The organism is Brevibacterium sp. 50QC2O2 (assembly GCF_024580675.1).
Lineage (GTDB): Bacteria > Actinomycetota > Actinomycetes > Actinomycetales > Brevibacteriaceae > Brevibacterium > Brevibacterium moorei.
This window is the reverse complement of sequence record NZ_JANIJZ010000006.1, coordinates 57672-115342: the sequence shown is the minus strand read 5'-3', so window position 1 is coordinate 115342 and position 57671 is coordinate 57672. Positions and strand designations below refer to the sequence as shown.

The following is a 57671-nucleotide window of genomic DNA, read 5'->3' as shown; positions in this document are numbered from 1 at the left end:
ACAGGACTGCGATCAGGGCGAACCAGATTGTCGGAAGGAATTCCATCTCCAGCTCCCTCAGTAGGCGAACGACAGGACGTCGTCGTTCTTGGATTCGACGGTGGGTTTGACGTTGACGGTGTCGAGTTCCGGCATCGCCGAGGCCACCCCGCCGCGGATGTATTTGATGAGCAATCGCAGTTCGAAGACCATCAGCACCCCGTAGAGCAGGGTCAGGCTGATGAGCGAGAACAACATCTCACCGGCAGAGACCGAGGGACTCGAGGCGGCTGCGGTGAACAGCATGACGGAATCCGCCCCCGCCGGGTTGTCCGGGTTCGGTGCGACGACGAAGGGTTGGCGGCCCATTTCGGTGAACACCCAGCCGGCGGAGTTGGCGATGAAGGGCGCGGCGATCCCCCAGAGTGCCAGGCGGTGCCAGAACCAGCCGTCGGGCACCGTGCCCTTGCGGGTGGCCCACAGGGCGTAGGCCGCACCGAGGAAGGCCAGGCCTCCGAAGCCGATCATCAGGCGGAAGCCCCAATAGGTGACAATCATCAGCGGCTGGTAATTCACCTGCTGGCCGGAGTGATCTCCGTACTTGGCGTCCTGGGGCAGGGTGGTCCCGTACTTGTCCTGGTATTCGGGGATCAGCGAGTTCACGCCGGGCACATCCGAGGTGAAATTGCTATGGGCCAGGAAGGACAGCAGGCCCGGGATCTCGATGAGCGGGGTGACGTCCTCGCACTTGTTCGAGTTGAGGTCCCCGACGGTGAGCACGGAGAAGGTCGTGCCATCATGACAGGCGGCCTCGGCCGAGGCCATCTTCATCGGCTGTTGATGGTACATCAGTTTGCCCTGGATATCACCGGTCAATGCGACCCCGGCGAAGGCGATGATGGCCGCCCAGGCACCGATGCGCAAGGAGGTGATCCAGACCCGGTAGTCCGTCTTGTCCCGGCCGGGAACGTCGGTAGCGGCTCCCACGACCACATGCCCGGAGGCGTCGACGGTGTCGATCCCATCGTGGCGGCGGCGCCACAGGTGGTACCAGGAGATGCCCAGCAGGAAGGCCGCGCCCACTGCCACGGCGCCGCACAGGGTGTGGGCGTAGGCCGCCAGCGCCGTGTTGTTGGTCAGCACGGCCCAGACATCGGTCATCTTGGGCCGTCCGTCGACGACCTCGACGCCCACCGGGTGCTGCATCCACGAATTGGCGACGATGATGAAGTAGGCGGAGAGCCAGGAGCCGATGACCGCGGCCCAGAGCACGCCCAGGTGGAGTTTGCGGCCCAGCCGGTTCCACCCGAAGATCCACAGGCCCAGCATGGTCGATTCCAGGAAGAAGGCGACGAGTGCTTCCATCGCCAGTGGCGCACCGAAGACGTCGCCCACATAGCGGGAGTACTCACTCCAGGCCATGCCGAACTGGAATTCCTGCACGATGCCGGTGGCCACGCCCATGATGAAGTTGATCAGGTAGAGCTTGCCCCAGAACTTGGTGGCGCGCAGCCACGCCTCGTTCCCGGTGCGGTGGTACATGGTCTGCAGGATCGCGACGAGCAAGCCCAGACCGAGTGTCAGGGGAACCATCCAGAAGTGGTAGACGGTCGTGATGCCGAACTGCCATCTGCCTACGAGTACAGGGTCCACGATAAGCCGTTCCTTTCGGCGCCGCGACGGTGATGCCCTGACGACGGCAATGCGGCGCACGTATTTCTACACTCCGTAGAATAGTCGCTGTCCCGACGTCGGGCACATCGGGAGCGCTCGCTTCAGGGTAACTTTCCTCACATTGTGCGCGCCAGGACACTTCCACAGCCCCCTGCCGGCACCTCCGAGGTTCTACCGCACGTAGTGAAACTTGACAGGCGTAGCATTGTGCGCTTGGAAACCGGACACCGCCCGACTACAATGGGTAGATGCTTAGCGGATGTCTCCGCGGCACCGTGGGGAAAGGACGGCATCGCAAGTGGCAAGTCTCGGTGAATTGGAACGTAGCGTGATGGACTGTCTATGGGACAGTCCGGCCGGCATGTCAGCGGCGGATCTGCGGTCCGCACTGTCCGATCGTGGTCTCGCGCTTACCACCGTGCACACAGTGCTGACCCGCCTGGAGAAGAAGGGTTTTGTGCAGCGCACCACCAATTCGCGCCCGCACCTGTACTCCTCCACCTCGACGCCCGAAGAGCACATGGCCGACCTGATGAACGAAGTCCTCGAGCAGGCCCCGAACCGCCAGGCGGTCCTCGCCCGCTTCCTGGGTACCGTGTCCCCCTCGGACACTAAGTTCCTCACGCAGCTGTTGGCCAACAGCGCGGCTTCCTGAACACCCGCATTCCGCACCGGTCGAAGGCCAGGCACATCCCATGATGACCTTTACCATCATCGGTATCTGCCTGGCCGTTCTGGCCATTGCCCTGGCATGGCCGTTTCCCAGTGCCATGGCGCGCGCCACGCTGGCCCATCGGCCAGCCGTGCTTATGGCCCTCTGGCAGTTGTTGGGGCTCTCCGGTGGCATCTCGCTCATCGCGGCCGTTTCCATGCTCGCCCTGGCCCCTTCGCTACACACACTGCGCCAGGCCACCTCGGACGGGCTGACCGACAGCCACATCATCGCCTCCCTGTCCTGGTGGCAGTGGCTGCTCCTCCTGCTGGCCCTGGGCATCCTGACCCGACTCCTGTACTGTCTTGCGACCCAGTACGTCAACGGCAGGCGGGCCCGCCGCAAACACGCCGACCTCGTCGGACTGTTGACCAGTCCCTCCACCCGGGACCCCGGAACCCGAGTGTTGCGCTCGGACGTCCCCATGGCGTACTGCGTGCCGGGCGAGGGCACCACGGTCCTGTCCACCGGGCTGATCGAACGGCTCGACGATGCACAACGCCACGCCGTGGTCGCCCACGAGATGTCACATCTGCGCTACCACCACGATCTGTTCGTCATGCCCTTTGCGGCCTGGCACCGCGCCCTGCCCCTGCTGCCCGCCACGGCCACCGCGCTGTCGGCGGTCTCCACTCTCATCGAGTTGATGGCAGACGACAGAGCCAGGGCATTGGTCGGCGACGAGGTCCTGGCCGAAGCGATCGACCTGACCGCGGGAGTCCACCCCGGTGAGACCAGCGATGCCCTGACCCTGATCAGGGTGCGCAGGCTGCGCGCTTCCACCGCCGGGGTCTGAGTCGGGTCAGGCGTCGATGCGCTCGGCGTCGAGCACTGCGGCACCGGAGACGATGAACTGCTTGCGCGGTGCGACCTCGGAGCCCATCAGCAGTCCGAAGGTCTTCTCCGCGGCTTCCGCATCGGCCATCGTCACCCGGCGCAGCAGCCGATGCTGGGGCTCCATCGTGGTCTCCGCCAGTTGGTCGGCGTCCATTTCCCCCAGGCCCTTATAGCGCTGCGGTGTCTTATAGGACTTGCCCCGCTTGTCGAGCTTCTTGATCAGCGAATGTAGTTCGGCCTCCGAATACGTGTACTCCACATCGTTGGCCTTGCCCCGGTTGACGATCTCGACCCGGTGCAGCGGAGGTACCGCCGCAAACACCCGTCCAGCTTCGACCAACGGCCGCATATAGCGGAAGAACAGCGTCAGCAGCAGAGTTCGGATGTGCGCGCCGTCGACGTCCGCATCCGTCATGATGATGACCTTGCCGTAGCGTGCCTGCGCAAGTTCGAAGGTGCGCCCCGAACCGGCTCCCACCACCTGGATGAGCGCCGCGCATTCGGCATTGCCGAGCATATCGGCCACGCTGGCCTTCTGGACGTTGAGTATCTTGCCGCGGATCGGGAACAGGGCCTGGTTCTCCGAATTGCGGGCAGCCCTGGCCGTTCCCATGGCGGAATCGCCCTCGACGATGAACAGTTCCGAGGCCTTCACATCGGTGGCCCGGCAATCGTAGAGCTTGGCCGGCAGGGATGAGGATTCCAGGGCCGTCTTCCGGCGTTGGTTCTCCTTGTGGGTGCGCGCGGAGATCCGCGCCTTCATCTCTGCGACCACCTTCTCCAGCAGAGTCCCCGCCTGCTTGCGTTCAGGACCCTTTGTGGAATCCAAGAGCGCACTCAGTTCGCGTTCGACGGTCTTCGCGACGATCTGCCTGACCGCGGCGGTGCCCAGCACCTCCTTGGTCTGGCCCTCGAACTGGGGCTCGGCCAGAGCTACCGTGACGACCGCGGTCAGTCCGGCCAGCACGTCGTCCTTCTCCACCTTGTCCTTGCCGACCTTGAGCTTGCGGGCATTGGCCTCGACGGCTTTCCGCACGGTCTTCAGCAGGGCCGACTCGAACCCCGCCACATGCGTACCGCCCTTGGGCGTCGCGATGATGTTGACGAAGCTCTTGACCCTGGTGTCGTAGTCGTTCGACCAGCGCAACGCCACGTCCACACGCACATCCCTTTCGACGTCGGTGGACACCATATCGCCGTCGGGACCCAGCACCGGCACGGTTTCGGTGAACGTCGATTCGCCCTGCAGTCGCCACACATCGGTCAGTGCGGCACCGTGAGACAGATAGTCCACGAATGCCGAAATGCCCCCGTCGAAGCGGAAATCCTCTGTGCGTTCGGCGATCGGAACACCCTCGGCATCCACTCCGCGGCCCGACCGGTCCACGATCCGCAGGCGGAGCCCGGGGACCAGGAATGCCGTTTGCCTGGCACGGTCTATCAGGCCGGTGTAGTCGAAGGCCGCATCGGCGAGGAAGATCTGCCGGTCCGCCCAGTAGCGGATCTCCGTTCCCGTGACACCGCGCTTGGCCTTGCCCACCACAGCGAGTTCGGCAACTCCGGTGAACGGGGTGAACGGGTTCTCCGGCGAGACTCCGGCGGAATCCTCGAAGCGGCCGGGGTGGCCGCGTTTGAAGGACAACTGGTACACCTTCGAACCACGAGTCACACGGACGTCCAGCCGTGCGGACAGGGCATTGACGACCGAAGCCCCCACGCCGTGCAGGCCGCCGACCGCGGCGTACGAACCGCCGCCGAACTTACCGCCGGCATGCAGCTTCGTCATCACGAGTTCCACGCCGCTCAGGCCCGTCTTCGGCTCGACGTCGACCGGGATGCCCCTACCGTGGTCGGCCACCGTGACCGAGGAATCCGGATGCAGGGTGATGTCGATATCGGTTCCGTATCCGGCCAGTGCCTCGTCAACGGAGTTGTCGATGATTTCCCACAGGCAGTGCATCAGACCCCGTGAGTCCGTTGAGCCGATGTACATGCCAGGGCGCTTGCGCACCGCATCCAGGCCTTCAAGCACCTGGAGCTGCCTGGCCCCGTAGGACTCCCCCGCTTTGGTCGCCACAGTCTTCCCTCTCATTGACAGCAGTGCCCCCATTTTATACGTATACGTGTTCGATAGCCCGTAGCGGGCCCGCTAGTATGACACCATGCGCCGACTCATCACCTCCGCCGCCCTTATGGCCCTGGTCCTCACGGCCTCAGCCTGCAGCCCGACGGGTACCTCGTCCGAGCCCACCGCCTCCCCGAGCAGCTCCGGCACGGGCCTCATCGGACCGAGTGCGCGCACGGGCTCCGCCCCGACGGCCGTGCCGGGGCCGAACGACTCCGAGCTCACCGCGGCTCAGCGGGAGGTGCTGAACCAGGCTACGGTGGCGCTGGACCCCGGCCACAACGGCGGTAACGCCAAACACCCGGCGCGGGCCAACGCCCCCGTCCCCGACGGACGCGGGGGAACGAAACCGTGCAATACCACCGGCACCGCGACCGACGCCGGCTATTCCGAGCATCGATTCAACTGGCAGGTCGCGCAGCTCGTACGCACCCAGTTGCGCGATGCGGGTGCGACCGTGAAGCTCTCACGCAAGAACGACACCGGTGTGGGACCCTGTGTGGACCGCCGTGGCCGTTTCGCCGATGGAGCCGATGTGCTGGTCAGCGTGCACGCCAACGGCAGCGACTCCACCAGGACGAAGGGCTTCCACGTCATCGCCAGTCCGTCGGGGAAGAATGCGAAGGCCAACCGACGGCTGGCGACGTCCATGGTGAAGGCACTCAAGGCCCAGGGATTCACACCCAACCGGGCATATGGCAAGGACGCCGTATCGATCCGCACGGATCTGGCCGGGCTGGAGAACGCCCGAGTTCCCGCCGTCATCGTCGAGTGCGCGGAAATGCGCAACCCACAGGAGGCCAAGACAATGACCACCGCGGCCGGGCGCCTGCGCTATGCACACGCTCTGACCGCCGGCACAGCGGAATTCCTGGCCGACCGGTAGCGCGGGTAGAGTTGGCCCGGAAAGTTGAATTGGACGCCGCCAGAGTGTCCACACCGTTGGAGGATGACCCATGCCGGCACTGCTACCCAATCAACCATGCTGGATCGAGCTGAGTGCGCCCGACCCGCAGGCCGCAATCGACTTCTACGGCACGGTGTTCGGCTGGGAATTCTCCACCCCGGGGATCATGGGCATGGGCCACCGGGCCGAGGTGGCGGGCCATCCGGTCGCCGGCATCAGCCCGCAACCGAGTGAGGCCCCGGAGGGGCAGCCCGCCTTCTGGTCCGTGTACTTCAGGGTCGCGGACACCGCCGATTTCCTCGAACGGACGACGACTGCCAAGGGCCAGGTCTTCGCGGCCATGCCCCTACCCACCGACGGCGCCACCATCGCACTGCTGGCAGATCCCACCGGAACCGGCTTCGGGGTGCTGGAGTACCCCGATGATCTGGGCTTCGACGGCTATCACGGACCGGGCGCGGCAGCGCTCTTCCAGCTTCAGACCCAGGATGCCTCCGTCGCCCCGTTCTATTCCTCGGTCTTCGGCTGGACGTTCACACCCTCATCGGATCCGAACAGTTCGAAGTATCAGGAGATCTCGTTGCCGGACCCGGGGGCCCAGGCCGGGATGCTCGACATCGCCGGTGCCCGTATCCCCTCCCATTGGCGCAGCTACATCGCAGTCGACGACGTCGACCACACAGCTCGCCTAGTGGAGTCGGCCGGCGGTGCACTGTTGGCCCGGCCGGCGGATACCGCCTTTGGACGGATCGGACAGTTCATCGACAATCAGAACGCGGCGTTCTCCGTCATCCAGACTCGTTGAATTCGACTCCGAACAGCAGACGGCCCCGGAACTCCTGAAAGTTCCGGGGCCGCATCGCCGGTGCGCCGGCTCGCTCAGTCCAGGTAGTCCCGCAGCACCTGCGAGCGGGATGGGTGGCGCAGCTTGGCCATGGTCTTCGACTCGATCTGGCGGATCCGCTCACGGGTCACCCCGTAGACCTTGCCGATCTCGTCGAGGGTCTTGGGCTGCCCGTCGTTGAGTCCGAAGCGCATCGAAACGACACCGGCCTCGCGCTCGGAAAGCGTGTCCAGGACCGAGTGCAGCTGCTCCTGCAACAGGGTGAAGCTGACCGAGTCAGCGGGGACCACTGCCTCCGAGTCCTCGATCAGATCGCCGAACTCCGAATCGCCGTCCTCACCCAGCGGGGTGTGTAATGAGATCGGCTCACGTCCGTACTTCTGCACCTCGACGACGCGTTCTGGCGTCATATCGAGTTCCTTGGCCAGCTCTTCGGGAGTGGGTTCGCGCCCCAGGTCCTGCAGCATCTGACGCTGCACGCGGGCGAGCTTGTTGATGACCTCGACCATGTGCACGGGGATGCGGATCGTCCTGGCCTGATCGGCCATCGCACGGGTGATCGCCTGGCGGATCCACCAGGTGGCGTAGGTGGAGAACTTGAAGCCCTTGGTGTAGTCGAACTTCTCCACTGCGCGGATCAGGCCCAGATTGCCCTCCTGGATCAGATCCAGGAACAGCATGCCGCGACCCGTGTAGCGTTTGGCCAGCGAAACGACCAGTCGCAGATTGGCCTCCAGCAGGTGGTTCTTGGCGATCCGGCCGTCGTGGATGATCCACTTGTAGTCGCGCTGATCGCGGGCCTCGGTGACCTTGCCCTCGCCCAGCAGATGCTCGGCGTACATTCCCGCTTCGATCCGCTTGGCCAGGTCGACCTCTTCCGCCGCATTGAGCAGCGCAACCTTGCCGATCTGCTTGAGGTAGTCCTTGACAGGGTCCGCCGTGGCCCCTGCCGTGGCAACCTGCTGGGCCGGCTGATCGTCGTCGTCGGCGTCGGAGACGACGAATCCGCCCTTGTCCTTCACCGACTGATTGCGTCGTGCTTCGACGGCGTTCTTCGTCTCGGTCTTCTCGTCGGGCACACCTTCCGGCTCCGCCTCGACAGTGGGAGCGAGCTCGACCAAGTCCAGATCGTCCTTCTTACGCCGCCCCCTGCCGCCCTTCGCGGTCGTGGACTTCCCCGCTGCGGTCTTGGTGGTCTTGCGTGTGGTCGACTTCGCCTTGGTCGTCGTCTTAGTCGACTTGGCCGCGGTCTTGCCCGCAGTCGACTTGGCCGTGGTCTTGCCCGCAGTCGACTTCGTCGTGGTCCTGCGCGTTGTCGTCTTCTTCGCTGCGGGTGCCTTCTCTGCGGTACCCGCCGCCTTGGTCGTGGTGGACTTCTTTGCGGGCGCCTTCACGGTGGCGGTGGTTTCGGCTGCAGCGCTCGAATCCTTCTTGGTCGGCAAGAGTGCACCTTTCAACTGTTCTGCGGACGGTCCCTGTGCGTTCGGGAAACACGAAGACCCTGGTCGAGTTCCGCGGGGCTTCTGGACATAGGCCTGCCTGTCGCGGGACGCAACCGGGTCAACACCGCATTCTGCCACGATATTCCCACGCCCGCGAATCGGCTCCGCCCGGATTTCCGGGACTCCTGCCACACTCCTCCCCAGTCTGCATGTGAGGAGTCTCATATACGACGGTTCCACTTCCCCGGACTCATCCAACACGGACTCAGGCCGGCCTGGACCGCAGTGGACACCAACCGGGCCAGGGATTCCCCCGGGTCCGCCCGCAACGCCAGGGCCGCATAGTGGTCTGCGAAGGACCCTGCTCCCCTGGCCCATTCGAACCAGGCGATGACACCCAGGACCCGCGGGACGGCGGATTCACGACAGTGCACCAGCACCGTCCGCAAGATTTCGACCGCAGCTGACAGCCGTACCGCGTCGGGCTTTCGGGCTGAGAGCCCTGGCAGGTGCGCAGCGGCCGTGTGAGAGGCGAACACGGGTAGGCCGCGGGCCAGCAGTTCGACCCCGTCCAGGCCCACCAGCTCCTGCACCGGCAGATCGGGGTGGTCCAGGCACAGCAACATCTCCAGTCCGTCACGGGTGACCTTGGTAGAAACCATCCATTCGACCGCCAACACCACCTGTGCGGACACGAACCCGGTCGATTCCCGGACTTCTCCCCCTTTCGCCAGGGCGGTGGCCAGCCGTCCCAATTGTGCCACCAGCGCCTCCAACAGCTCGGGTGGTTCCGGCCGCACCGCGCGCCAGTGTGCGATGTCCTCCAGCAGATCCGAATCCGGCGGCGGCAGGGCCACGACATCATCGAAGGTCCGCCCCGCCTGGGAACCGCGTACGATCATCTCGGTTGCCGCCGTACTGCTGCGGGCCGCCTGCCGGGTCTGCAGGATACCCGGCGGGAGCAGCGAGCCGATGTGCTCCGCCCCGACCCACAGGGATGAGTAGACCTCGTAACCGGAGCGCACGAGCTCATCGCACAGCCCCTGAATGGGACGGGCGAAATGGGCGAACAGCCTCGGAGACTCCAAGGGCCCATCGTCGCCGCCATACGCCCGGGCCACGTCCTCGCTGAACAGAACGGGAATCACCTCGACGATATCCGGGCCCGATTCCAACAGTTCGACGATCCGGCCGTAGTCCCGCCCGCGGATCCGGTCGGCCTGGACGAAGTCCATATCCAGGCGCATCACGGGTCCCAGTCGGGAGCGCCCCGTCGTGCCGACGACGGCGGCCAGAACCAGGCTGTCCTCCGGCTCGTAGCCCAGGATGTGGGGGATGGCGCCGACGATATCGGCCTGGCTGCGGATGACTGCATCATGGGTTTCCATACCCATACCGTCCCCCGTCGGCCACCGCCTGGCCATAGCCCTCCCAGGGCCTGTGGATTCCCGGCCCGGTGTCCACAGGTGCTGATGCGCCGGTCGACCAACCTGTGCCACACGGTCGGTAGGCTTTCACCCATGGGACGCAAGCGCACACGGACACAGGACATCAGAGAATTCGACATCGACACCGGTACCGCGCGACTTGAGCCGGTCGCGGGCGAGCCCAACAGCTGGGTACTCTGGGTCAACGGCGTCCCCTCCTCACCCGTGACCATCGGGGAGCCGACCCGACTCGACTTCGAATACCTCGACTGGATGTCGCGCATTCTGGAGGTCCAACTGGGCACAGACCACCCCAGGATGGTCCATATCGGCGCGGCCGCATGCGCCCTGCCGCGTTGGGCCGCCGCCCGTTATCCACAGGCCAGGCAGACGGCGGTCGACATCGATGCGAAACTACTGACTCTGGTCCGCGAATGGTTCGACCTGCCCCGGGCACCCCGCCTGGCGCTGCGCCCGGGCGACGGCGCCGCGGAGATCGCGACGTTCGCCCCCGGCAGCCTCGATGTGGTCGTCCGAGACGCCTTCGCAGGGGACACCACACCCCCTGCCCTGGCCGACGACGCCTTCTTCTCCGCATGCGCCCGCGCACTCAAGCCGACCGGCGTCTACCTGGCGAACATCGCGGACCGGCCCCCACACGATGCCCTGCGCTCCGAGGTCCTGCGAATGCGCTCCCGCTTCACCCACGTCGCACTGGCAGCCGATCCCGGACAGATCAGGGGCCGCAGGTGGGGCAACGTAGTGGCGCTGGCCACCATGGAGGAACCCGATCTGATCGCGATTGCCAAGGCCCTGCGCAGGGGGCCGGCCCAGGCCGCCGTTCTCACCGGAGGGGACCTGGACCGATACTGCGGCGCGAACTGAAACAGGGCGAACTGAAACAGTTGGAACGCTCCACCGCCCCCTTGACCCACAGGATAGACTTGTAGGCCGATTGGAAAGGGCAATGGTGGGCGAAAACAACGAACGTGAGCTCGAACAGCACAATCTGGACAGGCTGTACTCCCGGGTCGACGAACTGCGGGCCGAGGCCACGCGCGAACTGGCCAAGGTACGCATCACAGAGGTCGGGGGCAATAGGCAGAACCGCAGTGAGCGCGACGCCTTCGCCACCCTGTACGAAGACCAGCTGCTGCGGTTGCGCGGAGCCGAGGAGGGTCTGTGCTTCGGCCGGATCGACACCCTCGATTCCACGACGACCTATATCGGACGCATCGGTATCTCCGATGCCCAGCATCGACAGTTGCTGATGGACTGGCGGGCACCCGCCAGCGAGCCGTTCTATCGGGCCACCGCGGTGGACCCGGGAGACATCGTGTTGCGCCGCCACCTGGGCACGCGCTCACGACGGGTGGTCAGCATCGAGGACGATGTCCTCAACGCCCAAGCGCTGGCCGCCACCGGTGGCACCCACCTGCAGGGCGAGGGTGCGCTGATCGCCGCGCTCGAAGCCGGCCGGACCGGGCGCATGTCCGATATCGTCGCGACGATCCAGGCCGAACAGGATGCGATCATCCGCAAGCCGCTGGACCGCGTCGTGGTCGTGCAGGGCGGCCCCGGTACGGGAAAGACGGCCGTCGCCCTGCACCGCGCCGCTTATCTGCTCTACCAGCACCGCAAGCGGATCGAGAACTCCGGCGTGCTCATCGTGGGCCCCTCCCCCACGTTCCTCCGTTACATCGAGCAGGTCCTGCCCAGCCTGGGCGAGACCGGCGCCGTCCTCCTGACCCCGGGCCAGCTCTACCCCGGAGTGGACACGACACTACTGGACGCGCCCAGGGCCTCGCGCGTCAAAGGCGATCTGCGCATGGTCGAGGTCATCGAGCGCGCCGTCGCGGGATATGAGCGCGTCCCGCGCGAACCACAGCGTCTGGCTGTCGGGCGCAAGTCGGTGTCGCTGACGCCGAAGATCGTCCGCTCGGCAATGCGCGCCGCCCGCTTCCACTCGATCCACCACAACGAGTCCCGTGACGTCTTCGCCTCCGCCGTCGTCGACGCCCTGGCCGGTCAGCTGGCCGCGCCGAAGTCCCTGGGCGAGTTGAGCGCGGAGAAGCGCCAGGAGATCTACGACGATCTGCGCATGTCGCAGGCGGTCAAGATCGCCATCAACCTGTGCTGGCTGCCCCTGACGCCCCGTGGGGTGCTCGATGCGCTGCTGAGCAAACCGGCGAAGCTCGTCGCTGCCGCCGACGGCATCCTCGAACTCACGGAAATGGCTCTGATCCGTCGGGAATCGGGAGCACCCATTACCGTCGAAGACGTACCGCTGCTCGACGAGATCGCGGAACTCATCGGCACTTATACCCCTCCGCGGCGGACCGGTGGCGGGGCCGAGGACGAATACGCCGCCGCGGTGCTGGAGAACACCGGCACCGGCGCCTGGCTGTCCGCGTCCCAGCTGGCAGCCAGGCAGCGCGAGTCCACCGACCGCGGCACCGTAGCCGAACGCGCGCTCGAGGACCGCGAATGGGCCTTCGGACATCTGGTGGCCGATGAGGCCCAGGAGCTCTCCCCCATGCAACTGCGGTTGTTGTTCCGCCGTGTGCCGTCGAAATCGGCGACTCTGGTGGGCGACCTGGCCCAGGCCAGACACGTCGACGTCGACCGGACCTGGAGCAGTGTCCTCTCACCCCATGTGGGGAAGCGCTTCGAGCTCGTCGAGCTCACGGTCTCCTACCGCACCCCGGGCCGGATCCTCGAACCCGCAAACGCGCTACTGCGGCACTTCTTCCCGCAGCTGAGCCTGCCCACCCCGGTTCGCCGGGGTGAGTCCGATCCATGGCGGCTGCGGCTACCCGACATCGCGGCGATCGCCCATCGTCTGCCCGAACTCATCGCCGCCGAGACAGCGGCCGTATCCGGCGGCAAGGTGGCTCTTATCGTCCCGGCCGTCCATCTGCGGCGAGTCGAGGAGGCGCTCACCGGCAGCGGACTCGACTACGGGATGGGCACCAGCGGCCTGGACCATACGGTGGCGGTCCTCGACCCCACCGCGGCCAAGGGACTGGAGTTCGATTCCGTCGTCATCGTCGAACCGGGACTCATCGCCCCGTCAGGAGACGTCTCCGGGGTCGGCGAACTCTATGTCGCGCTGAGCCGCTCGACTGCCCGACTGGGCATCCTCGACACCGCTGAGTCGGTACTCGACGAAGTCGGCTTCACCAGCGCAGCGCTCGCGGCGTGAAAAACCGCGGGCGGCGTCGGCTTCCCCTCCGATGCCGCCCGCGGCGGGTGCACGTCACGTGCACAGCACCATCATACATACATTTCAGGATGTTTCCGCATTCGCGCTCTGTTCACCCTCGGCCGAGCGCAGCTCATGATCGTGGCGCAGCCCTGCGATCTCCGCTTCGAAGTCCTCCAGTGAGTCGAAGCCCTTGTAAACACTTGCGAAGCGCAGATAGGCGACATTGTCCAGTTCCCTCAGGGGCTCCAGGATCGCCAGGCCCACCTCATCGGCTTCGATCTCCGCGATTCCACGGGAGCGGATCTTCTCCTCGACGCGCTGTGCGAGCTTCGCCAGGTCGTCTTCGCTCACGGGCCGCCCTTGGCATGCCTTGCGGACTCCTGCGACGACCTTCTGACGGGAGAACTCCTCGGTCACGCCCGAGCGCTTGATGACCGATAGGCTGGTCGCCTCGATCGTGGTGAACCGTCGCCCGCATTTCGGACACTGCCGGCGCCTGCGGATCGACCCGCCGTCATCGGTCGTGCGGGAATCGACGACACGGGAATCGGGGTGGCGGCAGAATGGGCAGCGCATGGTCCCTCACTTGGGTAGGTTGATTGACTCGTTGCTGGCGGTTCGCCCTCTCAGGCGAACCGGATTGACACGGCCCTGCCGTGTGCGGGTAGGTTCTCCGCCTCCGCCAGGGCCTCGATGCCGGCCGCGACCTGCTCCAGACCGGCCCGGGAGTAATCGATGATCTGGCTGCCCTTGAGGAACGACTGCACCCCCAGTGCCGAGGAGAACGCCGCCGTGCCCATGGTGGGCAGAACGTGGTTCGACCCGGAGCAGTAATCGCCCAGGGCCACGGGCGAATATGGGCCGATGAAGACCGAACCGCCGTTGCGCAGCGCCACGGCGGCCGCAGCCGCATCGGCGACCTGTAGTTCGACGTGCTCGCCGGCGTAGGCGTTGAGAACCGTCAGGGCGGCTTCCCTGTCGTCGATCAGGACGATCGCAGACTGGCTGCCGGCCAGCGCCCGGGCGATCCGGTCGGCGTGCCGAGCCGCCGGTGCCTGCTCCGCGACCTGCGCGGAGACGGCCGCTGCCACGGATTCCTCCGCGGTGACCAGCACGGCCGCGGCATTCGGATCGTGTTCGGCCTGGCTGATCAGGTCGGCCGCCACATAACGCGGATCGGCGGTGGAATCGGCGAACACGATGATCTCCGTGGGGCCGGCCACCGCATCGATGCCGACAGTCCCCTGGACCTGGGCCTTGGCCGCGGCGACATAGGCGTTGCCCGGCCCCGTGATCAGGTCTACGGGTTCGAGTTCCTCACCGTCGGAGAACCCGTAGGTCAGCGCTGCGATGGCCTGGGCGCCGCCGATCGCCCAGACCTCGTCCACCCCGAGCAGCCCTGCGGCTGCGAGCACCGTCGGGTGTGGCAGCCCGGTATCGGCCTGCGGGGGCGAGGCGATGGCCAGTGATCCGACACCGGCGGCCTGGGCCGGCACCACGTTCATCACAACCGTCGAGGGGTAGACGGCCAGACCGCCGGGCACATAGAGACCCACACGATCCACCGGCAGCCACCGGGTCGTCACCGTCGAGTCCGGCCCCAGCTCGCTCGTCACGGCTGTCCGCCTATCGGCCTCCGCCACGATCCGCGCGCGTCGAATCGACTCGCGCAGAGCGGAACGGATCGCCGGGTCGAGCCCGGCGACCGCCGCCTCGATGTGCTGCCCGGCGACTCGCAGGGCGCTGGGTCGGACCCCGTCGAACCGCTCCGTGAAGTCGAGTACGGCCGCCCGGCCCTCGGCTGCGACCCGGTCCAGAGTCCCCCGCACCGCCTGTGCGGCCGCTTGCCCGGTCTCCTGGGCGCGCGGCAGATGCCGGCGCAGGGTGGCCCGGTCCAGGCGCATACCGCGCAGATCGATTCGTCTCAGCTCGTACATCGTCTACCTTTCTATGCGGCGCCCTGGCCGCCGTGGGTACTCAAACAGCGGGGGCCGAGCAGTGCTTTGAGGTCCCCGAACAGGCTGGGGCCGGGGGTCACCCTGACCGATCGGTCCAGCCTCATCACGGTGCGCCGCCCCGGCTGGGTCAGGTTCAACAGAACCTCGGTGGGACCGGAGTTGGCGCGCAGCACATCGCCCAGGCGCTCCACCAATTGCGGGGTGCAGCGTTCCAAGGGCAGTGACACGTACAGGGGCCGATCGGCCGGATCGGTGACATCGGGAATCGTCATGGAGCGCGCCATGAGCTCCGTTGGGCGCTCATCCGATTTCCTGATGACGCCGGTGACGGTGATGACCAGGTCGTTTTGCAGCAGGCTGGCAACCGGCTCGTAGACATCGCCGAAGAACATGATGTCGATCGAGGCCTCGAGGTCTTCGACGGTGACGATCGCATAGGGCTTGCCCGAATTCTTCGAAACGCGGCGTTGCAGGGTCGTGATCATCCCGCAGACCTTGACGGTGGAGCCGTCGGGCCGGTGGTTCTCCGGGTTCATCAGATCGACGATCGGCAGATCCGCCTCCTGGCTCAGCACGCCCTCGAGCCCATTGAGCGGGTGGTCGGAGACGTAGAGGCCGATCATCTCGCGTTCGAACGCCAGCTTCTCCTTCTTGTCCCACTCCGGACGGTCGGGCACCGGAACGCTGAAGGCGTTGGCCTCGTCCTCGTCATCGCCACCGAGCCCGGCGAACAGATCGAACTGTCCGGCGGCCTCCTGCCGTTTGACTCCGATGACGGAATCGACGGCCTCTTCGTGGATCTCCACGAGTGAACGGCGGGTATGACCCAGCGAGTCGAAGCCACCTGCTTTGATGAGCGATTCGATGGTGCGCTTATTGCACACGTTCTGCGGCACCTTGTCCAGGAAGTCCGAGAAACTGGTGAACGCGCCCTTCTCCTCACGTGCCTGGCGGATTCCCTCGACGACGTGGGAGCCGACATTGCGCACCGCGCCCATCCCGAAGCGGATGTCCTCGCCGACTGCGGCGAAGTTCTGCTGGGATTCGTTGACATCGGGCTGGAGCACCGTGATGTGCATCTTGCGGCACTCGTTGAGATACAGCGCCAGCTTGTCCTTGTTGTCTCCCACGCTTGTCAACAGGGCCGCCATGTACTCGGCCGGATAGTGGCACTTGAGGTAGGCGGTCCAGTACGAGACCAGCCCATAGGCTGCAGAGTGGGCCTTGTTGAAGGCGTACTGACTGAACGGCACCAGAATGTCCCACAGGGCCTGGACCGCCTCCATCGAGTAGCCGTGTTCCTTCATCCCCTCGGAGAAGGGGCCGAATTCCTTGTCCAGAATCGACTTCTTCTTCTTACCCATGGCGCGGCGCAACAGATCGGCCTGGCCCAGGGAATAGCCGGCCACCCTCTGCGCAATCTGCATCACCTGCTCCTGGTAGATGATCAGACCGTGCGACTCCGCCAGAATGTCCTTGAGCGCTTCCTCCAGTTCCGGATGGATCGGAGTGATCTCCTGGCGCCCGTTCTTGCGCAGGGCGAAGTTCGTATGCGAATCCGCACCCATCGGGCCGGGCCGGTACAGGGCGATGGTCGCCGAGATGTCGTCGAAGTTGTCCGGCTTCATCAGCCGCAGCAGGGCCTGCAGCCCGCCGCCATCGAGCTGGAAGACCCCGATCGTATCGCCACGGCCCAGCAGCTCGTAAGAGGGCCGGTCGTCCAGCGGCAGATGTTCCAGATCGAGGTCGAAATCCCTGTTGAGCTTGATGTTGGACAGGGCGTCGGAGATGATCGTGAGGTTGCGCAACCCCAGGAAGTCCATCTTGATCAGGCCCAGGCCCTCGGCGATCGGGTATTCGAACTGGGTGATCACCTGGCCGTCCTGGAAGCGGCGCATGATCGGGATGACACTGTCGACGGGCGCCGAGGACATGATGACCCCCGCCGCGTGCACACCCCACTGCCGCTTCAGGCCCTCCAGGCCCAGCGCCGTATCGAAGACCTCGCGGGCCTCCGGTTCGGTCTCCAACAGCTCCCGGAATTCCCCCGCCTCGTTGTAGCGCGGTGCGTCCGGGGTCATGATGTTCTTCAGCGGGATGTCTTTGGCCTGGTCCGCCGGGGGCAGGGCCTTGGTCAGGCGTTCGCCCAGGCTGAAGGGCTTGCCCAACACCCGGGCCGAGTCCTTGAGGGCCTGTTTCGTCTTGATCGTACCGAAGGTCACGATCTGGGCGACGTAATCCGCGCCGTAGCGCCGGGTCACATAATCGATCGCCTCGGTGCGCCGCCGATCGTCGAAGTCCACGTCGAAGTCGGGCATCGAAATGCGATCGGGGTTGAGGAACCGTTCGAAGAACAGACCGTGCTCGAGCGGGTTGAGCTCCGTAATGCGCATCGCATAGGCGACCATGGATCCGGCACCGGAACCGCGGCCGGGTCCCACCCTGATCCCGTTGTCCTTCGACCAGTTGATGAAGTCCGCGACTACCAGGAAGTAACCGGGGAACCCCATCTGGATGATGACGTCGAGTTCGTAGTCGGCCTGTTTCCTGGCGTCCTCGGGCACACCGTCCGGGAATCGGTAGTGCATGCCCTTATCGACCTCTTTGATCAACCATGAGGTCTCGTCCTCACCCGGTGGGCAGGGGAACTTCGGCATGTAGTTGGCGGTGGTGTCGAAGGACACCTCGCACATCTCAGCGATTCGCAGGGTATTGTCACAGGCTTCGGGGAAATCCTTGAACAGCGCGCGCATCTCCGCCGGAGACTTCAGATAGTAGCCCGACCCGTTGAAGGCGAAGCGCGAACCGCCCTGGTCATAGGTCGGCTCGATCAGCTTGGAGCCCGACTGGATCGCCAGCAGGGCCTCGTGCGCCTTGGCGTCGGATTCGTGGGTGTAGTGCAGATCGTTCGTGGCCACCAGGGGCAGGTCCAGCTCACGGGCCAGGCGGATCAGATCGCCCATCACGCGGCGTTCGATCGAGATCCCGTGGTCCATGATCTCGCAGAAGTAGTTCTCCGCCCCGAAGATCTCCCTGTACGTCCCGGCCGCCTTGCGCGCCTCCTCGTACTGGCCCAGGCGCAGGCGGGTCTGCACCTCCCCCGAGGGGCAGCCTGTCGTGGCGATCAGCCCCTCACTGTAGGTGTCGAGCAGTTCGCGGTCGATCCTGGGCCATTTGGCGAACACCGAATCCAAGGAGGCCAGGGATGAGGCCTTGAACAGATTGTGCATACCCGTGTTGTTCTTCGACAGCAGCGTCATATGGGTGTATGCGCCGCCGCCGGAGACGTCATCGCCGCGCTGGGACTCATCGGTCCGCCATTTCACACGGGTCTTGTCCCCGCGCGCGGTACCGGGGGTGACATAGGCCTCAACCCCGATGATCGGTTTGATCCCGGCGTCCGTCGCCTGTTTCCAGAAGTCGAAGGCACCGAACAGATAACCGTGGTCGGTGGTCGCCATGGCCTTCATGCCCATTTCATTGGCGGCCTTCATCAGGTCGCCCAGGCGGGCGGCCCCGTCCAGCATGGAGTATTCCGTATGGACGTGCAGGTGGACGAAATCGTCTGCCATTTTCCCCTCGCAGAAATCAGGCCCGCGGATCGCGCAGCACGTCGAGGGCGTGTCGCAGGTCCGCGGGATATTCGCTTTCGAATTCGACCCACTCCCCGGTCTCCGGGTGGGTGAAACCGAGCCGGACGGCGTGTAGCCACTGGCGATTCAATCCCAGGCGGGCGGCCAACACCGGATCGGCCCCATAGGGCAGATCGCCACAGCACGGGTGCTTGGTCGCCGACATGTGCACACGGATCTGGTGGGTCCGACCGGTTTCCAGGTGCACTTCGAGCAGGCTCGCAGAGCGAAAGGCCTCCAACAGTTCATAGTGGGTCACCGCATGCTTGCCGTCGGTGCGCACCGCGTAGAGCCCGTCGCGCCGCGGATTGCGCCCGATCGGGGCCTCGATCGTGCCGATCACCGGATCGGGCAGCCCCTGGACCAGCGCATGGTAGGTCTTCGAGACCGTGCGCTCCTTGAAGGCGTGTTTGAGCACGGAATAGGCGTGTTCGCCCTTGGCCACGACCATCACGCCCGAGGTCCCGACGTCGAGTCGGTGCACGATCCCCTGTCGTTCGGGCGCACCCGAGGTGGCGATGTGGTATCCCGCGGCGGCCAAGCCGCCAATCACGGTGGGACCGTGCCAACCGGCCGCAGCATGTGCCGCGACGCCCACCGGTTTGTCGACGACGACGAAGGCGTCATCGTCGTAGATCACCCGCATGCCCGGAACCGGCTCGGCCACAATGCGCGGGGCCGGCTTCGGTTCGGGCAGTTCCACGTCGATGCGCACCCCGGAGCTCAGCCGGTCCGACTTGCCCGCAGGGCGGCCATCGACGACGATCCCCCCGGCCTGTGCGATCTGGGCGACCGCGGTCCGGGACAACCCCAACAGGCGGCTCAGGGCCGCATCGACGCGCTCCCCCTCGAGTCCGTCGGGGACCAGAAAAGAACGTTCCGTCATACCGGATCTACCTCCTGCTGCGCGTGATCGGAGTGCGTGGCGACCCCGAACGGGATCCCCTTGAGACTCGCGATGATGATGAGGACCGCTGCCCCCGTGATGGCGATATCGGCGACATTGCACACGAAGAAGTACAGATCGATGAAATCCACGACGGCCCCGTGGAAGACACCGGGTGCGCGGAACAGCCGATCGATCAGATTACCGACCAGTCCGCCCAACAACAGGCCCAGGCCCGCGCCCCACGTGACCGAGCGCAGGCGGCGGACCGAGATGAGGATGGCCGCGAACACGATGATCGCAATGACCGCGAACAGCCAGGTCGTGTTCGAACCCAGCCCCAGTGCCGCACCCGGGTTGCGCAGGAACGTCAGCCCGGCCAGATCGCCGAGCACCGGCACTCTGGGTCGCCCCGCCAGGAATGCGACGGCCAGGGCCTTCGTCCCCTGGTCGGCCAGCACCACGAGCAGGGCCACCGCGAACAGCCAGATCCGTGGACGCCCGATCCGGGCGCCGTCTTGTTTGTCTACCACCACTCACCCAAGTCTACCGGTGCGCTCCCCGTGAACCATACAGGCGGGGCCGCCCCTCCCTCGGGAAGGACGGCCCCGCCTGCGAACCAGAACCTGGAACAGGTCAGAGCGAGTGCTTTGCGTTACCCGCCTGGCCCAGGGTCTCCGGGGCCAGGGAGCTGGAGTTCTCCAGTTCGCGCAGCTGATCGCTCAGGTAGCTCTTCAAACGCGTCCGGTACTGGCGCTCGAAGTTCTGCAGCACGTCGAGCTCACGTTCGAGGTTCGACTTCTGGGTCTCCAGCTGGTTGAGCGTATCGTCGCGCTTCTTCTCCGCGGCCGTGACGATGCCGGAGGCCTCCGTCTTAGCATCCGCGATGAGCTTGTCACGGGTCTTCTTACCCTCTGCCACATGCTCGTCGTGGACCTTCTGCGCCAGTGCGATGAGCCCGGCTGCATCGCCGCCGGCGTTCGCCGCCGGTGCAGGAGCCTCTGCCTGCTTCGGTTCTGCCGCCTTGGCCGGCTGGGACTTGGCCTCTTCCTTCGGCTCCTCCTTGGCCTCCTTGGCCGGTTCCGGAGCCGGCTTGGCCGGGGCCGTGGCCGCTGGAGCCGCCGCCGGGGCCTGCGGGGCCACGACCGGCGAAGCCGGTGCGGCTTCCTTCTTCGGCTCTTCGACGGGCTTGGCCGCGGGCATCGCCTGTGTCGCCTGCGGATCCTCAACCTTGGGCGCAGCAGGCGCCGCTGCGGCCTTTCCGCCGTCCTTCTGGAGCTCGGCTGCCTTGGCCTCGGCTTCCGAGAGCTTCTGCCGCAGCGAGTCGTTCTCCTGATAGAGCCGACGCAGTTCGACGACGACCTCGTCGAGGAAATCGTCGACCTCGTCCTGGTCGTATCCTTCGCGGAACTTGACGTGCTGGAACCGCTTGTTCACTACGTCTTCAGGCGTAAGCGCCATGAGGCCACCTTCGGTTGAGTAATAGTCCACTGCCCTGCACGTCAGTGCAGATGCCTAACAATTTCATCACTGTACAGCACGACCGTTGTTCTTGTCTTGCAGCCAATCACATTAAACGACGTGAAGCAGCGGTCCTGCAACGAGTCCATCATAGGCACAGAACGCTGAGAACTTCAGCCCAGGGCGATCATGGCCCGGCCCGCATTGAGCAGCAGCGCGGAGAGGAATTGCACAACCATATACAGGACGATGAAGCCCAGGTCAAGGGCGACGGTGCCCAACCGCAGCGGGGGGATGATCCTGCGCAGCAGATTGATGGGCGGATCGGTCAGGGAATAGACGAGTTCGCAGACCACCAGCAGGAAGCCCCTCGGCCGCCAATCACGGGCGAAGACCTGGATCAGGTCGATGACGACACGGGCCAGCAGAACGAACCCGTAGAGGTTGAGTGCGAAACCCAGGATGTAGAGGACGATGCCCACGTGTTTTGACGCCTTCCGTCGTAGTTCTCGCCACCGGTCATACAGCGACCGGCAGACCACCCCATGGTAGCCTGCCGGTCGGTCAGCGGTGGAGACGAAACTCTCAGCTCTGGTTGAAGAAACCCTTCTGCTCCCGTTCGGGCTCCGTACCGTTGGCCACCTCGTAGTCCTCGGGCGTGAGAAGGAACACTGCGGTCGTCACCTTCTCGAGATTGCCGTGCAGGCCGAAGGTCAGTCCGGCCGCGAAGTCGACAAGGCGCTTGGAGTTCACATCATCCATGGCGCTGAGGTTGATGATCACGGGGATCCCCGCGCGGAAGGCCTCGCCGATGGCAACGGCGTCGTTGTAGCTGCGGGGATGAATGGTCTGAATCCGGTGTACGGGTTCCACGGGTGTCGTCTCCACGGGTCGCATCGAGGCGCGAATCGGGGTGACCGCCGCATCGATCTGGGGTTCGTCCATCAGTTCGTCCTCCGGCGGTCCCGATTCGTAAGCCGGCTCATCGTAGTCGCGGTCGCGTGGAGTGTAGGCGTCATCCTGCTCATACCCCTCTTCACCGAATCCGAAGTAGTTGCCGATCTTCTTGAAGGCAGACATAGCTTTCTCCTGATCTCCACCGGGCCCTTCGGCCCCCTGCTGTCACCTACGAAACTATCCCAATGCAAACGACACGCCCCGGTAATCCGTAGGCGTGTCGCAAGGTGTGCCAACCGCGGACTCAATCCGGGTGGGGTGCCAGCCAGCCGATTCCGGCGAATCGGCCGGTGGCGCCATCCCTGCGGTACGAGAACAGATCCGGGTCCTCGAAGGTGCAGCTGCGGTCCCAATGGACGATGCGCACCCCGCGGTCCGCCAGCTGGGAGACCACTCCTGCGGAGACATCGAGTGCGGGGGTGCCCGACCAGGTGATGGCCCCGGCCACGGGATGGAGCGCGGCGACCTCATGACGCAGCTCGTCGGGCACCTCGTAGCAGCGTCCACAAATCGACGGACCGACGATGGCCGAGACCCGGGTGGCGCCACGGCGCTCCATGGCCTCGAGGACCGCTCCGACCACTCCGTCCGCCATGCCCCGCCGTCCCGCATGTGCTACGGCCACCAGGCCTGCGTCGGGATCGGCCAGGACCACCGGGGTGCAGTCGGCGACCATCACGACCAGGCCCACCCGTTCCTCACCGGTGACCTGGGCGTCGGCCTCGACCACCGTGGCCGGCACCGAGGCACTTGGCGAGTCGAGCTCCACCGTGTGCACCCGGGTGCCGTGAACCTGTGAGGTAAAGCTCAGCCGATCCGCCTGCAGCCCCAGCACGGACCCCAGAGCCGCCCGATTGGCCGTCACAGCCGAATCGACGTCTCCGACGTGCCGGGCCAGGTTGAAGCTGCTATAGGGGCCCTCGCTGAAACCGCCGCGGCGGTCGGTGAACGCCACATGTGCGTCCACCGACCGCCCCGGAATCACGAACCTGCCACCGAGCATCGCGCGTTCCTACTTGAGGAAGTCGGGCACGTCGATGTCGTCGCGCCCGTTGTAGGTACGCTGTTCCTCCGGCAATTCGACCGGCACATCGGCAGGCTGGCGCTGCGGCAGCGGAGTCACAGGGGCGATCTGTTCGGCCCCGGTGTCGGCGGACTGCTTGGGCTCGGGCGCCGGTGTCGAAACCGCGGGTTCGGCCGGGACCGATTTGATGGTGTTGTCGTTGTTGTCGAAGCCGGCTGCGATCACCGTGATCCGGCATTCGTCGCCGAGGTTCGGGTCGATGACCGTACCGAAGATGATATTGGCCTCCGGGTGGGCGGCCTCCTGCACCAGGCGAGCGGCCTCGTTGACCTCGAACAGACCCAGATCCGGTCCACCCTGGATCGACAACAGCACCCCGTGCGCACCCTCGATGCTGGCCTCCAGCAGAGGCGATGCGATCGCGGACTCCGCGGCCTGCACCGCCCGGTCGTCGCCGACTGCGGAACCGATGCCCATCAACGCGGTACCGGCGCCCTGCATCACGGACTTCACATCGGCGAAGTCCAGGTTGATCATCCCGGGGGTGGAGATCAGATCGGTGATGCCCTGGACACCGGAGCGCAGGACCTCGTCGGCGGACTGGAACGCCTCCATTACCGTGACATTGCGATCCGAGATCGACAACAGACGGTCGTTGGGGATGACGATGAGGGTATCGACTTCTTCGCGCAGCGCGGCGATACCCGATTCCGCCTGCGCCGACCGGCGCCGGCCCTCGAAGGTGAACGGTCGCGTCACCACGCCGATCGTCAGCGCGCCCAGGGACTTCGCGATCCTGGCGACCACCGGGGCCGCACCGGTCCCGGTACCACCGCCCTCACCGGCGGTGACGAAGACCATATCCGCACCATCGAGCGCTTCCTTGATCGCGTCTTCGGAGTCCTCGGCGGCCTTCCGGCCGATCTCCGGGTCGGCACCGGCGCCCAGACCGCGGGTCAGATCGCGGCCGATCTCCAGTTTGGTGTCAGCTTCCGATAGCAGCAACGCCTGGGCATCGGTGTTGATGGCGATGAACTCGACTCCACGCAGACCGACCTCGATCATGCGCTGGACCGCGTTCACACCACCGCCGCCGGTACCGGCGACCTTGATGTCGGCTCCGGATTGCGGGAATTCAGCCAAGTCGGTTCCTCTTTCGATGCTCTAGTGTCCGGCAGACCTGTTCAACGGGCGGGACGTCCGGGATACGGCCTTTGCCATGACGTTATTGTGTCCGACGCACCGGTGCAAGAACCTGCCCGGAGTGTCGCGGCGCTTTAATCGTTTCCGCCCCAGGTTATAACGTCGCGCCCGCCGCCGCCGACGCGCCCGGAGGCTGGATGCCGCGGGTTCAGCCGGTCACTGGTCTCTCGGGCAGGCTCACGTCGATCCGCTGCGCCCCCGTTGGCAGGAGGGCGCGGGCGATGCGGAACTTCCGCTGCACATCCGCGGAGGTCCCGAATACGATCGTGACATCTCGCCCGGGCTGGGCCCGCTGGGTCTGTGTGGCCGAAGGCGCGGCGGACGCGGTGGCCGAGGTGCTGCGGTCTGCCAGTTCCTCCCCCGTCGCGGCGTAGACGATCGATAGAGTGCCCGAGCGATCCGTACGGATCGTGCGCACCCGCTGCGCCGCCGCGTCGTCCAGGCCGGTTATGAGTTCGACGGCCGAGCGCACGCTCTCCGCCGGCGCCGTGCCCTCGGCCTGCAGGAGCGGCAGTTCCGGTTTCCGGTTCACCGTGTCGATGGCGTTGCCGGACTCGTCGAAGCGCTGCCACCGTTTGCCCTGGGCCACGGCCAGCGCGGGCTGCCGGTCGACGATGACGACCGTCAGACTGCGCGGGCCCGACCAGCGCAGGCGCACTTCGGACGTTTTGGGAAACCGCTCGTGCAGCTGCGCGGATATTGCGCCCAGGCGCAGGCGCGGCAACGGCGTTCCCCGATGGTCCTGGAGTACCGCCTGCTCGACCGCCCCCGCGTCCGTCAGACTGGCGCCCGTGACCGTGACCGACTGCAGCGCCAGCGCCGGGGTGAACCAGCCCAGCAGACCGCAGCCGAGCACGACGACGAGCACTGTGCCCGTAATCCACCACGGACGGGCCCGCCTGGCCCTGCGGGTGGCGATGACCTCGGTGAGATCGGCAGTCTCATTGCCCTGGCCCATCGGCGTCAGGACTCCGTCGCGGCCCGGCTCGGTACCGACTCGCCCGTGCCCAGTGCCACCAACAGCTCGGGCCCCAGCATGGTGACATCACCGGCCCCGGCGGTGATGACGATGTCCCCGGGACGGACCCTGCCGGCCATATAGGGAACGGCGTCGCGGAAAGCCGGCAGAAAGGCCACCTTGTCCTCCGGCAGGGGGACCTCGGCGGCGATGAGGTCACCGGTCACCCCGGGGATCGGATCCTCACGTGCGGGATAGACGTCGAGTACCGCCACATCGTCGGCCAGGCCCAGGGCCTGGCCGAACTCGTGTTTGAAGGCCCGTGTCCGGCTGAACAGGTGGGGCTGGAAGATCACGTGCACTTGCCGGTCCTCGGCGACGATCTCCCTGGCCGCCCGCAATACCGCGGTCAGTTCGGTCGGGTGGTGGGCGTAGTCGTCGAAAACCCGTACGCCGTTCGCGGTTCCCCGCAGATCGAATCGCCGTCGGGTCCCCGAGAAGCCCATCAGGCCGGCTTCTGCGCGTTCGTCATCGAGCCCCAGTTCGACTGCCACGAGGAGCGCCGCCGTCGCGTTGAGCACATTGTGCAGACCCGGCTGGCCCAGGGAGACGGGCCCGAGAACCCGCCCGCCGTAGGCCACCGAGAAAGTAGCGCCCTGCGCATCGTGACTCAGCTCGACCACCCGGGCCGAGGCGTGCTCGGACTGTCCGTAGGTGACGACCCGGCCGCCGGCCGCGGCCGCGGCCTCTGCGATCCCGGCCGCGCCGGGATCGTCGGCGCAGGCGATGAGCACCCCGGAATCGGCCGTGACGTTGGCGGAGAACTCCACGAACGCCGCCCGTACCCTCTCCCAACTGCCGTAGAAGTCCAGGTGATCTGGTTCGGCGTTCGTGATCACCCCGATCACCGGGTCGTAGAGCAGGAACGAGCCGTCGGATTCGTCGGCTTCTGCCACGAACACATCGCCCGAGCCGGCGTGCGCGTTCGTCCCGGTCGCGCTGAGCACACCGCCGATGACGAAGGACGGGTCCGCCCCTGCCGACTGCAGGGCCACCGTGGTCATCGAGGTCGTGGTGGTCTTGCCGTGCGTCCCTGCGATCGCGACGGCCCGCCTGCCCACCATCAGACCGGCCAGGGCCCGGGACCGGTGGACGACCCGGATACCCGCGGCACGGGCTGCCGCCAGCTCCGGGTTCGACTCGCGGATGGCCGTGGACACGACGACTGTGTCCGCGCCGGCGATGTGCTCGGCGGCATGGCCGATGTAGACGGTCGCCCCCTGCGCGCGCAGAGCGGCGACAACGGATGAGTCCTTAGCGTCAGAGCCGGAGACGGTGATGCCGCGGTCGAGCATGACCCGGGCGATGCCGGACATGCCGGCCCCGCCGATTCCGATGAAGTGCACCCGGCCCAGGTCTTCGGCCGGAATCACCGGCCCCTGATTCTGATCGACGTCGAGTGCATGGTTCATGCGTCTCCTTCGAGTGTCAGGCCCGCGGTACGGGCGATGGTCGCGACCATGGCACGGTCCGCGTGCCGTGGGAAGTCCATGGCCGCCAGTGCGGCCTCCATCCCTGCCAGGGCGGCGGAATCGGCTGCCAGGGGCACCACTGCGTCACGGACGAAATCCTCGTTGAAGGCACTGTTGTCGATCAGCCTCGCCCCGCCCGCTGCCACCGGTCCGGCGGCGTTCTTCGCCTGCTCGCCGTTGCCGATTGGCAGCGGTACGTAGACGGCGGGCAGTCCGACGGTGGTGACCTCGGCCACTGTTCCCGCGCCGGATCTACACACGATCAATGAGGCCGCCAAGTAGGCGTTCTCCATTCCATCGACATAGTCCACGACATGGTAGGCGGGGTCGCCGGCGGCCGCGGCGCGCACCGCTTCGCCCTTGCCGGCTCCCGTCACGTGCAGGACCTGCAGCCCGGCTGCGGTGAAGGACGCGTGGGCCGCAGCGCATGCCTCGTTGATGGCCGCCGCTCCCAGGGACCCGCCCGTGATGACGACGGTGGGCAGGTCGGGACGCAGGCCCAGGCGGGTACGGGCCTCTGCCACGGCCGCCGACTCATGCCTGTCGGCGGCCTCGATCTCCGGGCGCATCGGCATGCCGACGGCGTGCCCGGCCAGGGGTGTGCCGGGGAAGGTGAAGCCGATATTGGCCGAATCCGTCAACTTCGCCCCCAGTTTGTTGGCCATTCCGGGAACCGCGTTGGCCTCGTGGATGACGATCGGCAGGTGACGTTTGCGGGCGGCCAGATAGGCGGGTGTGGCGACGTAGCCGCCCACACCGACGACCACGTCGACATCGTTCGCATCGATGATGCCGATGACCGATTTCACAGCGTGGCTGAAGCGCTTCGGGAAGCGCAGCGCAGCACCGCCGAGCTTGCGCGGGGCGGGTACCTTCTCGATGGTCTCCAGCGGGAATCCGGCCTGCGGGACCAGGCGGGTCTCCAAACCCTCCGGGGTGCCGAGCATGGTCACGGAGGCGTTGGGCACACGCCGCACCAGCTCCCTGGCTATTGCGAGCATGGGCGAGATATGGCCGGTGGTGCCGCCACCGGCGAACAGGACTGAGACCACGATTGTCAGATCACTTCTTTCTGGCTGGGGTACGGGCGAAGAACGACAGGGAGGCACGCAGGCGCGTGCCCTGGGCGCGCAGCGCATCGGCTGCGCCGGGTTCCGCGCGGGCGAAGGACAGCAGGATACCGCTGGCCAACAGGGTGGAGATGAGGGAGGACCCGCCATATGACACGAAGGGCAGTGGCACGCCGATGACGGGCAGTACACCGGTGACGACCAGCAGGTTGACCGCCGCCTGTCCCAGGAACCACATGAAGATGCCACCGGTGGCGGCCTGGACGAAGCGATCGGTTGAGCGCAGGATCAGTCTCACGCAGCCATAGGCCAGCAGGGCGAACAGCAGGAGCACGATGAGGGAGCCGAAGAAACCCAGCTCCTCGCCGATGATCGCGAAGATGAAGTCGTTGTGCGCCTCTGGCAGCCACGACCACTTCTCCCTGCTGCCGCCCAGACCCGTGCCGAACCAGCCACCGGAGGCCAGGGCGTAGAGACCGTGGTCGGTCTGCCAGTGCTGGCTGAACTGCGAATCGGCGTCGGTGGCGCCCGAACCCCGCGCGAACAGGGCTTCGATCCGGCCCAGCCGGTTGTCGTTGGCGACGACGTACACGGCGACCAGGACCCCTGCGATGCTCACCAGCGAGGTCAGCCAGCGCCAGGGCAGACCGCCGACGAACAGGGTCGCCAGGATCACCGCGAGCAGGATCATGCAGGACCCAAGGTCCTTTCCGGCCAAGACGATGGCCACCATCGCAGCCAGCGCGGCAAATCCCGGGAGCACATGGCCGAAGCGGTAGAAATCGCGTTTGGGATCGGCCATGAAGTGTCCGAGGAACAGGGCCATGGCGAGTTTCGAGATCTCGACGGGCTGCGCCTGCAGCGGGCCGATCCGGATCCAACCGGTGTTTCCGCCCACGCTGGCTCCCAGCGCTGGGATCAGCGGTAGGGCCTGGAAGGCCAGTGCGGCCACCAGCAGAATGGGCGCTGCGGCGGAGAAGAAGCGGCTGGGCAGGCGGGAGGCGAGGAAGAGCAGCGCGAAGCCGCCTGCTGCGAATCCCGCCTGTTTGAAGAACAGGGAGAACGAGGAGATCTCCCGGCCATCGTAGAAGCTGATCGACGAAGCCGAGAGCACCATCACCAGGCCCAAGCCGGTCAGCGTCACCACGGAGAGCAACAGGATGTAATACGTGGCCAGGGGCAGGTCGAGGACGACCCGGGCCCGGTTCATAAAACGGCGCAGGGCCGAATCCGAACCGGTGCCCCGGGCCGTAGTACGGGTGCCGGAGGCCACCGCTCAGTCCTCCAGGTCCCGCACGGCTGCGGCGAACAGGTCGCCGCGGGTCGCATAGTTCAGGAACTGGTCCATACTCGCCGCCGCCGGCGCCAGCACGACGGGGATTCCGGGCCCTGCCAGTTGTGCGCCCGCGCGCACGGCGGCGCGCATCACCTCTGTTCCCCTGGCGGCCGGATCCGCGGGATCCGCCGGCAGGGACGCCGGATCGATGCGCACGACCGGGACCCGGGGTGCGTTCTCGGCCAGGGCCGAGGCGAAGGGCGCCGGATCGCGGCCGATCAGCACCACGCCGGCCAGCCTGGCCGCGTGCTCGGCCACCAGGTCGTGCATGTCCGCGCCCTTGGCCAGTCCCCCGGCGACCCACACCAGACGCTCGCGCGCAGCGAGGTCGGCGGCCGCCGCGTGCGGATTGGTCGCCTTCGAGTCATCGATGAATGCCACACCGTCGACGGTACCCACAACGGTGCCACGGTGGTCCCCCGGATGGTGGGCCAGCAGGCCGGCGCGTACGGCCGCGGGCTCGACGCCGAACGAGCGGGCCAATGCGGCGGCGGCCGCTACATTGGCCACATGGTGCGGTGCCAGATGGTCGGCCGGGACCCCGAGGGCCACCGACACGTCGTCGAGCGTTGCCAGCTCGGCTGCGGCCGAATAGCGGTGCGGGGTGAATGCCCGGTCGACGAGGATGTCCTCGATCAGACCTATCTGGCCGACCAGGGGTGCCCCGACGGTGAAGCCCACCGCCCTGGCACCGGGCAGCACCTCGGCCTGCTCGACCATGTGCAGGGTGGCCGGATCGGCGGTGTTGTAGACGGCGGTGTGGCCCACATTGGCATAGACCTTGGCCTTATCGGCGCCGTAGGCGGCCAGGCCACCGTGCCAGTCGAGGTGGTCCTCGGCAAGATTGAGCACCACCGCCGAATGCGCGCACATGGAGTGTTCCCAGTGCAGTTGGAAGCTCGAGAGTTCGATCGCCAGGACCTCGGCGGTCGGGTCGAGGACCGCTTCGAGCAGGGGCGCCCCGATATTGCCACAGGCCCGGGCCTCGCAGCCCCCGGCGGTCAGCATCGCGGCCAGCAGGCTCGTGGTCGTGGTCTTGCCATTGGTGCCGGTGACGACCAGCCACGGCGCCTGGTTCGCACCGCGCACCCGCCAGGCCAGCTCGACCTCGCCGATCACGGGGACACCGGCGGCGCGCGCCGCCAGCAACAGCGGCTGATCGGGCCGCCACCCCGGGGAGGTGCAGACCAGCTGAGGCGGGAGCCCGTCGAAGTCCGGCAGAGTCCGCGTGTGCTCGACACCGCGCCGGATATCGACGTCGAAGACCTCCAGGATCCGGATGTGCTCACTCAGATCGCGTTGGGTGTCGCCGTCGACGACGATCACGCGGGCGCCGCGTTCCGCCAGGTGAACGGCCATCGGATACCCCGACACGCCAAGCCCCGTGACGACGACGCGCAGACCGTCGAGATCGGAATCCGGGCCCACCAGGATCTCCGGGATCCGCTCGGCCAGGGGGTAGGGCACCGGAGTCGCCCCCGCGGGTAACAGCTCAACGGCCATAACGAGCCAGCCAATCCGCGTAGAACAGCCCGACGGCCAGCACCACGAAGCAGGCGGCGATGATCCAGAAGCGGATCACGATCGTCACCTCGGCCCAGCCCTTGAGCTCGAAATGGTGCTGCAGGGGTGCCATCCGGAAGATCCGTTTGCCCGTGAGCTTGTATGATCCGACCTGGAGCATGACCGACAGGGTGATGATGACGAACAGGCCGCCCATCACGACAAGCAGGATCTCGGTGCGGCTCATGACCGCCAGCCCCGCAATCGCACCGCCGATGGCCAGGGAACCGGTATCGCCCATGAAGATCTTCGCCGGGGCGGCATTCCACCACAGGAAGCCGATGCACGAGGCGGCCATGACCGCACCGACCATCGCCAAGTCGCGAGGATCGCGCACGATGTAGCAGCCGGCCTCGGCGTGGCTCATCAGGTCGCAGTTCTTCACCGACTGCCACAGACTGATCACGACATAGCCCAGGAAGACGACGACGGCCGAACCGGCTGCCAGGCCGTCGAGCCCATCGGTCAGGTTCACGGCATTGGACACCGCCGTGACGATGAGGTTGGCCCACAGGATGAACAGGATGAAGGTCACGATCGCCGCACCGGTGAAGGCCAGGTCGATCGGTAGATCGCGAACGAAGGAGATGGCCGACGAGGCGGGGGTGCGGCCGTATTCGTTCGGGAACAGCAGCGCACCGATGGCGAAGGTGATGCCGACGAAGCCCTGCCCCGCGATCTTCGCCTTCGGACTCAGGCCCAGGGAGTTCTTCTTCGCGATCTTCTTGTAGTCGTCGAGGAAGCCGACGCCGGCCAGGCCGACTGCCAGCCACAGCACCAACATGCCCGAGGGCGTGGGCGCGGACATGGTCACGAGGTGCGCCAGGAAGTAGGCGACCACGGCCGAGGCGATGATCACCACCCCACCCATGGTCGGGGTGCCGCGCTTGACCAGGTGGGTCTTGGGACCGTCATCGCGGACGAACTGACCGTAGCCGCGTTTGACGAGCACCCGGATGAACGCCGGGGTCCCGAAGATCGTGAAGAGGAAGGCCAGAACGCTGGCCACGACTACGGCGATCATGCGCCGGACACCCCCGAGATCTCATCGCCGAGGAAGCGCAGTCCGGCGTCACGCGATGATTTGAACAAGACGATGTCCCCCGCCTTGAGTTCGTGCTGGAGCATTTCCCTGGCCTCCGTGACGGTGGGAACCCATGCTGCCTCCGAGCCCCAGGAGCCCTCGAGGTTGGCCGACTGGTAGATCGGCTTGGCCCCATCGCCGACGGCGATGGTCTTCGAGATGTTGAGCCGGACGACGAGCTCGCCGATGTCCGAGTGCGCTTGACGCGACTCGTCACCGAGCTCGAGCATTTCGCCGAGCACCGCGATGGTGCGCCGCGGTGGGTTGTCCTCATCCCCCCTGCCCATCGCGGCCAGCGTCTTCAACGCCGCGCGCATGGATTCGGGGTTCGCGTTGTAGGCGTCGTTGAGGACCGTGACACCGTTGGGGTTGTCGACGAGCTCCATCCGCCAGCGGCTGGCGGCGCCCGAGGTGGACAGGGTGGACACGATGGTCCGCGCGCCAACGCCGCACAGCCACGCCACACTCGCGGCGGCCAGGGCATTGGCGACGTGGTGGGAGCCCAACAGTGCCAATTCGACCGCGGCGGGCTCCTCCTGCGGTAGGTGCAGGGTGAAGCTGGTGCGCCCCGAAGCGTGGGTGGTGACGTCCTCCGCCCAAATCAACGGGGTCTTATCCGTCACCCCCGAGGTGGAGAACCAGGCGGTCTCCACCCCTTCGGCCAGCACCGAGGTCATGGCGGCGACCCGCTGGTCGTCGGCATTGAGCACGGCCGTTCCACCCGCGATCAGCGAGGCGACGAGTTCACTCTTGGCCCGCGCCGTGTTCTCGATCGAGCCGAAGACCCCGGCATGGGCCGAACCCACATTGAGTTCCACGGCGATATCGGGCCGGATCAACGAGGTCAGATAGGCGAGGTTGCCGATCGACCGGGCACCCATCTCGAGGACCAGGAAGCGCGTATCGAGCGTGGCGCGCAGCGCGGTCAGCGGCACCCCGACCTCGTTGTTGAAGGAGTTCGGCGGCCAGATCGTCTCACCCTGTGCGCTGAGCAGGTCACCGACCAAGTCCTTGACCGTCGTCTTGCCGGCGCTGCCGGTGATCGCCACGACGGTCAGCTCCCCGGCCTCCCGCAGCGCCGTGACGTTGTACCCGGCCAGCCGGCCCAACGCCTCGGTGGCGTCGGATACGACGATGCTGGGCAGGATCTCGCCGTCGACGCTGGGGATCGCCTCGGCGATGATGAGCGCCGCCCCGGCGGTCCGGGCCGCGGGCGCGAATTCGATCCCGTCGACGTTCTCCCCCTTGCGGGCCACGTAGATGTCTCCGGGGGTCACCTCGCGCGAGTCGGTCACGACGCCGCCCGACAGCGGGGTCGAGCCGGCGATCGCGTGCAGTTGGCCGCCGATGGCGGTTGCTATTTCGAGCGCAGAAAATTCCTTCATATCACTTCAAAACAATACTCGGTTCGGTACCCAAGTTCGCCTTGGGCAGCGCCTTGCGGGTCTCTTCACGGTCGTCGAAGTGATGTTTCACTCCGTTGACCTCTTGGCCGGTCTCATGCCCCTTGCCCGCCACCAGCAGTGCTCCGGCGGTTCCGGCTGCCTCCACCCCGGCTAGGATGGCGGCCCGGCGGTCCGCGATCTCGCGGATTTCAACGGTGCGCGCCGGGTGGCACGCCACGTAGTCCTCGGCACCGGCGCGAACCGCGCCACGGATCTCGGAGGGGTCCTCCGTGCGGGGATTGTCATCGGTGATGATCACCACATCCGCATATTGTGCGGCTGCGGCACCCATTTTGGGCCGCTTGCCCTGGTCGCGCGCTCCGCCCGCACCGCACACGATGACCAGGGGGCCCTCCGGATGATCCGCCCGCAGACCCGAGAGCGCCTTGACCAGGGCATCGGGGGTATGGGAGTAGTCGACGACGGCCAGCGGGCCGCGCTGCCGGATGACCTCCATCCGGCCGGGGACCGTTGCGGTGAACGTGGGAGCGACCCGGGCCAACTCCTCCACCGGCCATCCGCCGGCGGCCAGCATCGTCAGGGCCAGCGCGGTGTTCGCGGTGTTGAAGTCCCCCGGCAGCGGGCTGTGTGCCGCCAGGACCCCGCCGATTGGCTCGAACGGCGCACCGTGGAGTTCGAACCGGCCCGCCGTCCCGGCCACCAGCAGTACATCGGGGGCGTCTCCCGGGTCCGCCGAGACCGTGAGCAGCGGGATCGGCGCGGTGTCCGCCAGACGCTGAGCCCAGGCGTCGGCCAGGTAGATCACTCCGCGGTCGGCGAATTCCGGGGTGAACAGCTGCGCCTTTGCCTCGAAGTAGGCTTCCATCGTCTTGTGGAAGTCGAGGTGGTCCTGAGTCAGATTGGTGAATCCTGCTACTGCGAAGTGCGCCCCGTCGACCCGGTGCTGCACCAGGGCGTGGGAGGAGACCTCCATCGCACAGGTGCGCACACCGGCGCTGCGCATGTCGGCGAACAGCCGGTGCAGATCGGGAGCTTCCGGAGTGGTCCGCACAGCGGGCACGGAATCCCCTGCGATACGGGTGGCGACGGTCCCGATGACCCCGGTGGTGCGCGGTCCGTCGATGGCGGCGAGCAGGGCCTCGAGCAGGAACGTCGTCGTGGTCTTGCCATTGGTCCCGGTGACGCCCAGCAGGGTCGGTCGTCCTGGTTCGGTGCCGTAGACCGCCGCGGCGATCGCCCCCAGGCGTGCCCGGGGATCCCCCACGCACACGATGGTGGCATCGGCGGGGACCTCCCCGGCCGCCTCGATGATGTCCAGCCCGGCGGAATCGGTGAGGATGCAGCGCACCCCCGCGGTGAAGAGATCGGCGACGAAGACCGCACCGTGGACGTTCGCGCCGGGCAGGGCCGCGTACATCCACCCCGGGGCCACACTGCGCGAGTCCAGGGACACCCCGGTGACATCGACCGTGTCCGGCCCGCGCACCTCGGCCGGGCCGAGCGGCAGTTCGCTTAAGCGCATGTGCTATTTCCACTTCCTCTTGGGCAGTTCGGGTTTGCTCGTCGACGGGGGTACCCCCAGCTGACGCAGGGCATAGCCCGCGACGTCCGAGAATACCGGAGCGGCGGCGGTTCCGCCGTAGTAGCCCTTCTTGGGCCGCTGCAGTGTCACCGATACCGCCAGTTGCGGGTCCTCCGCCGGCACGGCTCCGGCGAAGCTGGCCGTATAGCCCTTGTAGCCGGAACCGTCCTCGGTCGGCGCCTGGGCCGTACCCGTCTTCCCGGCCACCCGGTAGCCCGGAATCTTGCCGGCCTCGCCGGTGCCGTCGGCAACCACCGACTCGAGGATCCGCATGAGCGAGTCGGCGGACTTCTCGCTGATCACCTGGGATTCCACCTTCGGTGCGATCTCGGTGACCTTTCCGTCGTCGTCGACCGTGCCGCTGACCAGCTGCGGAACCATTTTCTTGCCCCCATTGGCGATCGTCGCGATCACCTCGGCGTTCTGCAGCGAGGTACTCGCCACGCCCTGACCGAACAACACAGTGTACTTGGTGCGGCCGTCCCAGGCGGACGGCTTGCGCAGAATGCCCGAGGCCTGACCCGGGAAGGCCAGCGCGCTCTTCGTCCCGAACCCGAAGCGGTGCAGATAGTCGTAGCGCTGCTGCTCGCTCAGCTGCTGACCGGCCATCACGGTTCCGGTGTTCGAAGAGTCCATCATGATGCCCGCGAACGTCAGTTTCTCGGTCTTGTGCTCATGCGAATCCTTGAACTCCTCGTCGTTGGGGGCCTTCCACTTGTACGGCACGGTGAACCGGGTCTCCGGAGTGACCTTGCCCTCTTCGAGCAGAGCCGCCGCGGTAACCATCTTGGCGGTGGAACCCGGTTCGAACGAGGCGTTGAAGATCCGCGAGCCACGATCGTCGGACCCTACCCTGCCCGGATTGTTCGGATCCACGCTCGGCGCCTCCGCCGCGGCTATGATCCGGCCCGTCTTCGCCTCGAACATCGTCACGGTGCCCCATTCGGCCTGGCGTTCCTTGACCGCCTGGGCGATCGCCTTCTGCGCGTAGTACTGGATGGGCAGGTTGAGGGTGGTCCGCACCCCGGTGCCGTCGACGGCCGGGACGTTCTGGTTCTCCCCCAGCGGGATCTCGTCGCCGGAGCGGCCGCGCTCATAGCGCTGCTCGCCGTCCACGCCGGCGAGCATATCGCGGTACTGCAGCTCCAGCCCGGCCAGGGGCGCGCCATCGGAACCGACGAATCCCACGATGTTGCCCGCCAGAGCGCCATCGGGATAGGTCCGCACCGAATACTGTTCGACCGTCAACCCGGGGATGTGCAGCGCGTCGATCCTGTTCCACACCTCGGAGGTCAGCCCGTCGGCGATAGGCGACCAGCGCCTGTCACCGTCGAGCCGCTTGTACAGAATGCCGGCATCGGTCTGGAGGGGGCCCGCCAACGCCTTGGCAGCACCCCAGGCGCCCAGGGGCTCGGTCGAGACGACCTTGCCCTTGGCATCGCGGTTCTTCTTCTCGTACCCCTTGACGTTGACCTGGTCGGCCACCAGCCGGTACCGGTCGGCGTTGTCGGCCAGCACCCGCCCGTCGGATCCCAGAATCACGCCGCGATGGGCCGGGATGGGTTTGACGGACAGCCGGCTGGCCAGCGCCTTCTGTGCCAGGGCGGCCGTGTCCATCCCCTGGATGGTGAAGAGCTTCCACGTCAGCAGCGCCAGAATGCACAGCACCGCGATCAGGATCCACAGCACGCGGCGCCGCGGATCCGCGGGCGCGCGTACCGGGGCGGGACGCCGCGGGCCCGCAGGACGTTTGGGGGCCTGCTGCGCCGGTGCTTTGCGTCCGGCGGCCTTCGAACCCGAGGGCCGCTGTTTGGATGGTGCACCCCGGCCGCGGGAAGTCGCACGCGATGGTGTGCCCGCGGCGCCGGTCGACGTCTGCCGAGCACTCCGTGCATCACCGGCCTGGCCGGTCCGCTGTCGATCGGATCCGGCCTTTGGCCGCTGAGCGCTCGCGCGCCCACCGCGCGACCTATCGGACCGGTTGCCCGGGTTCCGGGACTGTGGAGCCATCCCTTGGGTCCCCCTCGTTACCGTCGTCGTTCATCGTGGATTCCGGATCGCCGGAGCCGGCAGATCCGAATCGTCTGTGCCGACCGCGGGAAGCCGGTCATTCGATCGCAGATTGGGTCTGACGTCCTCGCGGGTGTCAGCTCTGGGACCCTGGACTTTGGTGGTCCTGTCCGCCACCGGCGGGACGACCGGGTTCTGTTCGACTTCACCGGTGGACAGGTACAGATAGCGTGGATTGACATCGCGGACCAGGCCCTGTGCTTTGGCCGCGCGTTCGATGTTCTGCGGGCTCGACCGATACGAGATGTCCTCCGAGAGCCGGTTGCGGTCTTCCACCAGACGGGTGTTCGTCTTCTGCAGTTCCTCGGCCTTGAAACTCGTATGGGCGATGTAGATATTGGCCACAAGGGAGCCAAACAGGCCCAGCAGCAGAATCGCCACCACGATGAATGGGGTGGGCACCCGGCGCCGGGCGATCTGCGGGACTATCAGCCGCAGCCGTGGCGCATGGGGTCCCTCGGTTCGTCTCCGGGTCTGCGTCGCCTGGCTCATGAACGACGCTCCGCGGTCTTGGCCACTGCGCGCAGCCGCACGCTCGCTGCTCGAGGATTGGCTTCGATTTCGGCGGTGTCGGCCTTCTGCGCACCGCGCACGATCTCCTCAAGCCACGGTTTCATCGATTCCGGGACGACCGGCAGGTCCGGAGGCGCCTGTGTCGTGGTCCCGGCGCGGAAGACCCGTTTGACGATCGTGTCCTCGAGTGACTGATAGGACTCCACCACCGCGACTCCGCCGATCGCCAACGCATCGAGGGCCGCGGGCAGAGCGCGCTCAAGGATGCCCAGCTCATCGTTGACCTCGATGCGCAGGGCCTGGAAGGTCCGCTTCGCGGGATGAGAGCGCTTGCGCTTGCCAGCCGGTTCGGGGATGACCCGGGTGAGCATCTCCGCCAGTTGCGCAGTCGACGTCCAGGGCCGCTGGACCCGGTCCGCGACGACCACCCGCGCGATGCGCGCCGCCTGGCGCTCCTCGCCGTATTCGCGCAGGATCCGCCGCAGCTCGGCCTCGGGGTAGGTGTTGAGGACCTCCGCCGCGGTCAGCGGGTTGGTCCTGTCCATTCGCATGTCCAGTGCGGTATCGCGGGCATAGGAGAACCCGCGTTCGTCGTCGTCGAGCTGCAGAGAGGACACACCCAGATCGAACAGGGCGCCGGCCAGGGCGCCGACCCCCAGGGATTCCAGGACCGCAGGCAGTTCATCGTCATCGGCGTGGACGGCCGTGAAGCGGTCTTCGAACCCGGCCAGGCGGCGGGACGCGATGGCGATCGCGTGTTCGTCACGGTCGATGCCGATGACCCGGACGTCCGGGGCTGAGGCGAGGATTCCCTCGCTGTGTCCCCCCATGCCCAGGGTCAGGTCGAGCACGCAGGGCACCGAGCCGGTCGCGCGGACCGCATCGATGCCCACCGTGAGAAGCTCCACACAGCGGTCCAGGAGGACGGGGACATGCGGGTAGGCGGCGTCATCGGTCATTCCGTTCCCTTCCATAACCTCGTATCGTCTTCCAACCGGCGTACACCGGTGCTGCTGCGTCCAGAACCTTGACCGCCCGTTCGGTCGGGCCTGCCACCGGGGAAGTGAGTCAGGACCACCGTGGGCTTTGGGACCGGGGAAGTACCCCAAAACCCTGCGGGCGGGCAAGGATCTGGATCCAGCAACCTCAGAAGACGCCGGGTATCACCTCGTCTGTTCTGTCCGCGAAGCCGTCCTCCGAAGAGGCCAGGTAGGCCTCCCAGGTGGGCGCATCCCAGATCTCGGCGTGATCGCCCACCCCGATCACCGCGATATCGCGGCCGAGCGACGCATACCTGCGCAGGATCTGCGGAACCGTGAACCGGCCCTGCTTGTCCAGCTGTTCTGCCGCTGCACCGGATAGAAACACACGCAGGTAATCACGTGCCTCCTTACTGGTCATCGGAGCCTGCCGCATTCTCTGGTGGACGGACTCGAACTCCCCCGCGGAGAACAGTGTGAGACAGCGTTCCTGCCCACGGGTGATGACCAGCCCGTCCGCCAGCTCCCTGCGGAACTTGGCGGGCAGAATGAGCCGGCCCTTGTCGTCGAGCCGCTGCATATGCGTACCCAAGAACATGCCGTCTCACCCCTCTCGGAACTCCCTGTCGCTCCGATCGGCTCCACTCTACTCCACTTTCCACCACGATCCCCCCGATTCACCCTCAGGCGGGCGTGTTATGCATCATCTCCCCAGGTCAGACGAGGTGGTGGCCGGTGGACCGCCCGCGCGCCGCGCACTGCAGATCGTGTATTCTCAGGGCTCTTCCGGCCCTCTTGCGCGGCAGGACCGAGCCGGTGGGGCACCACTTTGGTGGAAAGTGGAGGAGGGCCGTGGGATCGGGCCTCCGGCAGCGTCCAGGCACTTCCCCAGGCCGATATGGGAGGATCGGGCTCATGAGCGCTGATCCCAACACCACCGTCGACACCGCGGGGCTGACAGACCTGGCCCGCGGTATCCGGACCAGAATGGCCCAAGTCGTCACCGGCAAGGACAGGGCGGTGACACTGAGCGTCATCGCCCTGTTCGCGGGAGGACACCTGCTCCTTGAGGATGTGCCCGGCGTGGGCAAGACCCTGGTCGCCAAGGCCCTGGGCCGATCGGTCGGTGGAACCGTCAGGCGGATCCAGTTCACCCCCGACCTGCTGCCCTCGGACGTCCTGGGCGTCAATCTTTTCAATCAGGAGACCCGGCACTTCGAGTTCCGACCAGGAGCGGTGTTCTCCAATATCGTCATCGCCGACGAGATCAACCGGGCCTCGCCCAAGACGCAGTCCGCAATGCTCGAGTGCATGGCGGAGGGCCAGGCCTCGATCGACGGCACGACCTACCTGATGCCCGACCCCTTCATGGTCGTCGCCACCCAGAATCCGATCGATATGGAGGGCACCTACGCCCTGCCGGAGGCACAGCGCGACCGTTTCATGATCCGCACCTCGATGGGATATCCGGATGCCCAGGAGGAAGTCGAGATGTTGGGCGGGGGCAGCGCCCACCGCGCGCTCGACTCACTGGCTCCAGTGGCAGCGCTCGACGACCTGGTCGCCGCCCGTGAGGCGGTGCGTCTGCTCCACACCTCCCCGGCACTGCGCGGCTACGTCGTTTCCCTGCTGGCGGCCACTCGGCGCGGCGGGGACGTCCTGCTGGGCGCATCACCGCGGGCCGGCCAACAGCTCCTCCATGCGGCCCAGGCCCATGCGGTGTTGGCCGGCCGCGACTTCGTCACCCCCGACGATGTACAGTCCCTGGCCGAGCCGGTGTTGGCGCACCGCCTGGTGATGCGCAGTCGAGACGCCAGGGCCGCCTCGGAATTCGTCTCGCACCTGGTCGCGACCGTTCCCGTCGAGGGCTGAGGCTACGATGCGCCTGAGCACATCCGGAATCGTCTTCACCGCGCTGGGTATCGCCTGCATCATCGCAGCCTATCGATTCGGTCTACCGGGCCTGTTGCCCCTGGGCATCCTGCTGCTGGGACTCGTCGTCTGCTCTGGACTCGGCGTCTGGCTGTTGGCCGGACGCGTGACCGCCGAAGCCGAACTCGTCGGGTCGGCGTCCTCCCCTCCGGTCGTGCGCGCGGGCTCGACCGCCCACATCCGCGTCCATGTGCACAACCCCCTGCCACTGCCCGCGCCCGCCTTCGTCCTCGCCCTCGAGCCGGTCAAGGGCTTCGGCGCGCAGCTAAGCGCGGGTGTCCCGGGTCTGGCCGGACGGGGGTGGGCGGCCGTCGACGCCGAGTTCCATCCCCTGCACCGTGGAGCCTCGGGATTGCGCAGGATCTCCACGGTGTTCTCCGGCGCCTTCGGCCTGGTCACACGATCGGCACGCCTCGCGGGCCCCTTCGAGGTGGCAGTCGCACCCGCAGACCTCGCCGTCCACGCCCCCGCCACCTTCGGTGGTGACCCCGCGGTATCCCACGGCGCCCGGTTGACCCGCGGCACAGGAGGCCGCGACTTCCATACCCGCGAATACGTGCCCGGCGATGATCTGCGCCATGTCCACTGGACCTCGAGCGCCCGGACCGGCGAGCTCATGGTGCGGGTCGAGGCCAGGGAGGAGGACCCCCTGCTGACCGCCGCTTTCGACCTGTCCCATGCCGACCCGGCCACCGAGGCGGTGCTCGCCCAATTCGCCGCACTCGGCAGAACGCTGCTGAACACGGGGGTGGCCGTGACCGCCGTCGCCACGGACTCCGACGGCCCCATCCACGAATTCGCCCCCGGCGAAGAGGCAGCGTTCGACCGGTTCCTGGCCCTGTGGGAGCCGCGCGGGCTCGAGGACTGGCCGGCGGAACTGTGCGGGGGTGCAGGCCGCCCGGCACCCGAACGCATCCTCGTCCTCTCTGACTCCCCCACCGCGCACGATCACTTCGCGCAGTGGTTGCCCAGACAGACCTCCTGTCAGGTGTGGTCCACGGCCGACCTCACCGGACACATCGACGCCACCCGGCTGGGCGAGGTCGATGCTCCGGTCCTGCCGTGGCATCTGGATCGGAGGTGGGGCCGGTGAACCGTGCCGTCGAAACGCTGCTGCGCTGCCTGCTCGTCCTCTGTGCCGCAGGCCTTGCGGTCCTGCCCACCGGCGCGATCTTCTCCGATCCCGGCTGGCGCTCCCCCGCACTGATCATGGTGGGGCTCATCGTCGTCAGTGGTGGCCTCGTCCGTCTCATACCCGCTGTGGCCCGACTGCGGCTGGCCCCTCTCGTGCAGCTCGTGGTGGCGCTTGTGGCCCTGCCCTATCTGTGCACGCCCCATCTACTGGCCGGCGGGATCCTGCCGGGGCCCGCCGCCTACGGGGCCGTTGTCGACCAGATCTCCGAGGGCCGCGAACAGGTCTTCCACACCGTTGCGCCGACCGCCACGACTGCGGGGTTCACGACCATGGTCGTGCTGGGCTTCGCAGTCCTCGTCATCGTGCTCGACTGGTGTGCCACCGACCTGCGCGTCCCGAAACCCGCCGCCTTCATCGTCCTCCTGGCATGGCTGGTCCCGGTCTTCCTCGCGGGCGGGCTGGTCTCAACCTGGCACTTCGTCGGCGCGGGCGTCGCCTTCGTCCTCGTGCTGTTGACCGGATATGTGGGGCGCATCCGCGTGCCGCTGACAGCGCTGGGAGCCGGAGCCCTGGCTCTGCTGCTGGGCGTGGGCCTGCCGATTCTACTGCCCGATGTCCCCGATACCCACCGCAACAGGCTGGGCACCGGCGATCTCAAGGTCGCCAACCCCTTCCTCGACCTGCGCAAGGATCTGGCACGACAGGACGACACCCCGCTGCTGAACTATACGACCGACGCCAAGACCCCCGAGCCCGTGCGGATGACCGCTGTGGCCGACTTCGACGGGCGCACCTGGTCGCCCGAGGACTTCACCCTGCGCAACGACAATGCGGTGACAGCAGGGCTGCCCGAACCGGAATCGACACCGGCCGGGCAAACCACGGCATCCCGCACGACGTTCACAGTGCGGGCCCTGACCGGAAACTACCTGCCGACCGTCTACTCCCCCGTGGCTGTGGAGGGCGCAGGGGAGGACTGGATCTACGATCCGAAGACCCTTGCCATCGTGGGACACACCGGGCTGCGCGCCGATCAGACCTATACGGTGGACTCCCGGACCGCCACCCCCGAGCCGCAGGAGCTGGCCGCCGCGGGCACCGCGGACCGCACCCGGTTCGCCAGTGAACTGTCCCTGCCCGATTCACTGCCGGAATCCGTCACCAGAACGGCCACGCGAGTGACCAAGGGCGCGGACTCCGCCTGGGAGAAGGCCGCCCGAATCCAGGCGTACCTGCGCTCGGACGACTTCACCTATTCCCTCGATGCTCCGGCCCAGGCCAGCGATTCGGCCATTGCGGACTTCCTGCGCGATAAGCGTGGCTACTGTGTGCAGTTCTCCGCGACGATGGCCGTGTTGGCGCGGGTCGAGGGCATTCCGGCCAGGATCGCCGTGGGTTACACGCCCGGGCAGCCCGACGACGACGGTTCCTACACCATCACCGACCGCAACGCCCACGCTTGGCCGGAACTGTACTTCCCCGGTTCCGGCTGGGTCCGGTTCGAACCGACTCCGGGCACCGGGGAGACTCCCCCACCGTGGACCGGGGCCCAACCCGGGGACACGGGGCAACGGGACGAAGCCACCCCAACACCCACCGCGCAGGCCAGCGAGTCCGCCGGTGGGGATGAGTCCGCCCCCGCAGTGACCGAGGAGGCCGGACCCGCCGACTCCACCGGACCCGCCGAGGCGGCCGAACCGGACACTTCTGCCGGGCTCCCAGCGTGGCTGCTCCCCTGCCTGGCCGCGGTGCTGGTGCTGTTGGTCCTGGTGCTGGCACCGCGGACCATCCGCAGTATCCGGCGGGCGCGCCGCCTGCGCGATCCCGTCGACCCGGAGGCCGTGTGGAGCGAGTTGATGGCCCTCCTCGCCGATTATGGCCGGCCGGCGGACCCTGCGGGTACGGTAGCCGGTGCCACAGGTATCCTGTGCGACCTGACCGGGAGCGACCAAGCTGCAACCCGCGCGGTCGAACGGATCGGTGCCGCAGTGGAGGTCTCCCGCTATGGCAGGGACAGCACTGAGAAGGTCATGGACCGCTCGACTGCTCGTGTTGCGGTGGCAGGAGTCAGGGCGGGCCTGCGCAGTGCCGCCGGTTGGCCCACCCGCTTCCGGGCGGAATGGCTGCGGCTGTGACGGGCCGCAGACGGGGGCGTGGGAAACAGCGGAAAAGCGCGGACCGCCGCAACACCTTTCTGGTGTTGCGGCGGTCCGCGCTTGGAATGAAGCCCCGGTCTTCGCCCGGTTTCAGCGGGTAGGGCCCCAGAACCGGACGAATCCCGTGATCAGCGTTCCTGGCGCTTGTCCCAGCGGTCCTCCATGTTCTTCATGAAGCCCCCGGCGCTGCCGGCCGGCTTGGCCGGCTTGGAGGCACCGGAACCGGTGGTCTGTGCCGGGCCCCGTTTCGTTCCGGTCACCGCCCAATAACCCCCGAACACCATGATCGCGAAGCCCAGCACGCCGACGACGACGTTCCACGGTGCCGGCAAGGAGAACAACGAACCGACCGCGATGGCGACCCCGGCGACCAGGACGAGCACACCGGCGACGAAGTGCTTCGCACTCAGCGAACCGCCCGCCTCCTTCGGCGCTGCGGAGATGTGCTGGACGAACCGAGGGTCCTCGCGGTACAGCTGCTTCTCCAGTTCGTCGAGCAGTTCTTGCTCGTGATCAGAAAGTGGCATCCCGAACCCCCTACAGGCCTGTTTGAAAACTCCTGTCATTCTAGTCGTTGTCGCACCCGGCGACTAGCCGGGGTGACCTTTCTAACGCAGTCACCCAACATTCGCAGGATATTGCGATCCTCCTCTGTGCAAATTCCCTCATTCGCTCCCCTCCCCGCTCCGGGATTCCCCGGTGCTCTCGGACATCTCCGGGTCCCGCCCCAGTAAGGAAGCCGGGGCGATCGCCGCCCTGCCGAAACGCTTGCGCACCAGATCCGCCGCCACCTCGGCCTGCCTGTTGGCCCCAGGCGCCGCCCGACCCGGACGCATGGACGCCGCCTGCCCGGACGCCGGTTCCACCTCGGGGTCGAACAGCGTCTCCTGGCGCCCTGCGATCTGCGCGTCGAGCAGCCCTCCGGCCCGTAACCCCAGCAGGCGCACCCCGTCCCGGTTCGCCGTGTGCAGGGCCTGCAGGCTCGGCAGCAGAGCCCGGTGCAGTTCCGCGGCCACATCGCTGGGCGCGGGCAGGGTGACCTGGCGACTGGAGGTTTTGAACTCGCCCGTGCGGTACTTCAGGCCGACCCCCGATGCGACCTTGCCCTCGGCCCGCAGACGCGAGGCCACCGTATCGGCCAGCCGCAGCAGTTCGCGCACCAGCACCGTGGGATCGTAGACGTCCTGCTCGAAGGTGTGCTCCGCGCTGATCGAATGGTCCTTCGCCCGCATGTGCACGGTGCGCTCATCGTGCCCCCGGGCGTATCCGACCAGGGTCCGACCCGCCGAGCCCAGCACGCGCTGGGCCCATCCGGGATCGCATTCGGCCAGGCGGCCGATCGTCGTGATACCGTAGCCGGCCAGTATCTGCTGGGTCCGCCCGCCCACCCCCGGCAGTGCTTCGACCGGCATGGGTGCGGTGAACGCGGAGACCTGGTCGAGTGGCACGACCAATTGGCCATTGGGCTTCGCACGGGCCGATGCCATCTTCGCCACGACCATGGTCGTGGCGATGCCCACCGATGCATTGAGCCCGGTCACAGCTCTGATCCTGCGGCGCAGTTCCCAGGCGATGCGCGCAGGCGACCCCAGCCGGCGGATTGCCCCTGACACGTCGATATAGGCCTCGTCCACGCTGACCTGGGCGACATCCGGAGTGACTTCGGACACGACGTCGAACACAGCCCTGGAGTACTCCCGGTACTTCCCATGGGATGGCTCTATGACGTGGGCCATGGGACACAGGCGGATCGCCCTGGCCATCGGCATCGCCGCGTGCACACCGTACTCACGCGCCTCGTAACTGGCCGAGGTCACCACCCCGCGGCCGGACCGGCCGCCCACGATGACGGGCAGGCCGACCAGTTCCGGACGGGCCAGCAATTCGACGGAGACGAAGAAGGAATCCATGTCCAAATGCAGGATTACACATCCGGTGTCGTCCGTTCCCAGGGCACGCAGGTCCCCGCCGCTGCGCGCCAACTGCTTCCTGCTCATGCCACCAACCTAAACCGGTAGGCTGGGGAATCGGTGCGCACCCCGCACACCACCCGATACACCCGCCAAGGAGCTGAATACCGCATGCTGAGTCCGGCCGTGAAGATCGTCTCCGCCGTCAACGCGGCCATTGACCAGGTGATGGAGGAGCGTGCGAAGGCGCTGCGGGCCCTGTCCTCGCATGCACCCCGGTTGATGGAGCCGATCGTGCGGATGACTGCCGGGGGCAAACGGACGCGGGCCCTGGCCACCTGGTGGGGTTTCGAAATCGGGCAGGGGTCGAGCGCCACGACGCCCGGCATCGAGCGAATCGCGGCTTCCGTGGAGCTCTTCCATGCTGCCGCTCTCATCCACGACGACATCATCGACGGTTCGGAGACCCGCAGGGGCATGCCCGCCGTGCACGCGGAGTTCCGCTCCGAACACCGTGCGGCCGGGGCCGGCGGCTCCTCCGAACGCTATGGGGTATCCGCCGCCGTGATCGCCGGGGATCTGTGCCTGAGCCTGAGCGAACAGCTCTATGCGGCATCCGGACTGCCCACCCTGGGCGATGCGAGGGTCCTGGCCGCTCACGATGAGTTCCGCCAGGAGGTCATGCTGGGGCAGTACCTTGACCTACGCCTGGAGGCCACGCCGGTGGCCGCTGCCGATATCGAGGCCGCCGCACTGGAGGTGCTCACGCTCAAGTCCGCCAAGTACTCGGTCGAACAGCCCTTCGTCCTAGGCGCGGCGCTGGCGGGCGCCCCGGCGGAACTGCTCGAGGGGCTCAGCGGCTTCGGTCTTCCGCTGGGCCGGGCGTTCCAGATGCGCGACGACGTGCTGGGCATCTTCGGAGACCCTGCCGTGACGGGCAAGCCCGCCGGCGATGATCTGGTGGAGGGTAAGAAGACCGTCTTGGTGGGCCTGGCACTCGAGGCCCTGGACCGGCAGGAGTCCGACTGGTTCCTCGCACGGCTGGGCGGATCGGATCTCACACCGCAGGAGCTGTCCCGGATGACCGCGCTGTTGCGGGACTCCGGTGCGCTGGGGGCGCTCGAGGCTCGGATCGATGCGGAATACGATTCCGCGATGGCCGCACTCGACCTACTGGGACTCGACCCCGCGGACGACCGTCTGCTGCGCACATACGCACGGCAACTGGTCCGCCGCGAGGTCTGAGCCCCTCCCGTGCCCTGTGGGTCGGTCCGGTTAGAAGGCCAGCGCCTGGGCCCTGCGGCGGACCTCGGTCTTTCGGCCGGCGCGCAGCGCATCGATCGGTCGCCCGGGCAGGGACGGATCATCGGTGAACAACCACACGACCGCCTCCTCGTCGCTGAAGCCCGAATCACCCAGGGTGATGAGCGTTCCCCGCAACGAGCCCAACGGCGCCGAGCCGTCCATGAACAGCTCCGGCACGTAGTACTCCTTGGGCTTACCGCGCTTGAGCGCGACCAGCGTCCTGTCCTCCACCAGCCGGCGCACACGATTCACGGATTCCCCCATGAGTTCGCCCACCTGGGAGTATGTCAGCCATCCGTCTACTTTATCCTCTGCACTACTCACCCCTTAAGGGTACTCGGCGGAGCCGCATTGCGACACGCCGAACCGGTGGGCCCGCTCCGTCGGCTGTGGGCTCAGGCAGTAGTCTGAAGGGGCTAAAGGCGTCACTTCCCCTTAGAACTGCAGGTCACATGAGCTTCATTCGCCGTAGGCCGACCAGGACGGCCAGATCCAGCCGCCCCGGTGGTGGCACCGATGCGCACGCGCCGCTCATGATGGCCCATGTCCAGACAACCGGGGAGGTCCCCACCGCGCAGTCGGCCACGGCCGACGGGCAGCCGGACGGTGGCCCGACCGACGAGCCGGCCGCCTCGACTGCGGTACCGGAGATCGATATTCCCCAGCAGCTCGACGATTGCCCCGGTTTCACGCGCGGCACTACCACTGCCGCCGTGCCGGTCAGCCACGGTGGCCGGACCTATCGGGTGCGCACCGACGACGATGTCCTGAGCATCGCCGCACGACACGGCGTTTCCGCACCGGCGCTGATCGAACTCAACGACCTGCACGGGCCGGTCTATGTGCGGCCGGGACAGATCCTGTCACTGCCGGAGAAGAACGACGCCCCTGCCGACCCCGCGGGTTACCGGGTCCGGCCGGGCGATACCCTGGCCTCGATCGCAGCTGCCCATCGGATCAGCCGGGAGGTGCTGCGGCGGGCCAATGCGCTGGGCGAGGCAGACCTCCTGGTCACCGGGGAGGTGCTCAGCCTCACGGGCACCGGCGCCAGCTCATCGCGAATCGCCCCACGGGTGCCAGAGCACTTGCCCAGCGTTCCCGAGAGCGTCGGCGGACGGCCCTATCCGGCCAGGGTGCTCCGCGCGGCCCGGATCAACAAGTCCCTGCTGCTGGCCGAACCCCAGCCGGACAAACAGTGGGTCAGGGAGACTATCGCCCGCCTTGCACCCGATTTCGAAGTCCCCGCGGATCTGGCGATTGCGGTGGCCTCTCAGGAATCGGGGCTGCGCCACCACACCGTGGCGCCGGTCAACGCGCTTGGCATCATGCAGGTCACCCCGGCCGCCGGGGATTGGGCCGGCAGTCTGTGTGGGCGGCAGCTGAACATCCTCGACCCCCTCGACAACATCACCGCGGGTCTGGCGATCCTGCACCACGTACTGGCGGGTGCGCCCGATGAGAAGCTCGCACTGGCCGCCTACTATCAGGGCGCGGCCAGTGTGGCCGAACACGGGATGGCCGATGACACCCGCGCCTTTGTCCGCGGTGTGCAGATCGCCAGGGACCGGCTGAAGCGGCAGAACACCTGGCTGCACGCGGTTCCGTCCGGGCCCGTGATGACCGCGCCCATTCTGAGCACGCCCGCGGACGGTGAGAGTCTGTGAAGCAACTGCGCGATCAGCTGCTCGGCGATATCCTCAACGACCGCTACCGAATCGATGCGGCGGTGGCCCGCGGCGGAATGGCCATGGTCTACCGTGGCACCGATCTGCGCACGGGTTCGACTGTGGGCGTCAAGGTCATGCACGCGCATCTGGCAGCCGATCAGAGCTTCGTCGAGCGCTTCGAGCGGGAGGCCGCCAACGCCTCACGCCTGCACAGCCCGAATCTGATCCGCGTCACCGACCAGGGCCGCGATGGCGCCGTCGTCTACCTCGTGATGGAGTACTTGGAGTCGGTCACCCTACGCCAAGAGCTCAAACGCACGGGGACCCTGACCCCACGTCAGGCGATCGTCGTGACCGACTCCATCCTCGCCGCACTCGAAGCCGTGCACGGCGCCGGGATGATCCACCGTGACCTCAAGCCGGACAACGTGCTCCTGGGCACCGACGGGCAGATCAAGCTCACGGACTTCGGCCTGGCCCGTGCGGTGACGACCGAGACGACGACCAAGACGCTGATCGGGACCGTCGGCTATGTGGCCCCGGAGCTCGTCACCCGCACCGGGGCCGATGAGCGCACCGATCTCTACACCGTCGGCATCATGCTCTACGAGATGCTCACGGGCACCCAGCCGTATACCGACGAGGTACCGATCCAGGTCGCCTATCGGCACGTCCACGACCGGGTGCCGGCACCCAGCGTGCTGGTCCCAGGTCTGCACTCCGGCCTCGACGAGATCGTCCTCTGGCTGACCGCGCCGGACAGGGCCGACCGCCCGGACTCCGCCACGACGGTCCGGGCGGCCCTGGGAGAGCTGCGCGCCCGGCTGACCGACAGGCAGCTGGACCTGGGCGCAGGACCCGCAGCCGAAGCATCCGGTTCCGTTCACGGCCGAACCCATGCGACGGGGCCCTCCACCCGATCCGTGGCCGCGGAGCGCGCCCGTGCCGCGGCGCAGCGCACCTCGCGTTCCACGGGTCCCCAGACCAGTGCATCCGCCAGGCGGATCGCCCCCGGCGGGCAGGTCCAGGGCAGCCAACCGCGCACCAGCGCACCGGCCGCCGGCGCTCATCCCGCCCGCGAGGTGGTGGAGACGTCAGCGCCCGGCACCGCCGCACAGCCGACACCCGTGCCACCGGCGCCGGTGCGAACGGAGTCGCCCGCACCGACCGAGCGGGCACAGCGCGCCCCGAGTGCGCCGGTCGGCGAAGCCGAAGTCGGTGCTGCAGCAGCCGGGACCCCCACCGCGCGGTCAGAACCGGCTGCGGCCGCCGAACAGTCAGGCACCGGTGCGGTGCCCAGCGGTCCGATCTACCGGAGGCGACGTAAGGGCCTGGTGGCCCTGGTGGCCGCCGCACTGGTCCTGGTGCTCGGAACCTGGGGCGCGATCGCCAGTGTGGCACACGGTCGCGGCGACGAGCAGGCGCCCACTGCAGAGGCCACCACCACCCCACCCATGACAACCGTGCCGCACATCGCCGCCGGCGCCGAACTGACGGTCGCCCAGCAGTCGTTGCGGCAGGTGGGACTGCGCACCAGCACGCAGAAGCGCTATAACGCCAAGGTCGCCAAGGGCAGGGTGGTCGACAGCGAACCCGGCGGGGGTAAGTCCGTGGCGCCGGGGTCCGCTGTGCTCCTGGTCGTCTCCGATGGTCCCAAACCCGTCAAGGTCCCCGACGTCACCGGACTGGGACAGTCGGCCGCACAGAAGAAACTGAAGAAGGCCGGACTGGCACTGGGGAAGGTCTCGCGTACGTACTCCTCCTCCGTGGACAAGGACACGGTGATCTCACAGCGCACCGAAGCCGGGACCACGCTCAAACCGGGGACCAAGATCAGTGTGACGGTGTCCAAGGGCGAGGAGCCCGTCGCAGTGCCCGAGGTGGCCGGGATGTCCTTCAAGGCCGCAATGGGCAAGCTGACACGGCTGGGCTTCCGAGTGGGGCGCGACGATGTCTACAGCGATACCGTGAAAAAGGGCGATGTGGTCAATTCCTACCCCAGGCCGGGCAGCCGCAAGGACAAGGACGATCTGATCCTGCTCCGGGTGTCCAAGGGCAAGAAGGCGGAGAAGTCCAAGGATTCCGCCACGGACAAGAAGCCCGAGAAGAAGAAGCCGGACGCGAAGTCCGGGAAGAAGGACGAAAAGTAACAGGCAGGGGGTATGGGCGGATTGCCTCCGCTCATACCCCCTGCCTGTTCTGCGACGACTCCCGCCGCCCGGAATCCTCGCCCGGGGCCGGGCTCATCCCTGGCGGTGGGCGCGCAGGCTCTCGGCGACCTGGAAGGCCATCTCCAAGGACTGATCGTGGTTCAACCGCGGATCGACCAGGGTCTCGTACCTGCGGCGCAGGCCCTCTTCGTCGATCTGCGCCCCGCCGCCGAGCACCTCGGTGACATCGTCACCGGTCAGCTCGATGTGCAGACCCGCCGGGACGGTGCCGGCCTCGCGGTGCGAATCGAAGAATCCGGCGACCTCGTCCATCACGTCCTCGAATCGGCGGGTCTTGTAGCCCGTGTTCGAGGTGATCGTGTTCCCGTGCATCGGATCGGAGACCCAGGCGACCTGCGGCAGGTCACCTGCGACCTGCATCAACAGCTTCGGCAGGCGCTCCCTGATGGCACCGGCACCCATTCGGGTGATGAAGGTCAGGCGGCCCGGTTCGTGTTCGGGATCGAGCTTGTCGGCCAGGAACCGGACCTCGTCGGCGGTTGCGGTGGGACCCAGTTTCACGCCGATCGGGTTCTTCACTCGGGACAGGAAGTCCACGTGCGCCGAATCCGGCTGCCGGGTCCGCTCGCCGATCCACAGGAAATGTCCCGACACGTCGTAGGGTTCCCCCGTGCGCGAGTCGATCCGGGTCAGTGCCCGTTCGTACTCCAGCAACAGGGCCTCATGGGAGGCGAAGAACTCGGTGGTGGCCAGGGTGGAGAAGTCCGCCCCGCAGGCCTCCATGAACTTCAGCGCACCATCGATCTCGCCGGCGATCGCCTCATAGCGCTGGTAGTTGGTGTTCGAGGCCAGGAAGCCCCTGTTCCAGGAGTGGACCCTGCGCAGATCGGCGAAACCGCCAGTGGTGAAGGCCCGGATGAGATTGAGCGTGGCCGCCGAGGTCTGGTAGGCGCGCAGCAGCCGGTGCGGATCGTGCCGCCTGGCTTCGGCGGTGAACGCGTGGTTGTTGACGATATCGCCGCGGTAGCTGGGCAGGGTCACACCGTCGCGGGTCTCGGTGTCGGCCGAGCGGGGCTTGGCGAACTGGCCGGCCATCCGGCCCATCTTGACCACGGGCATCGAACCACCGTAGGTCAGCACCGCTGCCATCTGCAGGACCGTCTGGACGCGACGGCGGATCTTGTCGGCGGTCGCGTCTTCGAAGGCCTCCGCGCAGTCCCCGCCGGCCAGAAGGAAGGCGTTGCCGGCGGCCGCCTGGCCGATTTGCGCCTTGAGGCGGTCGGCCTCGCCCGCGAAGATCAGCGGGGGCAGGGCGCTCAACTGCGTGCGGACTCCGGCGAGTTCCTCTTCGTCGAGATAGGTGGGCTGCTGCAGGGGATTCATCGCGCGCCAGGCGTCAAGCCCTGCGATGGTCTCTTCTGTGGCGGTCGCATCGCCGTCCACTTGCGTGTATTGCCGCGAATCCAGGTTCACGCGCGTGCTCCTCTGTAGATGCGGCCGGCGGATCTCCGTCGACCGGGTTGGTGTACCGCCATTCAATGTAGCGGTCTGCATGACGAGGGGCGGGGGCGGTTCACATTGCGAACCGCCCCCGCCCCTGGGTGTGGCACCGGGTGCCCGGTGCGGACGGCCTCAGCCGTCTCCATTCTCGAAATCCTCCGGAGACACGTGGTCGAGGAAGTCCCTGAACTGGGCGACTTCCTCCTCATCCGGCTGCGGGGCGTCGATGCCGGCGGAGTCCAGGAGGTCGCCCGTGGTATAGACAGGACACTGGGCCAGGAGGGCCAGGGGAACGGCGTCCGAGGGCCGCGCGTCGAGGACCTTGCCCATACTGGTGTGGATGGCGGCGTGGAACACGTGCTGTTCCTGAGCCGTGATCACCACTCGCTCGGGTGCATCGTCGTAGGCCCGGAAGATCTCGAGCATGAGATTGTGGCTCAACGGCCGGGGCGGTTCGAGCCCGCGCAGCACGATGCTGACGGCCTGGGCCTCCGCCGTGCCGATCCAAATCGGCAGGAAGCGCGGGGCATGGGCCGCCTTGAGGAGGAGGATCGGCTGATTGGCCGGCATCTCCACCCGCACACCCACTACTTCGAGCTGGATATCGGACATGATCCCCTGTTCTGCGAAACCTTGGTGCCGGACGCCCCGGGGACGCCCGCTGGTCAGTTCTGGCGCGGTCGCTGCTGGAAGACCATCCGGAACTTGCCGATCTGCACGTCCGCGCCGTTCTGCAGTTCGATCGAATCGATCAACTGCCGACCCACATAGGTGCCGTTGAGCGAGCCGACATCGCGCAGGATGAACCCGGAGGGGGTGCGAACGAATTCCGCATGGTTACGCGAGACCGTCACATCGTCGAGGAAGATGTCGGCGTTGGGGCTGCGACCCACCGTGATGGTATCCGTGTCCAATAGGATCTGGGCGCCGGCGTCGGGGCCGGAGACCACGACCAAAAGGGCGTCTGAGTCCTCAATGTGCTCCAGGTTCGACACGGGATGAATCTCACCCGTCTGCGGGTTCACCACACCGGGTACCGTCTGTCCCTGTGCGCCAGTCGCCTGGACCTGCTGAGCCGAAGTCGCCGGCGCCGGGTTGGGCCGACCATCGGGAGTGTTCTGCGACATCATGCCACCTCATTCGCAACGAAATCCGCATACGCCGCGGAGTCGAGTAGATCGCCCAAGGCCCCGTCTCCTTCGAGCGAGACGGTGAAGATCCATCCCTCACCATACGGGTCGGAGTTGATGACTTCCGGACTGTCGCCTAGGGATTCGTTGACCTCGACGACGGTCCCGGTGACCGGCGAGATCAGATCCGAGACGCTCTTGGTGCTTTCGACCTCACCGCACTGTTCACCGGCCGTGACGGAATCACCCACAGCGGGGGCCTCGACGAAGACCACGTCACCGAGGGAATCCTGTGCGAACGCGGTGATCCCCACGCGCACGGCTCCGTCACCATCGGTCCCCGCGGCCCATTCGTGATCGCGCGAATACCGGAGTGCGGCCGGATACTCCAAGGTGGCCATTGTATCTCCTGACATAAGTAGTACGTGCAGCCCGTGAACGGGTTGATAACACAAGCATAACGGCACCGCGGACTCCACGTCGGAACCCGCGATGGTCGTCTGCGTGTCCCACGCCCGCCCGTCCGACTGCCACAAACCTACCACCTTGTGTGGGATGAGTGGGATGTGCCACAAAATCCCCCTACGACCGATTCCGTTTTGCATTCGGCCGCAGAGTCGGTATAGAGTTATCAACGTTGCTCAGCCAATGAGAAACGGCATGCAACGGGTTGTGGCGCAGCTTGGTAGCGCACCTGACTGGGGGTCAGGGGGTCGCAGGTTCAAATCCTGTCAACCCGACAAATTCACCCGACATCGGTTTCCGATGTCGGGTTTTTGTGCCCTCTGATCCAGGAATTTCCTCATCCGCCCCGTGGTTAACAGCTGCGTACGCAGCATTTACGGAGAACAGGGGAAACCATGACACATACGCCTCGCTTCCAGGACAAGGTCGTCTTCATCACCGGGGGCGTCTCCGGAATCGGAGCCGCGGAATCCAGCCGTTTCCTGGCCGAAGGTGCCACCGTCGTCGCCGCCGATGTCTCACAGGCCAATATCGACGGCTTCACCGGCGAGCTGGATGCGGAACTGGCCGGACGCTTCCACACGATCATCCTCGATGTCTCCGACCCCGCAGCCGTGACAGCGGCAATCGACGGAATCGCCCAGGAGCACGGGCGCCTCGACGTACTCGTCGCCAATGCCGGCATCGGCCTGTTCGGCAGTGTGACGGAAACCGACGATGCGGGTTGGAACCGCATCATGTCGATCGACCTGGGCGGCGTCTTCCACACCGCCCGCGCGGCGCTGCCCCACCTCATCGCCTCCCACGGTTCGATCGTCTCCACCGCCTCGATCTCCGGGATGGGTGGGGGATCCTGCGATGGCCGCCTATAACGCCGCCAAGGGCGCGGTCATCAATCTGACCCGCTCGATGGCCGTCGACTACGGCCACTCCGGAGTCCGCGTCAACGCCGTCGCCCCTGGGCCGGTGGCCACCCCCGCCCTGCAGCCGGTACTCGACTCCAAGCCCGAGGTCCGCGATGCCTATGCCACCTCGATCCCCCTGGGCCGGGTGGCCCAGCCCAGCGAGATCGCAGCGGCAGCGGCCTTCCTCGCCTCTCCCGACGCCTCCTTCATCACCGGGGTGACCCTGCCGGTGGACGGCGGCCTGACCTCATGGACCGGGCAGCCCTCCTTCAGCTGAGCCGCCCGGCTCCACGCTTTCCGGGCCGGAGTCGACCCGCCACCGCCGCCGCGCGCATGCCCTCCGCGGGCTGTTCGCACAGCATGGCGAGCCGGCTCTGAGCCCGGAACATATCTGCCGGCAGCGCCCGCTCCATGTCGACGAACTCAGTCCGCGGCACACTGGCCACCACCGTCAGCATCCGATCGGCATCGACGAGCACATCGAGCAGATCCACCAGGCGCTTGCGCGCATTTCTGCTCATTCCGGAGACCGCCGGCACCCCGGTGACGACCCAGGCGTCGAACCGTCGGGCCAACTCGAGATAGTCCCCGCTGACACTGCCGACCTCCAGCAGATCCGCGAAGTCGAACCAGACCTCCCGTCCGCGCACGGCCCTGGCGCGCAAAGCGTGGTGCGCCTTGAGCACGCATGTCGCCTCCTCCCCGGTCGGGGCGCGCAGACCGGCGGCGGCCAGCTCTGCGACGCCGCCGTGCCCAGCGGGCGCAACGATCCAGGATCCGCGGGCGAAGCGCTCGGAGCCTGAGCCGGGACGCCGATAGTCCACTCCCCCGTCGAGCAGACGGACCTCGAAGTTCTCCCTGATCGTCCGGATGCCCGGCACTGCCACATGGTGGTAGAGCCGGTGCGGCAGGAGTCCCTCCGGTTCGTAGTTGGAGGTGATGAGCGTCGGAACCGAGCGGTCCGCCAATTCCGCCAAGAGGTGATTGAGCAACGACGCCCCACCCGGATCGTGGATGTGCAGCTCGTCGAAGAAGCACAACCGGATGCCGTCGAGCAGCGCGTCCACCGTCTGTTCGATGGCACTGCGGCTGCTGCCCCGCCCGGCCAGTCCACGCTGCATCCGCTCGAAGAAGGAATGGAAGTGGATGCGCACCTTGGCATCATCGGGCACCGGTGCGGCAGCGAACGCCCGCCCCGCCAGCCAGGTCTTGCCCCGCCCCGCAGGGCCGTGGATGTAGTACCCGGCGGGTGCTCCGACGGTGGTGTGCCCACTCAGATAGTCCGATAGTTCATCCTGCAGGGCGACCTGCCCCGCATCGGGTTCCGGATCCGTCAAAGCCGCAGCTGGAACGTCATTCATATTCACAGGATAGCCTCAACAAACTATCCATCGCACTGTGAGGCGCCACTCGCCACACCCTTCAGAACCCGACCGGACACCGGCCATACGATGGACGCATGTACGGATCCCGCCTGGCCCGCTGGCAGCGCTTCACCGAATGGCCCCTGATGGCGGCGGCCCTCGTCTTCCTCATCGCCTATGCCCTGCAGGTGATCGACAAGGCCCATCCGCAGATCACGGCTGGTGCGGAGCTCGCCATCCGAGTGACGTGGCTGTTGTTCGCACTCGACTACCTGGTGTGCCTGTGCCTGGCCGAACACCGCCTGCGGTGGTTCGCCCGGCACCTGCTCGACCTGCTCATCGTCGCCCTGCCGATGTTCCGACCCCTGCGACTGATGCGCTTCCTCACCGTGCTCTCCCTAATCCAACGCGGGGCAGGGAACATGCTGCGCGGCCGGGTCCTCGCCTACACCGTGGGGGCCTCCCTGCTGACGATCCTGATCGCCGCGCTCGCAGTACTCGACGCGGAGAACGGCCACGGTACGATCGACACCTTCGGCCAGGCCCTGTGGTGGGCATTCGAGACCATGACGACCGTGGGCTACGGCGAGTTCATCCCCGTGACCACCGCCGGCCGCATCATCGCCGCGGGCCTGATGGTCGGGGGCATCGCCCTGATCGGAACCGTGACGGCGACCCTGTCATCGTGGATCGTCGAACGCGTGTCCGCGGAGACCAACCGGGCCACGACGGCCGCCGAACACGCCACCGGGGCCCAGGTCGAGGCCCTGCGCGCGGAGATCGCGGATCTGCGCACTCTGCTCGAATCCCAAGACGCCGGAAAACGTTCTTCGGACTCTCCTCCCCACGTCCCGGGACCCCAGTAGGCTCGATACCATGATCGCCCCGATCCTCAGCCTGCTCATCGGCCTCATCGCCCTGATCGGCGGTGCCGAACTCGTCGTGCGCTCTGGCTCGAAGATCGCATCCCGCCTGGGCATCCCGCCCATCGTCATCGGACTGACCGTCGTGTCCATCGGCACGTCGGCACCCGAACTGGCCGTGGGGATCGATGCGATCCACGCGGGCACCGGATCCCTGGCGATCGGCAATATCGCTGGTACGAACGTCGTCAACATCCTGCTGCTCCTGGGGCTGTCCGCCGCTCTGCTCCCCCTGCCCCTGGACAGGCAGACCCTGCGGCTGGACCTGCCCACGATCGTCGTGGCCTCGCTGCTGTTCTGGGCACTGGCCGCCGACGGCACCCTGAGCACGTTCGACGGGGCGGTCCTCTTCGCCTCGGCCCTGGCCTACACAGCCCTGCTCATCGTCTATGTCCGCCGGCAGCGGGCCGCCGGCGCAGGGCCCGAAATCGCACATACGGAGGCCGAGGTCTCCGCCGGCCTCGATGCCCGCACCGGCCCGGTGCCCCTGGTCCCGGCGGCACCGGGCGACAAGGCTATCCCCACCGCTGCACGGACACGGACGACGAACGCCGGCCGCTGGTACCTGCCCGGCCAGCTGGTGTTGCTGGCCATCGGACTGTTCGTCATCGTCAAGGGCGCCGATTGGCTGGTGGGTGGAGCAGAGGAACTGGCGCGTGCGGCGGGGGTCTCCGACGCCTTCATCGGCCTGACGATCGTGGCGATCGGCACCAGTGCCCCGGAATTGGCCACAACCCT

At 66.9% G+C, this 57671-nt stretch carries 51 protein-coding genes and 1 tRNA gene (2 of these 52 cut by a window edge); 17 read left to right on the top strand and 35 right to left on the bottom strand.

Annotated features, from left to right (window positions below):
- Together cydB and NQ038_RS06905 are read right to left on the bottom strand one after the other, a co-directional pair.
- A protein-coding gene (cydB, locus tag NQ038_RS06910; RefSeq protein ID WP_257062193.1) for a cytochrome d ubiquinol oxidase subunit II crosses the window boundary here: on the bottom strand, window positions 1-46 show its 5' portion. The gene continues 1052 nt to the left of window position 1, outside the view; only the first 46 of its 1098 coding nucleotides appear in the window; its start codon is at window positions 44-46; its stop codon lies off the left edge, out of view.
- An 11-nt stretch (window positions 47-57) separates the two neighbouring features.
- Entirely contained in the window at window positions 58-1632 is a 1575-nt protein-coding gene (locus NQ038_RS06905) for a cytochrome ubiquinol oxidase subunit I (protein ID WP_257046543.1), read from the bottom strand.
- Window positions 1633-1912: 280 nt separating this feature from the next.
- Between NQ038_RS06905 and NQ038_RS06900 the strand changes: the two genes are divergently transcribed.
- The gene (locus NQ038_RS06900) at window positions 1913-2308 is read left to right on the top strand and encodes a BlaI/MecI/CopY family transcriptional regulator (protein ID WP_306427798.1); all 396 of its coding nucleotides are present in this window, start codon (window positions 1913-1915) and stop codon (window positions 2306-2308) included.
- 40 nt (window positions 2309-2348) lie between these two features.
- Window positions 2349-3161 (top strand): M56 family metallopeptidase, encoded by an 813-nt coding sequence (locus NQ038_RS06895; protein ID WP_257046545.1) that lies wholly within the window; start codon window positions 2349-2351, stop codon window positions 3159-3161.
- Window positions 3162-3167: 6 nt separating this feature from the next.
- On the opposite strand, the gene NQ038_RS06890 is transcribed toward NQ038_RS06895, so the two are convergent.
- The gene (locus NQ038_RS06890; protein WP_257056882.1) at window positions 3168-5294 is read right to left on the bottom strand and encodes a type IIA DNA topoisomerase subunit B; all 2127 of its coding nucleotides are present in this window, start codon (window positions 5292-5294) and stop codon (window positions 3168-3170) included.
- Window positions 5295-5364: 70 nt separating this feature from the next.
- Here NQ038_RS06890 and NQ038_RS06885 point away from each other — a divergent pair, with 70 nt between their 5' ends.
- Together NQ038_RS06885 and NQ038_RS06880 are read left to right on the top strand one after the other, a co-directional pair.
- Window positions 5365-6213 carry an N-acetylmuramoyl-L-alanine amidase gene (locus tag NQ038_RS06885; protein WP_257062192.1) on the top strand — a complete coding sequence of 283 codons (849 nt, stop codon included), beginning with the start codon at window positions 5365-5367 and terminating at the stop codon, window positions 6211-6213.
- Between the two features lie 70 nt (window positions 6214-6283).
- Window positions 6284-7039, top strand: coding sequence for a VOC family protein (locus NQ038_RS06880; protein WP_257062191.1), 756 nt, complete (start codon window positions 6284-6286; stop codon window positions 7037-7039).
- 74 nt (window positions 7040-7113) lie between these two features.
- Here NQ038_RS06880 and NQ038_RS06875 read toward each other — a convergent pair whose 3' ends face one another.
- Together NQ038_RS06875 and NQ038_RS06870 are read right to left on the bottom strand one after the other, a co-directional pair.
- Window positions 7114-8535 (bottom strand): RNA polymerase sigma factor, encoded by a 1422-nt coding sequence (locus NQ038_RS06875; RefSeq protein WP_373456789.1) that lies wholly within the window; start codon window positions 8533-8535, stop codon window positions 7114-7116.
- Between the two features lie 206 nt (window positions 8536-8741).
- Window positions 8742-9908, bottom strand: coding sequence for a DUF4192 domain-containing protein (locus tag NQ038_RS06870; protein ID WP_257062190.1), 1167 nt, complete (start codon window positions 9906-9908; stop codon window positions 8742-8744).
- Window positions 9909-10040: 132 nt separating this feature from the next.
- On the opposite strand from NQ038_RS06870, the gene NQ038_RS06865 reads away from it, so the two are divergent.
- Both NQ038_RS06865 and NQ038_RS06860 read left to right on the top strand, forming a co-directional pair.
- Window positions 10041-10832 (top strand): spermidine synthase, encoded by a 792-nt coding sequence (locus NQ038_RS06865; RefSeq protein WP_257062189.1) that lies wholly within the window; start codon window positions 10041-10043, stop codon window positions 10830-10832.
- Window positions 10833-10914: 82 nt separating this feature from the next.
- Entirely contained in the window at window positions 10915-13152 is a 2238-nt protein-coding gene (locus NQ038_RS06860) for a UvrD-helicase domain-containing protein (protein WP_257062187.1), read from the top strand.
- A gap of 84 nt (window positions 13153-13236) precedes the next feature.
- Here the strand turns inward: NQ038_RS06860 and nrdR are convergent, their stop codons facing one another.
- From nrdR to mraZ, 22 genes are all read right to left on the bottom strand, one after another.
- The gene (gene nrdR, locus NQ038_RS06855; RefSeq protein ID WP_257046553.1) at window positions 13237-13731 is read right to left on the bottom strand and encodes a transcriptional regulator NrdR; all 495 of its coding nucleotides are present in this window, start codon (window positions 13729-13731) and stop codon (window positions 13237-13239) included.
- A 50-nt stretch (window positions 13732-13781) separates the two neighbouring features.
- Window positions 13782-15092 carry a histidinol dehydrogenase gene (gene hisD, locus NQ038_RS06850; RefSeq protein WP_257062185.1) on the bottom strand — a complete coding sequence of 437 codons (1311 nt, stop codon included), beginning with the start codon at window positions 15090-15092 and terminating at the stop codon, window positions 13782-13784.
- A gap of 11 nt (window positions 15093-15103) precedes the next feature.
- Window positions 15104-18685 carry a DNA polymerase III subunit alpha gene (gene dnaE, locus NQ038_RS06845; RefSeq protein WP_257062183.1) on the bottom strand — a complete coding sequence of 1194 codons (3582 nt, stop codon included), beginning with the start codon at window positions 18683-18685 and terminating at the stop codon, window positions 15104-15106.
- Window positions 18686-18701: 16 nt separating this feature from the next.
- Complete coding sequence (locus tag NQ038_RS06840) at window positions 18702-19631, bottom strand: RluA family pseudouridine synthase (protein WP_257046556.1); 930 nt, start codon at window positions 19629-19631, stop codon at window positions 18702-18704.
- Complete coding sequence (locus NQ038_RS06835) at window positions 19628-20167, bottom strand: signal peptidase II (RefSeq protein WP_257062182.1); 540 nt, start codon at window positions 20165-20167, stop codon at window positions 19628-19630. Before NQ038_RS06835 ends, NQ038_RS06840 begins: the two co-directional genes overlap by 4 nt.
- Before the next feature lie 100 nt (window positions 20168-20267).
- The gene (locus tag NQ038_RS06830) at window positions 20268-21092 is read right to left on the bottom strand and encodes a DivIVA domain-containing protein (RefSeq protein ID WP_257046558.1); all 825 of its coding nucleotides are present in this window, start codon (window positions 21090-21092) and stop codon (window positions 20268-20270) included.
- Between the two features lie 173 nt (window positions 21093-21265).
- Window positions 21266-21574, bottom strand: a complete 309-nt coding sequence (locus NQ038_RS06825; protein WP_257046559.1) for a YggT family protein — start codon at window positions 21572-21574, stop codon at window positions 21266-21268.
- 103 nt (window positions 21575-21677) lie between these two features.
- Window positions 21678-22172, bottom strand: a complete 495-nt coding sequence (locus NQ038_RS06820) for a cell division protein SepF (RefSeq protein WP_257062181.1) — start codon at window positions 22170-22172, stop codon at window positions 21678-21680.
- Window positions 22173-22293: 121 nt separating this feature from the next.
- Window positions 22294-23052 (bottom strand): peptidoglycan editing factor PgeF, encoded by a 759-nt coding sequence (gene pgeF / locus NQ038_RS06815; RefSeq protein ID WP_257062180.1) that lies wholly within the window; start codon window positions 23050-23052, stop codon window positions 22294-22296.
- Between the two features lie 9 nt (window positions 23053-23061).
- On the bottom strand, window positions 23062-24216 hold the full coding sequence (gene ftsZ, locus NQ038_RS06810; RefSeq protein ID WP_257046562.1) for a cell division protein FtsZ: 1155 nt from the start codon (window positions 24214-24216) through the stop codon (window positions 23062-23064).
- A 208-nt stretch (window positions 24217-24424) separates the two neighbouring features.
- The gene (locus NQ038_RS06805; RefSeq protein WP_257062179.1) at window positions 24425-25234 is read right to left on the bottom strand and encodes a hypothetical protein; all 810 of its coding nucleotides are present in this window, start codon (window positions 25232-25234) and stop codon (window positions 24425-24427) included.
- Between the two features lie 5 nt (window positions 25235-25239).
- A complete protein-coding gene (murC, locus tag NQ038_RS06800) occupies window positions 25240-26706 on the bottom strand; it encodes a UDP-N-acetylmuramate--L-alanine ligase (protein WP_257046564.1) in 1467 nt (488 codons plus the stop codon).
- Window positions 26703-27818 carry a glycosyltransferase gene (locus tag NQ038_RS06795; protein WP_257046565.1) on the bottom strand — a complete coding sequence of 372 codons (1116 nt, stop codon included), beginning with the start codon at window positions 27816-27818 and terminating at the stop codon, window positions 26703-26705. The genes murC and NQ038_RS06795 overlap by 4 nt, the downstream gene beginning before the upstream one ends.
- 10 nt (window positions 27819-27828) lie before the next feature.
- Window positions 27829-29109: a putative peptidoglycan glycosyltransferase FtsW gene (locus NQ038_RS06790; protein ID WP_257046566.1), complete on the bottom strand. Its 1281-nt coding sequence runs from the start codon at window positions 29107-29109 to the stop codon at window positions 27829-27831.
- 3 nt (window positions 29110-29112) lie between these two features.
- Window positions 29113-30675: a UDP-N-acetylmuramoyl-L-alanine--D-glutamate ligase gene (gene murD / locus NQ038_RS06785; protein ID WP_257062175.1), complete on the bottom strand. Its 1563-nt coding sequence runs from the start codon at window positions 30673-30675 to the stop codon at window positions 29113-29115.
- Window positions 30665-31759 carry a phospho-N-acetylmuramoyl-pentapeptide-transferase gene (gene mraY, locus NQ038_RS06780; RefSeq protein ID WP_257046568.1) on the bottom strand — a complete coding sequence of 365 codons (1095 nt, stop codon included), beginning with the start codon at window positions 31757-31759 and terminating at the stop codon, window positions 30665-30667. Before mraY ends, murD begins: the two co-directional genes overlap by 11 nt.
- Window positions 31756-33204: a UDP-N-acetylmuramoyl-tripeptide--D-alanyl-D-alanine ligase gene (gene murF, locus NQ038_RS06775; RefSeq protein WP_257062174.1), complete on the bottom strand. Its 1449-nt coding sequence runs from the start codon at window positions 33202-33204 to the stop codon at window positions 31756-31758. The genes mraY and murF overlap by 4 nt, the downstream gene beginning before the upstream one ends.
- A 1-nt stretch (window position 33205) precedes the next feature.
- On the bottom strand, window positions 33206-34747 hold the full coding sequence (locus NQ038_RS06770) for a UDP-N-acetylmuramoyl-L-alanyl-D-glutamate--2,6-diaminopimelate ligase (protein ID WP_257062173.1): 1542 nt from the start codon (window positions 34745-34747) through the stop codon (window positions 33206-33208).
- Window positions 34748-34750: 3 nt separating this feature from the next.
- Window positions 34751-36817: a penicillin-binding protein 2 gene (locus NQ038_RS06765; protein ID WP_257062172.1), complete on the bottom strand. Its 2067-nt coding sequence runs from the start codon at window positions 36815-36817 to the stop codon at window positions 34751-34753.
- Between the two features lie 30 nt (window positions 36818-36847).
- A complete protein-coding gene (locus NQ038_RS06760) occupies window positions 36848-37369 on the bottom strand; it encodes a hypothetical protein (RefSeq protein ID WP_257062171.1) in 522 nt (173 codons plus the stop codon).
- Window positions 37366-38349, bottom strand: coding sequence for a 16S rRNA (cytosine(1402)-N(4))-methyltransferase RsmH (gene rsmH / locus NQ038_RS06755; protein WP_257046573.1), 984 nt, complete (start codon window positions 38347-38349; stop codon window positions 37366-37368). Before rsmH ends, NQ038_RS06760 begins: the two co-directional genes overlap by 4 nt.
- Before the next feature lie 187 nt (window positions 38350-38536).
- Window positions 38537-38968: a division/cell wall cluster transcriptional repressor MraZ gene (gene mraZ, locus NQ038_RS06750; RefSeq protein ID WP_257046574.1), complete on the bottom strand. Its 432-nt coding sequence runs from the start codon at window positions 38966-38968 to the stop codon at window positions 38537-38539.
- A 317-nt stretch (window positions 38969-39285) separates the two neighbouring features.
- Between mraZ and NQ038_RS06745 the strand changes: the two genes are divergently transcribed.
- The 3 genes from NQ038_RS06745 to NQ038_RS06735 are packed head-to-tail and all read left to right on the top strand — an operon-like array spanning window position 39286 to window position 43572.
- A complete protein-coding gene (locus NQ038_RS06745; protein WP_257046575.1) occupies window positions 39286-40242 on the top strand; it encodes a MoxR family ATPase in 957 nt (318 codons plus the stop codon).
- 7 nt (window positions 40243-40249) lie between these two features.
- Complete coding sequence (locus NQ038_RS06740) at window positions 40250-41395, top strand: DUF58 domain-containing protein (RefSeq protein ID WP_257046576.1); 1146 nt, start codon at window positions 40250-40252, stop codon at window positions 41393-41395.
- A complete protein-coding gene (locus NQ038_RS06735) occupies window positions 41392-43572 on the top strand; it encodes a DUF3488 and transglutaminase-like domain-containing protein (RefSeq protein ID WP_257062170.1) in 2181 nt (726 codons plus the stop codon). Before NQ038_RS06740 ends, NQ038_RS06735 begins: the two co-directional genes overlap by 4 nt.
- Window positions 43573-43721: 149 nt before the next feature.
- Here NQ038_RS06735 and NQ038_RS06730 read toward each other — a convergent pair whose 3' ends face one another.
- Entirely contained in the window at window positions 43722-44120 is a 399-nt protein-coding gene (locus NQ038_RS06730; protein WP_257046578.1) for a DUF3040 domain-containing protein, read from the bottom strand.
- Window positions 44121-44258: 138 nt separating this feature from the next.
- Complete coding sequence (gene dinB, locus NQ038_RS06725) at window positions 44259-45590, bottom strand: DNA polymerase IV (protein WP_257056896.1); 1332 nt, start codon at window positions 45588-45590, stop codon at window positions 44259-44261.
- Between the two features lie 84 nt (window positions 45591-45674).
- On the opposite strand from dinB, the gene NQ038_RS06720 reads away from it, so the two are divergent.
- A complete protein-coding gene (locus tag NQ038_RS06720) occupies window positions 45675-46748 on the top strand; it encodes a polyprenyl synthetase family protein (RefSeq protein ID WP_257062168.1) in 1074 nt (357 codons plus the stop codon).
- Window positions 46749-46778: 30 nt separating this feature from the next.
- Here NQ038_RS06720 and NQ038_RS06715 read toward each other — a convergent pair whose 3' ends face one another.
- Entirely contained in the window at window positions 46779-47132 is a 354-nt protein-coding gene (locus NQ038_RS06715; RefSeq protein WP_373456788.1) for an Rv2175c family DNA-binding protein, read from the bottom strand.
- Between the two features lie 128 nt (window positions 47133-47260).
- Here NQ038_RS06715 and NQ038_RS06710 point away from each other — a divergent pair, with 128 nt between their 5' ends.
- Both NQ038_RS06710 and NQ038_RS06705 read left to right on the top strand, forming a co-directional pair.
- Window positions 47261-48472: a LysM peptidoglycan-binding domain-containing protein gene (locus NQ038_RS06710; protein WP_257062167.1), complete on the top strand. Its 1212-nt coding sequence runs from the start codon at window positions 47261-47263 to the stop codon at window positions 48470-48472.
- A complete protein-coding gene (locus NQ038_RS06705; RefSeq protein ID WP_257062165.1) occupies window positions 48469-50625 on the top strand; it encodes a PASTA domain-containing protein in 2157 nt (718 codons plus the stop codon). Before NQ038_RS06710 ends, NQ038_RS06705 begins: the two co-directional genes overlap by 4 nt.
- 93 nt (window positions 50626-50718) lie before the next feature.
- On the opposite strand, the gene NQ038_RS06700 is transcribed toward NQ038_RS06705, so the two are convergent.
- From NQ038_RS06700 to gcvH, 4 genes are all read right to left on the bottom strand, one after another.
- Window positions 50719-52113, bottom strand: coding sequence for a class II 3-deoxy-7-phosphoheptulonate synthase (locus tag NQ038_RS06700; RefSeq protein WP_257046655.1), 1395 nt, complete (start codon window positions 52111-52113; stop codon window positions 50719-50721).
- 165 nt (window positions 52114-52278) lie between these two features.
- Window positions 52279-52758 carry a bifunctional nuclease family protein gene (locus NQ038_RS06695; RefSeq protein ID WP_257046583.1) on the bottom strand — a complete coding sequence of 160 codons (480 nt, stop codon included), beginning with the start codon at window positions 52756-52758 and terminating at the stop codon, window positions 52279-52281.
- 53 nt (window positions 52759-52811) lie between these two features.
- Complete coding sequence (locus NQ038_RS06690; protein WP_257046584.1) at window positions 52812-53276, bottom strand: FHA domain-containing protein; 465 nt, start codon at window positions 53274-53276, stop codon at window positions 52812-52814.
- Complete coding sequence (gene gcvH / locus NQ038_RS06685; protein ID WP_257046585.1) at window positions 53273-53677, bottom strand: glycine cleavage system protein GcvH; 405 nt, start codon at window positions 53675-53677, stop codon at window positions 53273-53275. Before gcvH ends, NQ038_RS06690 begins: the two co-directional genes overlap by 4 nt.
- 265 nt (window positions 53678-53942) lie before the next feature.
- On the opposite strand from gcvH, the gene NQ038_RS06680 reads away from it, so the two are divergent.
- The 3 genes from NQ038_RS06680 (at window position 53943) to NQ038_RS06670 (ending at window position 54923) form a co-directional block, all read left to right on the top strand.
- Window positions 53943-54016 (top strand) — tRNA-Pro (locus NQ038_RS06680).
- 120 nt (window positions 54017-54136) lie between these two features.
- The gene (locus NQ038_RS06675; protein ID WP_257062163.1) at window positions 54137-54613 is read left to right on the top strand and encodes an SDR family oxidoreductase; all 477 of its coding nucleotides are present in this window, start codon (window positions 54137-54139) and stop codon (window positions 54611-54613) included.
- Window positions 54600-54923: an SDR family NAD(P)-dependent oxidoreductase gene (locus NQ038_RS06670; RefSeq protein ID WP_257062161.1), complete on the top strand. Its 324-nt coding sequence runs from the start codon at window positions 54600-54602 to the stop codon at window positions 54921-54923. Before NQ038_RS06675 ends, NQ038_RS06670 begins: the two co-directional genes overlap by 14 nt.
- Here NQ038_RS06670 and zapE read toward each other — a convergent pair.
- A complete protein-coding gene (gene zapE, locus NQ038_RS06665) occupies window positions 54916-56007 on the bottom strand; it encodes a cell division protein ZapE (protein WP_257062160.1) in 1092 nt (363 codons plus the stop codon). The genes NQ038_RS06670 and zapE overlap by 8 nt on opposite strands.
- A 98-nt stretch (window positions 56008-56105) precedes the next feature.
- On the opposite strand from zapE, the gene NQ038_RS06660 reads away from it, so the two are divergent.
- Together NQ038_RS06660 and NQ038_RS06655 are read left to right on the top strand one after the other, a co-directional pair.
- Window positions 56106-56876 carry a potassium channel family protein gene (locus tag NQ038_RS06660; protein WP_257046588.1) on the top strand — a complete coding sequence of 257 codons (771 nt, stop codon included), beginning with the start codon at window positions 56106-56108 and terminating at the stop codon, window positions 56874-56876.
- A gap of 10 nt (window positions 56877-56886) precedes the next feature.
- Window positions 56887-57671: the 5' portion of a calcium/sodium antiporter gene (locus tag NQ038_RS06655; protein ID WP_257046589.1), read on the top strand. It continues 283 nt past the right edge of the window; only the first 785 of its 1068 coding nucleotides appear in the window; the start codon lies at window positions 56887-56889; its stop codon lies off the right edge, out of view.

Excerpts from the sequence above, each read along its gene's own strand:
- NQ038_RS06900 (WP_306427798.1), top strand. The coding sequence starts at position 1,913 with ATGTCTCCGCGGCACCGTGGGGAAAGGACGGCATCGCAAGTGGCAAGT.
- NQ038_RS06895 (WP_257046545.1), top strand. The coding sequence starts at position 2,349 with ATGATGACCTTTACCATCATCGGTATCTGCCTGGCCGTTCTGGCCATT.
- NQ038_RS06890 (WP_257056882.1), bottom strand. The coding sequence starts at position 5,294 with ATGAGAGGGAAGACTGTGGCGACCAAAGCGGGGGAGTCCTACGGGGCC.
- NQ038_RS06885 (WP_257062192.1), top strand. The coding sequence starts at position 5,365 with ATGCGCCGACTCATCACCTCCGCCGCCCTTATGGCCCTGGTCCTCACG.
- NQ038_RS06880 (WP_257062191.1), top strand. The coding sequence starts at position 6,284 with ATGCCGGCACTGCTACCCAATCAACCATGCTGGATCGAGCTGAGTGCG.
- NQ038_RS06870 (WP_257062190.1), bottom strand. The coding sequence starts at position 9,908 with ATGGAAACCCATGATGCAGTCATCCGCAGCCAGGCCGATATCGTCGGC.
- NQ038_RS06865 (WP_257062189.1), top strand. The coding sequence starts at position 10,041 with ATGGGACGCAAGCGCACACGGACACAGGACATCAGAGAATTCGACATC.
- NQ038_RS06860 (WP_257062187.1), top strand. The coding sequence starts at position 10,915 with ATGGTGGGCGAAAACAACGAACGTGAGCTCGAACAGCACAATCTGGAC.
- nrdR (WP_257046553.1), bottom strand. The coding sequence starts at position 13,731 with ATGCGCTGCCCATTCTGCCGCCACCCCGATTCCCGTGTCGTCGATTCC.
- hisD (WP_257062185.1), bottom strand. The coding sequence starts at position 15,092 with ATGTACGAGCTGAGACGAATCGATCTGCGCGGTATGCGCCTGGACCGG.
- dnaE (WP_257062183.1), bottom strand. The coding sequence starts at position 18,685 with ATGGCAGACGATTTCGTCCACCTGCACGTCCATACGGAATACTCCATG.
- NQ038_RS06840 (WP_257046556.1), bottom strand. The coding sequence starts at position 19,631 with ATGACGGAACGTTCTTTTCTGGTCCCCGACGGACTCGAGGGGGAGCGC.
- NQ038_RS06830 (WP_257046558.1), bottom strand. The coding sequence starts at position 21,092 with ATGGCGCTTACGCCTGAAGACGTAGTGAACAAGCGGTTCCAGCACGTC.
- NQ038_RS06820 (WP_257062181.1), bottom strand. The coding sequence starts at position 22,172 with ATGTCTGCCTTCAAGAAGATCGGCAACTACTTCGGATTCGGTGAAGAG.
- pgeF (WP_257062180.1), bottom strand. The coding sequence starts at position 23,052 with ATGCTCGGTGGCAGGTTCGTGATTCCGGGGCGGTCGGTGGACGCACAT.
- NQ038_RS06805 (WP_257062179.1), bottom strand. The coding sequence starts at position 25,234 with ATGGGCCAGGGCAATGAGACTGCCGATCTCACCGAGGTCATCGCCACC.
- murC (WP_257046564.1), bottom strand. The coding sequence starts at position 26,706 with ATGAACCATGCACTCGACGTCGATCAGAATCAGGGGCCGGTGATTCCG.
- murD (WP_257062175.1), bottom strand. The coding sequence starts at position 30,675 with ATGGCCGTTGAGCTGTTACCCGCGGGGGCGACTCCGGTGCCCTACCCC.
- mraY (WP_257046568.1), bottom strand. The coding sequence starts at position 31,759 with ATGATCGCCGTAGTCGTGGCCAGCGTTCTGGCCTTCCTCTTCACGATC.
- murF (WP_257062174.1), bottom strand. The coding sequence starts at position 33,204 with ATGAAGGAATTTTCTGCGCTCGAAATAGCAACCGCCATCGGCGGCCAA.
- NQ038_RS06770 (WP_257062173.1), bottom strand. The coding sequence starts at position 34,747 with ATGCGCTTAAGCGAACTGCCGCTCGGCCCGGCCGAGGTGCGCGGGCCG.
- NQ038_RS06765 (WP_257062172.1), bottom strand. The coding sequence starts at position 36,817 with ATGGCTCCACAGTCCCGGAACCCGGGCAACCGGTCCGATAGGTCGCGC.
- NQ038_RS06760 (WP_257062171.1), bottom strand. The coding sequence starts at position 37,369 with ATGAGCCAGGCGACGCAGACCCGGAGACGAACCGAGGGACCCCATGCG.
- rsmH (WP_257046573.1), bottom strand. The coding sequence starts at position 38,349 with ATGACCGATGACGCCGCCTACCCGCATGTCCCCGTCCTCCTGGACCGC.
- mraZ (WP_257046574.1), bottom strand. The coding sequence starts at position 38,968 with ATGTTCTTGGGTACGCATATGCAGCGGCTCGACGACAAGGGCCGGCTC.
- NQ038_RS06745 (WP_257046575.1), top strand. The coding sequence starts at position 39,286 with ATGAGCGCTGATCCCAACACCACCGTCGACACCGCGGGGCTGACAGAC.
- NQ038_RS06740 (WP_257046576.1), top strand. The coding sequence starts at position 40,250 with ATGCGCCTGAGCACATCCGGAATCGTCTTCACCGCGCTGGGTATCGCC.
- NQ038_RS06730 (WP_257046578.1), bottom strand. The coding sequence starts at position 44,120 with ATGCCACTTTCTGATCACGAGCAAGAACTGCTCGACGAACTGGAGAAG.
- dinB (WP_257056896.1), bottom strand. The coding sequence starts at position 45,590 with ATGAGCAGGAAGCAGTTGGCGCGCAGCGGCGGGGACCTGCGTGCCCTG.
- NQ038_RS06720 (WP_257062168.1), top strand. The coding sequence starts at position 45,675 with ATGCTGAGTCCGGCCGTGAAGATCGTCTCCGCCGTCAACGCGGCCATT.
- NQ038_RS06710 (WP_257062167.1), top strand. The coding sequence starts at position 47,261 with ATGAGCTTCATTCGCCGTAGGCCGACCAGGACGGCCAGATCCAGCCGC.
- NQ038_RS06695 (WP_257046583.1), bottom strand. The coding sequence starts at position 52,758 with ATGTCCGATATCCAGCTCGAAGTAGTGGGTGTGCGGGTGGAGATGCCG.
- NQ038_RS06690 (WP_257046584.1), bottom strand. The coding sequence starts at position 53,276 with ATGATGTCGCAGAACACTCCCGATGGTCGGCCCAACCCGGCGCCGGCG.
- gcvH (WP_257046585.1), bottom strand. The coding sequence starts at position 53,677 with ATGGCCACCTTGGAGTATCCGGCCGCACTCCGGTATTCGCGCGATCAC.
- NQ038_RS06675 (WP_257062163.1), top strand. The coding sequence starts at position 54,137 with ATGACACATACGCCTCGCTTCCAGGACAAGGTCGTCTTCATCACCGGG.
- NQ038_RS06670 (WP_257062161.1), top strand. The coding sequence starts at position 54,600 with ATGGCCGCCTATAACGCCGCCAAGGGCGCGGTCATCAATCTGACCCGC.
- zapE (WP_257062160.1), bottom strand. The coding sequence starts at position 56,007 with ATGAATGACGTTCCAGCTGCGGCTTTGACGGATCCGGAACCCGATGCG.
- NQ038_RS06660 (WP_257046588.1), top strand. The coding sequence starts at position 56,106 with ATGTACGGATCCCGCCTGGCCCGCTGGCAGCGCTTCACCGAATGGCCC.